This window comes from Myceligenerans pegani (assembly GCF_014892515.1).
Classification (GTDB): domain Bacteria; phylum Actinomycetota; class Actinomycetes; order Actinomycetales; family Cellulomonadaceae; genus Myceligenerans; species Myceligenerans pegani.
This window is the reverse complement of the sequence record NZ_JADBGR010000095.1, coordinates 1-57467: the sequence shown is the minus strand read 5'-3', so window position 1 is coordinate 57467 and position 57467 is coordinate 1. Positions and strand designations below refer to the sequence as shown.

Sequence of the window (57467 nt, the reverse complement as noted above, 5' to 3'; positions counted from 1 at the left end):
GAGAAGCCGAGCACCGAGATCACGCCCGCGAGCCCGCCGATGCCGAGCGCCGCCTGACGGCGCGAGATCGACAGCTTCTCCTGGAACGCGGCCGAGACCACCTGCAGGATCGACACGAGCGACGTGAACCCGGCCATCACCAGCGACCCGAAGAACAGCGCGCCGAACAGCGAACCGGCCGGCATCTGGGAGACCAGCGCGGGGAACGTCACGAACGACAGGATCGGCCCGGTGATCCCCTCGAGATCCCCGACCGCCACGGCCTGCTGCCCGGCGAGGAACCCGAGAGAGGCGAAGACCCCGATCCCGGCGAAGAGCTCGAACCCGGAGTTCGCGAACGCGACCACCAGACCGGGAGAGGTGAGGTTGCCGCGACGCCTGCGGTAGGAGGCGTACGTGATCATGATCCCGAACGCGATCGACAGCGAGAAGAAGATCTGGCCGTAGGCCGCGATCCAGACGTCGGCGTTCCGCAGCGCGCTCCACTCCGGAGTGAACAGGGCGTTCAGCCCGTCCGCGGCACCCGGGAGGAACAGCGAGCGGACCACCAGCACGCCGAAGGCGACGAGCAGCAGCGGCATGAACACGATGTTGACCCGCTGCACGCCGCGTGCCACCCCCGCGGCGAGGACGACGATCGTCACGACCCACACCAGGACGAGCGGGATCAGCACCGCCGGGACGAAGTCGAGCGTGAACCACGGGTCCTCGCCGCCGACGTCCGCCACCTGGAGGTAGTCGACCAGGAAGAACGTCGTGGTGTCGTCGCCCCAGCGCAGGCCGAAGGAGTACCAGAAGAAGCTCAGGGCCCACGCGATCACGGCGGTGTAGTACACGGCGATCGCGAAGCAGATCGCCACCTGGTACCAGCCGAGGGTCTCGAACCATCGGCTGATCCGGCGGAACGCGAGCGGGGCCGAGCCGCGGAACCGGTGTCCGATGGCGTAGTCGAGGTACAGGATCGGGATGCCGGCGGTGACGAGAGCGACCAGGTACGGCACGAGGAACGCGCCGCCACCGTTCTCGTAGGCCACTCCGGGGAACCGCCAGATGTTCCCCAGTCCGACCGCCGACCCGATCGCCGACAGGATGAAGCCGACCTGCCCGGTCCACTCCTCCCGCGGACGTGTCTCGGGTGAAGTTTGTGTACTCATGGTCCGATCATCCCCCGGCAGAAGGCTTCCCGCGCGAAGTGTTCACGTTCCGATGTCGGGTTCCTCTCCGACGGGCAGCCGGAGCTCCGCGACGCACCCCGGCCCGGAGTTCCGGATCGCGGCGGAGCCCCCATGGACCTCCGCGACCTCGCGCACGATCGCCAGCCCGAGGCCGGCGCCGCCGCTCTCGTGCGGAGCCGGCCCCGGGTTCGGTCCGACGGCGGGCCGGTCCTCCGCGGTCCGCTCCGGCGTCCTGGCGCGCGTTCCCCGCCATCCCGCGTCGAACACCCGCGGCAGGTCGGGCTCGGGTATCCCGCCGCACTCGTCCTGCACCGCGATGACGGCCACCCGCTGCCGTCCAGGAGCCGAACCGGCCGCCGAGGAACGCGCCGTGACCGTCACGGTCCCGCCCCGAGGGGTATGACGGACCGCGTTGACCAGCAGATTCGCCGCGGCGCGGGAAACCTCACGGGCGTCCACGGTGGCCACCGCGCCGCCGCCGTCGGCCTCCACCACCCGCACGTCCCGCGCGTCGGCGAGGGGGCGGATGGCGGCGACGGCGTCGGAGACGAGGTCGCGGAGGTCCACGAGCTGCGTGCGGAGGACGAGCGCGGGCGACTGCAGCCGCGAGAGCGCGAGCAGGTCGTCCACCATGCCCGACATCCGCCGGTTCTCGGCCTGGATCCGTCGCACGGTCTCGGCCTCGTCACCGACGCCGTCCTCGAGCGCTTCGGCGAGCACGCGGACGGCGGCGAGCGGCGTGCGCAGATCGTGGGACACCCAGGCCACCATCTCGCGGCGTCCGGCCTCGATCTCGCGGTCCCGCTCCCGCGCGGCCGCGACCGCCGCGGCCTCCGCGGCGATCCGCCAGATCCGCACGGCCAGCACCATCCCGACGCCGAGCGCCACGGGGATCGCGGCCGCCAGCAGGAGCAGCACCGTGGTGGAGTCCTTGTCGGACAGGAACATCGCACGCACGCTCGCGTACACGCCCGCGGCGACCGACACCACGACCACCAGCGGCGCGAGAACGGCTGCCACCGCGGCACGCCGTCGGGCCAGCGCGAAGACACCGAACGCCCCCACCGCGCCGACCGCGGCCGCCACGCCGGCCGACAGCGCGACGCCCTCCAGCATCACGTCGTCCACGAAGAGTCCTCGCGTGGTGCGTCCTCCGCTGTGCCTGCCCCCGGAGCGCCTGTTGCCGTGCTGCGGGCCGCGCCGTCCGGTACCGGGTCCGGCCGCGGTGCGTCGGTTCCGGATGTGTCCGTCGACCCCGGGTCCGTCCTCGTGTCGCCCCCGCCGTCCCAGCGGTAGCCGACGCCGAACACGGTGACGAGGCGTTCCGGACGCGACGGATCGTCCTCCACCTTCTCGCGCAGTCGCCGGACGTGCACGGTCACGGTCGACTGGTCGCCGAACTCCCAGCCCCAGACGTCGCGCATGAGGCCCGGACGGTCGTGCACCTGGCCGGGGTGGCGCAGGAACCAGCGCAGCAGATCGAACTCCCGCGCCGTGAGCGAGAGCTCCCGCCCGCGCCGGGTCACGCGATGCGCCCCGGCGTCGAGCACGAGATCCCCGTCCCGCAGTACCTCGCCGCCCGGTGCGGCCGCGTCGTACCCCGCCGGCGCACCGGCCGCGCGATCGACGTCCGCCGGGACGCCCCGAGACGCGAGAACGCCGTCGCGGCCGTCGGCGCGTGCCGGGACCGTGTCCCTGTCCGGAGCGTCCCTGTCCGGAGCGCTGGCCCCGCCCGAGCCGGACGCCCGGCGAAGGAGCGCCTGGACGCGCAGCGTGAGCTCGCGGGCGCTGAACGGCTTGGTCACGTAGTCGTCGGCGCCGGTCTCCAGGCCGAGGACGCGATCCTCTTCCTCGCCGCGGGCGGTGAGCATGAGCACCGGCAGGTCGGGCCGCAGCCGCCGCAGCCGACGGCAGACCTCGAGTCCGTCGATTCCCGGCAGCATGAGGTCCAGCACGACGGCGTCGGGCGGAGCGCCGGCGGCCGACGCCAGGGCCGCGTGCCCGTCTGCGGCGTGGTCGGCGTCGATCCCGGCCCGCTGCAGGTACGCGACCACCACCTCGGCGACGGTGCGATCGTCGTCGACGACCAGGACTCGGGACATCCCACCAGCATAGGGAGGCACGGTGGGGACGAGGGCGATCACCGGGTGCCGTCACGGAACTGTAAGGGCCGTGCGGTTCATGACAAAATTTGCAGAACTGTCTGGAACCTTTGCGGAACCCACCGCGTGTTCTGATCGTGACGGTCGTTGTTTCCGCCCCGGCGTATCTCGCCGTCGGCATCCCCAGGTATGACGCGTGCGACTGCACGCGTGCCGTCACCGTTCCCGCACATCGGACCGATGCGCGCGTCGTCGTGAACCTCGTCGAGGACATGGCGGCGCACGGCGTGCCCAGGGATGGCACGCCGGAGGGAGTTGCCGCCGCGCAGGGGGCGGCGGCATCCTCACGCGGTCCGATCGGAACCGCCCGCGTCGAGCTCGTCGGCGGGGAACCGGTCGATGCCGGACCGGTGGGAGCCGGCCCGGCCGACCAGGAACGTGAGTATGACCAAGACAATGTTGTCCAGGGGTCTGTCGACTATCGCGACATGTCGGGCGATGCCGTAGCCTCGGGCCGCGTGGGTGCCCAGATCCGCCACGCGGCATCGCGTGGCAGCGCGCGACGACCGGATTCCGAACGCGCCACCGCCGAAGGTACGGTCACGGACAAGAACACGGAGTTCACAGAGTTCATGCGTGCCGCGCGCGATCCGCTGCACCGCATGGCGTTCCTCCTCTGCGGTGACCGCCACCGCGCGGAGGAACTGACACAACAGACGTTCGAGCGGTGCTACCGCCACTGGCACAAGGCACGCCAGGGCGACCCGCTCGTCTACGCACGACGCATCCTCGCGAACCTGCGCATCGACACGTGGCGTCGCACTCGGCGCGAGGTGCTCGCCGGCCCCGAGGACCTGCTCGACGAGCCCGCCGCGAGAGGCGAGACCGCGCGCGGTGGCTCCGCGGTGGCGTCGCCCACCCGCACCGTCGAGGACCGCGACGCCGTGGTCCGCGCGCTGCTCCAGCTGCCGTTGAAACAGCGCCGGGTCGTGGTGATGCGGCACCTGCTCGACCTGTCGGAGACCGAGGTGGCGCGCGAGCTGGGCATGCCGCTCGGCACGGTGAAGTCGACGGCTTCCCGCGGACTCGCCCAGCTGCGCACGATCTTGGAATCACGGGGAGGTGCCCGATGAGCGACCACATGTCCGACCAGGAGTTCGTCTCCCGCCTCCGCGACACCGCCTTCGACGCAGCCGGAAGCTCGACCCTCGACGTCGACTCCGTGCTGCGATCCAGCCGGCGCAAGCACGCCGCCCGCCGCGCTGGCTACGCCGCGGCCGCCGGCCTGGCGCTGAGCACAGCGGGCTTCGGCGCGGCCGGCGCGATTCCGGGCGTGCCCGGCCTGTGGAGCGACGGGCCGGTGCAGGTGTCGCCGTCGTCATCGGCTTCCGTCGACGGTGAGACGGTCGACGCCGAGCCCGCCCCGACCCCCGAGCCGACGGCGCAGACCGCAGGCCCCGCCACACTCCCCGCCCCGTCGTCGGCGAAGGTCGCGAAGGTCGGCCCCGCCGTGTGGCAGGTCACGGAGCCGGGCACGGTCATGGTCGACGACGACACCGCTCTCGTCGATCTCGGGCTCAGTGCCTGGGGCGACGGCCTGAACTTCTTTGCCCAGATCGAGCTCGGGACGGAGGGCGACGAGACCATCTGGGAGGCGCTGCGCGTCTTCGCCGGGACGGACGCGGACTTCCGCGCCATGACCCGCGGCGACACCGCGGGCACGCTGCTCTGGGACGGCATCACGAACGACGCGATGGTGCGGCGGGCCGACGGCGGCGCCTCGCTGGTCTTCGGCCTCACCTCCGGCCTGACGTCCGGCGCCCAGCATCTCGTCCTGGACGAGCCCCTGGCGCCGGACGACCCGTCGACGACCTCGGTCGAGATCACCCCGTTCGACGTGCTCGGCGACGGCGAGGTATGGCTGCGGGTCGCCGAGGTGCGCTCGCCGGTCGAGCCGCGTGGGTTCGTCTACGCGGACGGGGCCAGGTGGGGCGCCTCGTGGTGCCGGACGACCTCGCCCGAGTGCACCGTCACCTACAACGCCGCCGAGGGCGTCGTCAAGAAGCCCTCCCGGGCCGAGCTCTCCCCGATGGTCACCGACCTCGGCCAGGTCATGACGGAGGGTGCGGCCAAGCCGGTCGTCGCGGCGATGGAGGTCTGTGTCTCGTCGCGCACCGGCGACACGTGGACCGCCCCGGCCGGACTCACCGAGGACACGCTCGGTACGGTTCCCGACGGCATCGACGCCGGAAAGTGGCGACAGTGCCTCATCGACCTGACCGAGGCCGCCGTCGCCGTGCAGCGAGGGCTGATCGAGATCCCGGTCGGCGGCGACGATCCCGGTTCGGGAGGGTCGGAGGACCCGTCCCCGACGACGCCGGGCCCCAGCCCCAGCGAGACGGAGCGGGGCGACTCGACGGGCCCGATCGAGACCGTGACCGACGGCGTGGGCAAGCTCCTCGAGGGCGCCCTGGGCGGCGTCGGCGACGCTCTCGGAGGCGACTCCGGAGGGTGACACGACCCGGCCCGTGAGGGCCGCACAAGACTTCCCGTCGGAGTCTGGGTTCCTCCGGCGGGAACAAACGAACGGCCCGGGGCAGAAATCTGGGGTTCTGCCTCGGGCCGTTCATCCTTTCCCGCTGGCCGCTTACTCGCCGTCCTCGCACGCGAGACCGTTGCCGTTCCGGTCGAGGTCCCAGCGGTAGCTCGGGTCGGAATCGGGGAGCGGTGCGCGGCCCGCCGCGCGGACGTCGTCGCAGGTGAAGAAGAACTGGAAACCGCCGTTTCCGTTCCCGTTGCCGTTGTTCTCCTCCCTGTCGTCCTGCTCCTCCCGCTGCTGCTGCTCGCGCTGCTGCTGTTCCTGCTGCTCCCTCAGGTCACGCTCGTTCTTGGTGAGCTCGGACTCGCGTTTGCTGAGCTCCTGCTCCCGTTGTGCGACCTCGTCCCGCTCCTTCTTGAGCTCGGCGCGATCCGCCTCGAGCTCCTCGCGCTCGACCGCGACCTCGGCCTTGATCCGCTCGGCGTTGGTGATCGCCTGGTTGGCGTCCGCCTGCAGGCCTGCGGTGACGACGACGCCGATGATCACGCCCAGCGCCGCACCGGCGATCCCCACCCCGATGAGGAGCGGGGAACCGGGCGACCTGCTGCCTCCGGGGGCGCCCGGCCGTCCGGCGGGCGGGCGCCCGCCGGGACCGTGCATGCCAGGACCCGCCGGCACGGGTGCGCCCGGGCCGGCAGGCAGCGGTGGCGCGGCCGTCGGGTCGTGCTGACGGGACCTGTTGCCGAAATTCTTGATCGAGCCGAGCAGGTTCTGTCCCATCGCGGCCACGGAACTCTTCGGCGCCTGCCCGCCGGGCGGCAGCATGCCCGGACCGCCCGGGCCACCGGGCCCCGGGACTCCCGGTCCCGCCGGCCCGCCGTAGCCCCCGAAGCCGGGACCACCGGGTCCTGCCGGCATGCCGGGGGGCAGGGGAGGAGCCTGGCCGGGCGAGCCCTGGCCCGGCGGGTGAGGGAGCGGTGCGCCGGCACCGGGCACGGCTTCGAGCGCCATCGTGCTCGTGTCCTCGCGCGGGGCAGGGCCGTCGGGGCCGGGCGCCGGGCGGATCATCGTCTCGTCCGTTCCCGGCCGGTTCGCCTCGGGGGTACCTGACGACAGGACGGCGGTCGGCTGGTCGAGCGCCCGCGTGATCTCCGCGTCGTCGGGCGCACGGCGCACGGTCAGCTCGTCGACGGGGGCGCCCTGCGGAGCGCCGCCGGCCGGTGTCGCGGTCGCGTCGTGTTCCCGCGCGGCCGGGTTCGGCGTCGGTGCCGAGTGCGTCGGTGTCGGGCGCGTCGGTGTCGGGCGCGACGTCGGTGCCGGGTGCGACGGCGCCGGCTGTGTCGACGGCTCCGGGGCGGGGGTCGGCGCCGGGGGCTGGGGCGCTGCGGGCGGCGCCGGGTTCGGCTCGGTGATCCAGTACTCCCAGCCGGGCGGGGCCGGGGGCCAGGACGGGTCGGGCACCCAGCTGGCGTCGGGTCGGAATCCCGGGGGCACTTGCCAACCCGGGGGCGGGTTGAAGCGCACGGCCATGGTTTCTCCTTCAACGTGGGGGCGGGGCCACTATGGAGCATCCGGTGTCGAAAAAGCCAGGGAGCGGTCACCCAACCGGACATTTTGCCCTACCCGGGGGCGAGGGCGTTACTTCGCCAGGGCCACGGGCCGACTGCGCCGCCGTCTCGTCTCGGATCAGTCCGACGTGAGGCGGAGGAAGGCGCCGAGGTCGAGCAGATGGCGGAGCCCGTTCGCCTCGAGATCGCCCGGGACGTAGTCGGTCAGGCGCGGCGAGCGGACGACGAGCGCGCACCACTGGGCCCGCGACACCGCCACGTTCAGCCGGTTGCGTGACAGCAGGAAGCCCATGCCGCGGGAGACGTCGTGTGGCGACGACGCGGCGAGCGTCAGGATCACCACGGGTGCCTCCCGCCCCTGGAAGAGGTCGACGGTCCCGACCGGCACGCGATCCAGGCCCGCCTCGGCGAGCGCACGCCGGACGACATGCACCTGCGCGTTGTAGGCGGCCACCACCACGACGTCCTCCTGACCCAGGGGCCGTACGGCACCGGTCAGTTCTCCAGGGTCGGACCACTCGCGGCCCACCATGGCCCGGACCTGCCGGACCACCTCCGCCGCCTCCTCGGGCGAGGAGAGTCGGTTGCCCTCGTGCGGCACCGGAACGTGGTGCACGCCGGGCTCCACGCCGGCGAGCGATCGCGCCGCGGCGACCGGATGGGCGTCCAGCTTTCCGGAGTAGGCGAGGTCCGACACCTTGCGGCACAACGCCGGGTGCATCCGCCAGGACGTCTCCAGGAAGTAGCCGAGTTCTTCGGGCAGGACCGGCTCGGTGCCCGAGAGCCAGCCGAGCACCGACGAGTCGACGGGTTCGGGATGCCGGCCCTGTGTCACCTGGGGGAGCTGCTGCGGATCGCCGAGCAGCAGGAGCCGCGACGCCGACCGCGCGACGGCGCCGGCGTCGGCCAGGGAGAACTGCCCGGCCTCGTCGATCACGAGCAGGTCGAGCCCGGCCGCGGGCCATCGCCGGTGCGCGAAGTCCCACGCGGTCCCACCCACCACGCACCCGCCGGGTCGCCGGGCGGCGAAATCCGCGAGCGCATCCGCGCTCAACTCCTGCCATGGCGGCTCGAGCGGAGCATCCGCCGTCTCGGCGCCTGCTGTGCCGGCGCCCGCAGTGTCGACGCACCCGGGACCGCCGTCCAGAGGGCCGCCCGCTCGGCGCGGCATCCCGCGTCCGCGCGGCACCCCGGCGTCGTGCTTCTTCTTGGCGACGACGGCGGGCGGCACCCCCGCCTTGGCCACGGCCGCCTGCAGCATGTTCTCGACGGCGGCGTGGGACTGCGCCACCACGCCGACCCGCCATCCGTCACGGACGAGCCGAGCCACGACATGCGATCCGACGTACGTCTTGCCGGTCCCGGGCGGCCCCTGCACGGCGATGTAGGAGCCGTCGAGGTCCCGCAGGGCGTGCTCCACGGTGGTCACCATGTCGTCGTGGTCGCCGGGGGAGGGCAGGCCGCCGCGGCTCACCAGCCGCGGCGGGCGCCGTTCCAGGATGTCCGTGGCGGGCCCGGGGGGCAGTCCGTCTCCCCGGCGCCACGACCGCAGGGCCGCGGTGGCCGCCTCCTCGATCGCCTGCTCCTGGGGCCCGTGCCCCGGCCCGGCCCCGGGGGAGAGGGCCACCGGAAGCTGGTCGTGCTCACTCGCGTCCCGCCGTAGCCGTTCCCGGAGGACGACGACGTCGGCCGTGCCTCCGGTCCCCGTGGCGTCGTCGCCCAGGTCGGTCTCCGGTCGCACGTCGACGATCTCACCCCCGGAGTGCGCACCCCGCACCGCCCGGTCCGGCAGGCTCCGCACGACGGGCGGCACCGGCCTGTCGTAGAGCACCTCCACATTCGTCCCCGCCACCAGATCGGAGTCGCCGACCCGGGACGCGTCGAGCATCCGGCCCGCGAGCTCGACGTCGCGCGAAGGAATCCTCCGCCCGGTCTCGACCGCCCAGTCCCGGACGACGCGCCCGCGTTCCACGCGAAACGTCGATCCCTGACCCGGCCACTCGTCGATCGGCAGCTCCAGCCGCCCGAAATGCTCCTGCCAGAACGGCTTGTCCTCCCGCACGTGGTACTCGAGAGCAGCGCCGAGCAACGCCAGCGCCTGCTCGGCACCACTTCGCCCCCTGGCGCTCTCTCCCACAACCTCCCGAATCTCCTGAGCCAGAGCCCTCCGCCGCTCCCGCTCCTCCAACCGCCTCCGACTCCGCGAGCCCTCCCCACCACCCCCACCCGCCGCAGCCGCATCCCCACCCGCAGCCTCACTCGCCGCAGCCTCACCCCGTGCAGCCGCACCCTCACCCCGTGCAGCCTCATCCCATGCGCCCTCACTGCCCCGGTCCCCACCACCTACGGCCTGCAGCTCCTCGCCGAACCGAGGCCCAGGGTCAGGGAGACCTCGCGCGGACGTAAAGGCCCGAAGTGGAGGGCCCCCTGGGGCCCGTGAACGCGTCCGCGCGAGGTCTCCCTGACCCTGGGCCGCCCTACGAGCGTTCTCCTGCTCGAACGCCGCCCCACCCACGGAAGAAACCCCACCAGAGACCTGCGCCTGTCCCCGTGCCCACCGCAACCACTCCAGCAACCGCAAGGTAGACCGACAGTCGTACTCGTTGTACTCCAGAATCCGCCGCCGCAAACCGCCCGCATCATCCATCCGCCCCTCCACCACGGCCTGTGCGTACTCCGCGTACTCGATCACGGACGTGGCGGCGTCCTTCACCCCTTCCCGCGCCGGATCGTCGGCCATGTAGAGCGGCTCGAGCTTCTTGATCGACAGCGACCGGTCACTGGTCCGCAGCGCCGACCGCACCACCGCGTAGAGGTCCACGAGCACGCCCTCCCGCAGCAGGTCGTCGACCTCCTCCTCGTAGGTGCCGTGCCGCGTGGCGATGGACAGCAGATGCGTCTTCTCGTACGGCGCGTAGTGGTACACGTGCATCCCGGGATGCACGGCCCGGCGCGCGTTCACGTGGTCCACGAACCGCACGAGCGCGTCGCGCTCTGCGGTCAGGTCGTCGGCCCACAGAACGGTGAAAGGCGGCTTCCCGTCCGGCGACGGCGGCCGCTCCACCCAGCCGAACAGGTAGTCGAGCCCTGTCGCGGCGCGCTCGCCCGAGGGGCGTGCCTCCTCCCACAAGGGGTCGCCCTCGAAGTCGAAGAAGATGTCACCCGGGGACGGCTCGGGCAGGTTGTCGATCGGCTGCGGGTCGACGATCTTCCACCGCAGCCGTGCCCCGGCGGGGGTGCCGTCAGGCCCGGCGTCGCCGTCCTCGGCCGAACCGGGCCCCGCGGCAGGTCCGTCGCCACCCGGCGCGTCCGAACCGCCGTCCAGCGCGACCGAGCCATGTCCCGCGTCCAGGCCGAGTTGCAGGCGGGCCTGTTCCCGCAGGCTCTCGAACCGTGCCGCCGCCATCCCGTCGGGTGGCGCCTCCGCGACGGCCAGGGCGTCGATGGTGGTCATCCCGCCCGCCGCCAGGCGGGCACGCTGCCGCTCGTAGACGCCCTTGACCAGCAGCACATCGCGGTGCGAGGCGGCCGCCTCGGCGCAGTCCTGGCACACGCCGAGGCGACCGCAGGCCAGCCATCGGTCGTCACCCCAGGCCGCCGGGGCGTCGTCGGAGACATGTTCCTCGAGGACCTGGAGGAGGCGCTCGCGACGCCGGCGGAACACGGGGAGCACGTCGCCGAGGTCGTGGTGGGTCTCGGTCCGGTCGCCGAGGATCAGGTGGACCCGATCGGTCGGGTCGATCCGCGCCGCGATCAGTTGGTCGGCGTACGCGGCGAGTTGCAGCAGGGCCCGCACCTTCGCGCGACGCGCCAGCTTGGTGTCGTAGACGGCGTAGCGCGGACCGGGCATCCCACCAGTGGTGAGGCCCGGCCCTGCGTGGCCCGGACCGGGCGCATCCGGTCCGGCAGGGGCGCGCCGAGCGTCGCGCGCCGGGTCGCGTACCAGGAAATCGGCCCGGCCGTGGAAGCGGCCGTCGAAAAAGGACGCCTGGAAGACGACGTCAGCCCCACGCTCCATCGCGGCGAGCGTGCGCTCGTGGGCAGCGGTGAGTTCGTCGTGCGACATGCGCCGCGCGAGCGGGACGCTGAACACCCCGCCCGCCGGAGCGCCGTCGTGCTCCTCCGGGAGCGTCGTCACGCCGAACCGTGCCTGGTAGGACGCGAGCACGCGGCTCTCGTGCGCGTCACCGAGGGCTGCGGTGCGCGCGAGCATCTCGTCCTCGGCACGCGGCCGCGGCGGAATCCGCCCGAGCAGCTCGTCGAGCCGCCGGAGCAGCCGGAACTCGCACTCGCCGGCCACGACCAGGTCGCTGGCGGAGTGCACGAGAGTCTCGGGACGCCCCGGCTCCAAGAGGAACATGGCACCGGTCTACCAGCAGACACCGACATCGACGAGGGGGCACAGCGGGCACGACATCGACGGAACCCGCCGCCGCCCGGACACGTTGAACCGGGTGACCGCTCGACGAAAGGCATGAGATGGGCTTCCTCGACCGACTCCTCGGCCGTGAGCCGAAGGACCCCTACCAGCAGTACGGGCCGTACGGCTCACAGGGCGGCCCGGCTCCGACCGCCCCACCGCAGTACGGTGCGCAGCCCGCTGCCTATCCGGGCCAGGGTGGACAACCCGCCCTGCGGACGGGTGAACGGACACCGGACGACATCGCCATCGATCGCTACAAGTACATGCTGCGCACGGCGCCGCCGGACGCCGTCGAACAGGCACACGCCGAGGCGTTCGAGAAGCTCACGCCCGAGCAGCGGCGGAAGGTCCTCACCGAGCTGAACTCTCAGGTGCCCCCGCACGAGCAGGCCACCTCGGACGACCCGCGGGACCTTGCCCGCACGGCGACCCGGGCCGAGATGCGCGAGCCCGGCACGCTGCAGCGCAGCTTCGCCGGCCCGTCGTTCGGCTCGATGCTCGGCGCGAGCCTGCTCGGCACGATCGGTGGCATGGTCATCGGGTCCGCCGTCGCGAACGCGCTCTTCGGGCCGACCTTCGGCGACCCGACCCAGGAGCACGCCGCCGACGCGGAGGCCGAGGGGGCCGGGACCGAGGAAGCGGGTGTCGAGGAGGCAGGCACCGGCGAGGAGGGAGCGTCCGGCGAGGACGCGGGCGCGGACGCCGGGGACGCGGGCGTCGTCGAGGCGTCCGGTGCCGACGCCGGCGCGGCCGAGGCGGCCGGCGGCGACGGCGGTTTCTTCGGCGGCGGGGACTTCTTCGGTGGCGACGGCGGCGGCTTCGACGGCGGCTTCGACTTCGGCGGCGGCGAGTTCTGACCCGCCACCCGCCATCACGCCGCCAGGCATACGAAAGGGCCGGCTCCCTCGGGAGCCGGCCCTTCGTGGTTCAGATCACGCGGGGCGGATGTTCTCCGCCTGCAGGCCCTTGGGGCCCTGCTTCACGTCGAACTCCACGCGCTGGTTCTCCTCCAGCGTGCGGTAGCCGTTGGTCTGGATGGCGCTGTAGTGGGCGAAGACGTCGCTTCCGCCCTCCTCGGGGGCGATGAAGCCGAAGCCCTTCTCAGCGTTGAACCACTTGACGGTTCCGAATGCCATGCTTGCTCCTTGCAAGAGGTGACGACCCCGGCCTTCGGGATCGCGGTCAATCACGGTGTCGTCGTCATCTCTTGGAAGAACGATCGCACTGCAACACCACCAAGCCTACACACGGATCCTTCGCTCGGCCTGTGATGTGTGCGGGGGGCTCAGTGAACGTTCCGGGTGCAATGCAGTCACGTTGAGGTCACAGCACCGTAACGATTCGACCGGGAGAGGCGCTCGTCACACTCACGTGACACAGCATGACTACGTTCAACGGCACGACGGGGCAAGGTGCCGCGTCATGCAGAACTACTCCCCTGTGAAGGGACTGAGCATGAATCGACGTTCCACGGCCGCACGCGGGCTGGCGCTCGCCGCGGTCCTCAGCCTCGGCCTCGCGGCCTGCTCGACAACCTCGGGCGGTGGCTCCGACGAGCCCCTGAAGGTGGGCACCATCCTGCCCATCACCGGTACTCTCGCGTTCCTCGGACCGCCCGAGGTGGCCGGCGTGGGTCTGGCGATCCAGGACATCAACGAGGCCGGCGGCGTGCTCGGCAACGAGGTCGAGCTGATCCCGGGTGACTCGGGCGACACCACCGACTACTCGGTGTCCAACTCGACGGCTGCCGACCTCATCAGCCAAGATGTCTCGGTCGTGATCGGCGCGGCGTCGTCGGCCGTGTCGGCGAACGTCGTCGACAAGTTCGCGGAGCAGGAGATCATGCAGATCTCCCCGGCGAACACCGCCACGACGCTGTCCGGTTACAGCGACTTCTACGCGCGCACCGCCCCGCCGGACACCGTGCAGGGCTCGGCCCTCGGCAGCCTGATCCTGGACGACGGCCACCAGAAGGTGGGCTTCCTGGTCCAGAACGAGGACTACGGCACCGGCCTGCGCGACAACGTGCAGCAGACGCTCGAGGAGGGCGGTGCCGAGATCGTCTACGGCGGCACCGGTGAGGGGCAGGAGTTCCAGCCGGGCGAAACCAACTTCGCCGCGCAGGTGACCGACCTGCTCGCGCAGGAGCCCGACGCGATCAGCGTCATCGCCTTCGAGGAGACCAAGGCGATCGTCGCCGAGCTGCTGGCCCAGGGCTGGGAGTTCGACGGGACCACCTACTTCTGCGACGGCAACACCGCCTCCTACGAGGGTGACTTCGACGAGGGCACGCTCACCGGCGTCGTCGGCACCATTCCCGGTGCGCAGGCCGAGGAGGACTTCCAGCAGCGCCTGTCGGACTACTACGAGGAGACCGAGGGCTCGCCGCTCGAGGACTACTCGTACGGCCCCGAGTCCTACGACGCCACCATCCTGGCCGCTCTCGCGGCGGTCCGGGGCGAGGGCACGGACGGCGCGACCATCGCCGAGAACATCAAGGCGGTCTCGGGCTCCGAGGAGGGCAGCGTCGAGGTCACGTCCTTCGAGGAAGGCGTCGAGGCGCTGGAGAACGGCGACGAGATCCGCTACGTCGGCGTCTCGGGCATCGGCCCGCTGAACGACGACAACGACCCGTCGTCCGCGTTCATCGGCGTGTACGAGTACCAGGCCGACAACACCATCGAGTGGACCAACGCGGTCGAGGGCTCGATCGGGTGACGCCGGGGAGCCGGTAGCACACCGGCTCGTCGTCGGCGAGCTCGCCAGAGCCTGACGGGCTTCCGGCGAGCTCGAGCACCGGAATGTCGTACGGCGGCGGCCCGGGCCACCTCTCGCACGAGAGGCGACCCGGGCCGCCGTCGTCGCTCTCGGACCACGGACAATGGGCCCGTGCAGCACTTCGCCTCCGACAACTACGCCCCTGTCCACCCCGAGGTCATGGCCGCCCTCGCGGCCGCGAATGGCGGCCCGGACGTCCCTTACGGGGACGACGCGACGACCGAGCGCCTCCAGGCACGGGCCCGCGAGGTCTTCGGCCCGCGAGCCACCGCGTTCCCCGTGCTGATCGGCACGGGCGCCAACGTGATCAGCCTCATGGCCGCGGCACCGCGCTGGGGCGGGGTGGTGCTGAGCGACGTCGCGCACGCGAACACCGACGAGAACGGCGCACCGGAGCGGGTCGGCGGGCTCAAGTTGCTCGCGTGCCCGTCCCGCCACGGCCGCATCACCGCCGACGCCGTGCACGCGTGGGCCGGCGATCTCGGCAACCCGCACCGCGCGCAGCCCGCCGTGCTGTCGCTGACGCAGTCCACGGAGCTCGGCACGGTCTACCCGCTCGGCGAGCTGAGGTCACTGGTGGAGGCCGCCCACGACCACGGCATGCTCGTGCACGTCGACGGGTCGCGGCTGGGCAACGCGGCCGCGTCGCTCGGCACGGGCCTGCGGGAGCTCACCACGGACGCCGGGGTGGACATCCTCTCCCTGGGCGCGGCGAAGAACGGCGGCATGATCGGTGAGGCCGTGGTCGTGCTGGACGGAGGCGCCGATGCCGGTCTCGCCGACGCGATCCCGTTCCTGCGCAAGCAGACGATGCAGCTCGCCTCGAAGGCGCGGTTCGTCTCGGCGCAGCTCCTCGCGCTGCTGGGCGAGCCCGGCGGCGCCGACCCCCTCTGGCTCCGCAACGCGCGGCACGCCAACGCGATGGCGGCCCGTCTGCGGGAGGGGATCGAGCGCGCGCTGCCCGGCGACGTCGTGCGGGTCACCCACCCCACCGAGGCGAACGTCGTCTTCGCGAGCCTGCCCCGCCGTGCCGCGGACGCCGCGCGCGAGCGGTTCCGCTTCTACGACTGGGCCGACGGCGAGACGCCGGACCGCGTCGAGGCCCGCTGGATGTGCTCGTGGGCCACGACCGAGGCGGACGTGGACGCGTTCGTCGAGGTGATCGCCGCGGCGATCGAGTGAACCGATTTCGATCGGATTCGGTGCGGCGGAACCTGTGGATTCTTGGTCGGGCACACCACGGCGACACTAGGCTGATGCGGTGGATCAGACCGTCATGCCACCCGCCGCGGACCGCCGACCGACAACCCGCACCCATCACGGTGACACGTTCACCGACGAGTACGAGTGGTTGCGCGCGAAGGAGGACCCGGAGGTCGTCTCGTATCTCGAGGCGGAGAATTCCTGGACGATGTCGCGCCTCGAGCACCTCGCGCCGCTGCGCCAGTCGATCTTCGACGAGATCAAGGCCCGTACGCAGGAGACCGACCTGTCCCTCCCGTCGCGCGACGGCGGCTGGTGGTACTACTCCCGCACCGAGGAGGGCAAGCAGTACCCGATCCACGCGCGGTACGAGGTCGGCGACCCGGACGACTGGACGCCGCGGGTCCTCGAACCGGGCGAGCCCGTGCCGGGAGAGCAGGTGCTGCTCGACCAGAACGTCGAGGCCGACGGTCACGACTTCTTCTCGCTCGGCACGTTCGACGTGTCCGACGACGGCGGTCTCCTGCTCTATGCCGTCGACACGTCCGGCGACGAGCGCTACACCCTGCGCATCCGCGATCTGAGCACGGGCACGGACCTGGACGACGAGGTCCCGGGCACGGCGCCCGGCGCCTTCTTCGCGCCCGACGGGATCCACGTCTTCTACCAGACAGTCGACGAGGCGTGGCGTCCGCACCGCCTGTGGCGGCACCGGATCGGGACGTCGCGGGACGACGACGTGATGGTGTTCGACGAGCCCGACGAACGGTACTGGATGGGCGCGGGCGTGAGCCGCTCCAAGAAGTACCTCGTGATCGAGCTCGCCTCCAAGGTCACGAGCGAGTGCTGGATCCTCGAGGCAGACGATCCCACCGGCGAGTTCCGCTGCGTGCGGCCCCGGAGCGAGGGCGTCGAGTACTCGGTGGAGCACGCGGTTCTGCCCGAGACGTTCTTGCCCGCCGATGGCTCGGCCGGCGGCCGCGACGTGCTCCTGATCCTGCACAACGAGAACGCGGAGAACTTCGAGCTCACGGTCGCCGACGTGCCCGGGCCCGAGGGAACGGCCGGGTGGGGCGACGTCGCCGTACCGCACGATCCGGACGTCCGCCTCGAGGGCATCTCCGCGTCCCAGCGCTACCTCGTCCTCTACTACCGCCGGGGCGCGATAGGCCGTAGCGGGATCCTGCGCCTCGACACGCCGGACGGGGTGGTCCGCCGGCCCGGGGCGTCGCCGGATCGGCGTGCGGCCCCGACACTCCCGGCGTCGGAGATCAAACCGCAGCTCATGGAGTCCGCCAGGCCGCCGGAGGTCGGACCGGTCGGGACCTCCTGGCGCTTCGAGGAGATGACCTTCGGGCAGGAGCTGGAGTCCGTGGGTGCCGGCGTCGGCGTCTGGGAGCAGCCCAACCTGCTGGTCGGGTACACGTCGTTCGTGACGCCGTCCGCCGTCTACGACTACGACGTGGCGACCGGCGAGCGCACGCTCCTCAAGCAGACCCCGGTGCTCGGCGGCTTCGACCCGAACGAGTACGCGCAACGTCGCGAGTGGGCCGTCGCCGAGGACGGCACCCGCGTCCCGATCTCGCTGGTCTGGCGCAAGGACCGCGTGACGCTCGGGGACGACGGCGTGCCGGTGACTCCCGCGCCCGTCCTGCTCTATGGGTACGGCGCCTACGAGATGTCGCTCGACCCGTACTTCTCGATCCCGCGCCTGTCTTTGCTCGAACGTGGCGTGGTGTTCGCGATCGCCCACGTGCGCGGGGGCGGCGAGATGGGCCGGCACTGGTACGACGGCGGCAAGCTCGGCCACAAGCGCAACACGTTCACCGACTTCGTGGCCTGCGCGCGGCATCTCGCCGCCGTGGGCTGGACCACGCCGGAGCGGACGGTGGCCGACGGCGGTTCCGCCGGCGGGCTGCTCGTCGGCGCGGCGCTGAACCTCGCGCCCGACGCGTTCGGCGGCGTGCTCGCCGGGGTGCCCTTCGTGGACGCGCTGACGTCCATGCTCGACCCGTCGCTGCCGCTCACCGTCACCGAGTGGGACGAGTGGGGCGACCCGCTGCACGACGCCGAGGTGTACGCCTACATGAAGTCGTACAGCCCGTACGAGAACATCCCGGACGACGCCTCGCACTACCCGCAGGTGCTGGCGACGACGTCGTTCAACGACACGCGCGTGATGTACGTCGAGCCGGCGAAGTGGATCGCGCGCCTCCGTGCGGCCGGCGCTCCCGCCTTGCTCAAGATCGAGATGCAGGCCGGCCACGGTGGTGTCTCGGGACGCTACGCGACGTGGGAGCAGATCGCCTTCGAGCACGCCTGGATCCTCCAGGTGCTGGGACTCGCGGACGTCTCCACCCCGCCGGTGTAGCGGTCGCCTCCGTCGACACGGCCGGCGACCGGGCCACGGCGCCCGGATCGGTCAGCCGGTCAGTGCGCTCTTGGCGGTGAGGACCCGGGCCGCGGCCTCGTCGATCCTGGCCGCGAAGTCCGGGTTCCGCTCGGCGCGCTCCACCAGCGCGCGGGCCATCGGGGCCGCCGTCGTCGGGTCGGCCGAGGCCAGCACCAGGTCGACGCCGGCCTCGACCGCCAGCACCGCGCGGTCGCCGGGGGACCATGCCTGGACCTGGGCCGCTGCGGCGAGGTCGTCGGTCATGATGACGCCGTCGAACCCGACGTCGTCGCGCAGCAGGTCGATCGCGGCGGGGCTGAACACGGCGGGCCGTTCGGCGTCGATCTTCGTGTAGACGGCCGACGACATCATCACGAACTCGCTCCCCGACGCGACGTTCGCGGCGAACGCCTCGACCGACTTCGCGTCGGGACCCGTCACGGTGTCGGTCACGCCCGCGGACGTGTCGGTGTTCCCGACCACGAGGCCGAGTCCGGGGAAGTGCTTGGGCGCGGTGGCGACCCCGGCGTCACGCTGCCCCTGCCCGAAGGCCACCGACCCGGACACCACGGACTCCAGCGTGTACCCGTAGTTGCGCCGGTTCGCCCCGATCGGCGCGTTCGACGCGGCCGCCGACGCGAGGACGATGTCCACCACGGGTGCCAGGTTGAGGTTCACGCCGGCGTCGGCCAGTTCCGTGCCCCACGTCTCCGCGTCGCGTCGCAGTTCATCGGGGGACATGTCCGCCTGGTCCACGGCGCTCGGCATGTCGCTGAAGCCGTTGCCGCGCAGCACCTGCACGGCTCCGCCCTCCTGGTCCGTGGCGACGAGCATGAGCGGGTCCCGCGGGTTGGCGGCGGTGCCGATCGCCCGGAAGTCGGTCACCAGACGGCGCACGGGGCCCTGCCCCGCCTGGGTGCGTCCGTGCAGGAAGATGTTCGCCACGTGGTGCTGCCGGATGGCGGCCGCCGCCGTCTCGCGACCGCCGCTGACGGGCACCCCGACCATGATGATCTGCCCGACCTTCTCCGCGAGGGTCATGCCCTCGAGGAGTTCGGCGCCCGACGGTGCCGGGGCGGCGGGACGAGACGTCGTCGGGTCGGGCGAGGCGTCCGGGGTGGACGACGGCGTCCCGGTCGCCGGGCCGGTCGTCGGGGCGCCCGAAGGCGTCGCGGTCCCGGTCCCGGGGGACGACGACGGGCGGGGTGCGCCGGCCTGTCCGCTGCACCCCGCGGTGGCGAGGAGGAGCAGGACGGTCACGAGCGGCGCGAGCCTGGAAGTCATCTGGCCAGTATCGCGGCTCGGGCAAGAGGATGTACGGGCCGGTCCGGATCGACTCCGTTCCGTGGACCGGTACCGTCCGCTCGCACCCCGGTATCGGCCGCCCTGGGTCCAGGGGCCCGCCCGTCACTGGGCCCTGATGCCCGGGATATGGCGGTTGCGGCCGAGCTTGGTGGAGGGCTGACCAAGGGGATGCCGAATCGTAACCGCTACCGTGCCATCGGATCGTGGATGTGAAACACGTCGCGGCTACACTTCCCGCACTGTCGGGAATCCGCGGCAGTTTCAGGGCCTGTTCAGTTTTTCTGAACTCCCCTGGTTACCGCGGTCTTCCCGAACTGTTCGAGAAACCCTCGGACATCTGGCACCGAAGACCACGGAGGACCCGGCACATGACAGCCGACCGACCGATGATCGCGACAGCCCCACGGCGCGTACTCGCCGTGATCATGGCTGCGTTCGCGGCGCTGATCGCGGGAGCGGCGATGTTCGCCGTACCCGCGGGAGCGGCGACCGACGACATCGCGACAGACTGCACGCCCGACGCGAGCACCACCTGTGTCTCGCCGATCGTGCTCGACGAGGAGCGGGAACCCGTAGCCGGCGTGGAGGTCACCATCGCCGGCGAGGGTTTCGAGGCCGTCGTCACCACGACCGGCGAGGGACCGGTGTCCGTGGCGGTGCCGACTCGCGGCACCTACACGCTGACCGTGAACACGGACACGCTCCCCGCCGACACCCACGCCGACCCCACGGAGCGCGAGGTCCGCGCCCAGACCGGCGCGACCGCGCGCGGCGCGTTCACCATCGGCACGGGTCCGGCGCCGGATCCGGAGGCGACCGAGCCGGAGACCAGTGCGCCGGCCGAGGACGACGCTCCGGGCGCGGCGGGAGCCGAGGGTCTCGTCGAGGAGGACGTGACCGTCTCCGGTCTGCCGTCGTTCGGGCAGGTCTGGCAGCAGGTAGGCTCCGGCCTCCGGTTCGGCCTCCTGCTCGCCCTCGCATCGGTGGGCCTCAGCCTCATCTTCGGCACCACGGGCATCTCGTCCTTCTCGCACGGCGAGCAGGTGGTCATCGGCGCGATGGGCGGCTTCCTCCTGATCAACCAGGCCGGACTGCCGGTCTGGGTCGCGGCCCTGCTGATCGTCGTCATCGGCGGCCTGACGGGCCTGGCGCAGGACGCGGCGATCTGGCGCCCGCTGCGTCGGCGCGGCACCCCCGCCGCACAGCTCATGCTCGTGACGATCGGCCTCTCGCTCGCCCTGCAGTACGTGCTGCAGTGGATCGAGGCCGGATCGATGCGGATCATCACCACGAACCCGGTGCCGACGACGATCGCGGGAATCACCCTGAGCAGGGCCTCCTGGGTGTCGATGGCGGTCGCCCTCGTCGTCATCATCGCCATCGCGCTGCTCCTCACGAAGACCCGGATCGGCCGGGCCATCCGTGCCGTCGCCGACAACCGGGCGCTCGCCTCGGCGACCGGCATCGACCCGGACGCCGTCGTCCGCATCGTCTGGGTCTCGGCCACCGCGCTCGCGGCCCTCGCGGGCCTGCTCATCGGGATCTCGTTCGGGTCCTTCACCTGGAACCTGGGCGTCCAGCTCCTGCTGCTGATGTTCGCCGCGGTGACCCTCGGAGGTCTCGGCACGGCGTACGGGGCACTCGTGGGATCCATCCTGATCGGCCTCGTCGTCGAACTCGCCGGCCTGGTCATTCCCAGCGACGTGCGCTACGCGACCGCCCTGCTGATCCTCATCCTCGTCCTCCTGATCCGGCCGCAGGGCATCCTCGGCAGCCGCGAGCGGATCGGCTGAAGGGAGCCTCGCCATGGAAGAACTGCTTCGAGTCCTCACTCTGGCCCTCGGGGAGCTGCTGGCGCCGGCTACCGCCGCGTACGCGCTCGCCGCGATCGGCCTGAACGTCCACTTCGGCTACACGGGCCTGCTGAACGTCGGCCAGGCCGGCTTCATGCTGCTCGGTGCCTACGGTTTCGGCATCGCCACCATCTCGGGCGCACCGTTCTGGGTCGCCCTGCTCATCGCGATGGCCGCCGGAACCCTCTTCGCCGTGATCCTCGGCCTGCCCACCCTGAAACTGCGGGGGGACTACCTGGCGATCGTGACGATCTCCGCCGCGGAGATCATCCGCATGCTCGGACGATCCACCCTGTTCGACGACTACACCGGTGGTTCCGCGGGCATTCGCGGCGGCGACTACAAGGGGTCGTTCCAGGAGCTGTCGTTCCTGCCGGACGGCCGCACCATGATCGGCCCGCTCGAGTACCTCAACAACGGCTCCGACTCCTGGTGGACGCGCCTGTTCGCGTGGAGCCTCGTGATCCTGGCGCTCGTCGTCGTCTGGCTGCTCACCCGTAGCCCGTGGGGCCGCGTCCTCAAGGGCGTGCGGGAGGACGAGGACGCCGTCCGCGCCCTCGGCAAGAACGTGTACTCGTACAAGATGCAGGCCCTGATCCTCGGTGGTGTCCTCGGGTCGCTCGCCGGGATCATCTTCGTGCTGCCCGGTGCCATCGCGCCCGACGCCATGGGCCGCACCATGACCTTCTGGGTGTGGACGGTGATGCTCCTGGGCGGCGCGGCCACGCTGTTCGGCCCGGTCCTCGGGTCCATGCTGTTCTTCTTCGTGTACATGATCGTGCGCGCGGGGATGCGGACCGACGTCATGGAGTTCCTGCCCATTCCGACCCAGAACGTCGACCACGTGGCGGGCGTTCTCGTGGGTGTGACGCTCATGCTGATCGTGATCTTCCGACCACAGGGGATCCTGGGGAACAAGAAGGAGCTGGCCCTCGATGCCCGATGAGAAGACCGTGAACGAGAACGAGACCGGCGCCGCCGTCCCGGGCGGGGACAGCCAGGGCGCGCCCGCCCCGAGCGAGACCGCGAAGCGGGCCGGGCGGGACCTGTCGCACGTCGCGCCGGAGGTCGGCGTGGCCAAGCCCGACGCGATCCTGACGGCGCGGGGCGTGCAGCGCCGCTTCGGCGGCATGACCGCCGTCGACGTCGACTACCTCGAGGTCGAGCGGGGCGCGATCACCGCGCTCATCGGCCCGAACGGCGCCGGGAAGACGACTTTCTTCAACCTGCTCACCGGGTTCGACAGACCGAACCAGGGCGAGTGGTCCTTCGAGGGTGCGCCGATCTCCCACAAGAGCGCGGCGCGCGTCGCACGTGCCGGCATGGTGCGCACCTTCCAGCTCACCAAGGCGCTGTCGCGTCTGACCGTGCTGGAGAACGTGCTGCTCGCGGCGACCAAGAACCCCGGCGAGCGGATGTTCGCCTCGATGTTCCAGCCGCTGTGGGCCGCCACGGAGGCGCGCAACAAGGAGAAGGCCCTCGAGATCCTCGAGCGCTTCAGGCTCGACAAGATGCGCGACGAGTACGCGGGGTCGCTGTCGGGCGGCCAGCGCAAGCTCCTCGAGATGGCGCGGGCGCTCATGACCGACCCCACCATGATCATGCTCGACGAGCCGATGGCCGGCGTGAACCCGGCGCTGGTCCAGTCCCTGCTGGGGCACATCCAGGACCTGCGTGACGAGGGCATGTCCGTCCTCTTCGTGGAGCACGACATGCACGCCGTGCGGCACATCTCCGACTGGGTGGTCGTCATGGCGGAGGGGCGGATCGTGGCGGAGGGGCCGCCCGGCTCCGTCATGAAGGACCAGGCGGTCGTGGACGCCTACCTGGGCGCGCACCACGACACCGACCTCGGTGACGACGCGCTGCTCGATCCCGAGGTACTGGCCCGGCTCGAGGCCGAGGAGGAGAAGCGATGACCGCGACGGAGACCGCCCGTCCGGGCGGCAAGGCGACCAACCTGCCCCCGGGCAAGGAACTGCTGCTCGAGGCCGACAACCTCGTCGCCGGCTACGTGCCCGGGGTGAACATCCTCAATGGATGCTCGATCGAGGTCGGCAAGGGCGAGCTGGTCGGGATCATCGGGCCGAACGGTGCCGGGAAGTCCACGCTGCTCAAGGCGCTGTTCGGGCTGGTGAACATCACCTCGGGCACCGTGACGATGAACGGCGACGAGATCACCGGCATGAAGGCGAACTCCCTGGTGGCGCGCGGCGTCGGGTTCGTGCCGCAGACGAACAACGTGTTCCCCTCGCTCACGGTCGAGGAGAACATGCGGATGGGCGTCTACCTGCGCCCGAGGACGTTCGACGAGCGGTTCGAGTTCATCGTCGACCTGTTCCCCACGCTGGGGGAGCGGCGCAGCCAGCGGGCGGGTGCGATGTCGGGTGGTGAGCGGCAGATGGTCGCCATGGCCCGCGCGCTCATGATGAACCCGTCCGTGCTGCTGCTCGACGAGCCGTCGGCCGGCCTGTCGCCCGTGCGGCAGGACGAGGCGTTCCTGCGCACCCGCATGATCAACAAGGCGGGCGTGTCCGTGATCATGGTCGAGCAGAACGCGCGGCGCTGCCTGCAGATCTGCGACCGGGGCTACGTCCTGGACCAGGGCAGGGACGCGTACACGGGGACCGGGCAGGAGCTGCAGAGCGACCCGAAGGTGATCTCGTTGTATCTGGGGACGTTGGCAGAGGACGTGAAGAGGGAGAACTAGTCTCTCCGGCCCACGGGAGATCCGGAGTGATGTCCGTTTCGGGCATCCCTCCGGATCCTTCCTCACCTTGGTGGAGTCCTGTCGTCGCGGCGGAGCTGGGTTGCTGCGCCGCGACGGGATGGGAACTGTGGGTGGGTTGACGTCACCTGGTGCGGATGTCCACCCAGACCAGGCGGTGGTCGCTGCTCGGGAACGGGTACGTGCCCGTGAGGCGGGAGAGCGGGTCGTCCGACGTCGGCCAGAAGACGCCCGCGTCCCGGACCCGTAGGTTGCGGCTCGGCAGGGTGTAGTCGACGCGGAGGTTTCCGGGCGCGTTGTCCGCGAAGTCGGCCGTGTCGAGGGCTGGGTCGCCGAGGTGCGACTCGTTGGCACCGCCCTGCAGTGCGGCCGCCTCGGCCGCGCCCTCCGACGTCGGCGCCGGGTCCTGGATCCGCCGGTTGTCGAGCAGCTGGTGGATGGCGCCGTCGTACGAGTCGCCGTCGGCCGGGTCGGCGTTGTAGTCGCCCAGGATCACGAAGGACGCGCCGCGGTGGAGGCCGCCCCGGCGTCCGTCGTCGTCGTAGATGTACGACGCCGTGCGGCCGCCGGTCACGTAGTCGGCCCAGAACCGGATCTCGTCGTGGTTGCGGCGACCGTTGCGGTCCTCCGCGCCGTCGAACGTCGGCGGCGTCGGGTGCGCGGCCAGCACGTGCACCGTCCGGTGCCCCACCCGCACCGGAACGTCCCAGTGCGACTTGCTCGACAGCGGCAGCACGTCGAGTTCCTCGTCCGTGTACCAGGGCTCGCCCGTCGCCGGGTCCGTGGGCAGCGCCGGGCCGGGCATGTCCCGCCACCGGAAGTGCTGGAACGTGCGCGCCCGGTCGGCGTCGATCGGATACCGCGACAGCACGACCATGCCGTACTGGCCGGGGAACAGCCCGAATCCGAGGGCGTCGTCGCCCCCGCCGACCGTGCCGTCGTTGTTCAGGTCGAAGCCGCTGGGCACGCCCGTGTTCGACGGCGCCACGAACGCGTACCGGTACTCGATGGGGTCCGCGTCGCCCTGAGGGACCTCGAGGTAGTTCTCGCGGAACAGGCGGGCGGCCTCCCCGGCGTCGTCGTGATCGAACTCGTTGAGCAGCACGACGTCGGGCCGCGCGTGCTGGATGACCTCCGCGACGGTCCTGGCCTGTTCGTTCTCGCCGTCGGACAGGTCGGCGACGAGCTGACCCTCCGCGGCGCGGTTCAGCGACAGGTTGTAGGTGGCGACCCGCAGGTTCTTCCTGGCGGGCCACTTCTTGGCCGACGACGCCGGCCGGTCGGCCTTGTCGTGGGCGCTGCGGTCGGGAACGGGGCCGGGGGCCGCGACGGCCGCGCCGCCACCGCCCACGAGGGCGGCGGCGAGAACGAGGCCCGTTGCGCGCAGAACAGGGCGGCGCATGAGTGCTCCTCAGGGGTGAAGGGGACGTGCGGGCCCACGGTAGTGCGGGTCGCGTGAACGCGGGGTGACATGCGGCCGAACGCTGCCGCCGCCGTCCCCGCGCCTCGACCTGCACTGTGACAGGCCGGCCGCCCGGCGCCCTCCCGCGGCGGGACCGCGTCAGCGGTCTGGGGCGGGTGGACGCGATGCCCTTCGGACGTACCGCATGTCCCAGAGGGTGAGGGCCAGCGCCGCGAGGACGGCGATCGCGCCGGCGAGCGGGATGAACTGCGGGCCCCAGGTAGCGACGACGTAGGCGCCGAGCGCCGCGCCCGAGGCGATGCCGATGTTGAACACGGCGCTGGACACGGCCGTCGCCATCTCGGTCCTGCCAGGCGCCACCTGCATCGCCAGGTGCGCGGCCACCGGCGGGATGAAGCTGAAGGTCGTGCCGAACAGCAGCATGCCCACGACGGCGGCCCCGGGCATCGCCCCGAACAACTGGAGCACCAGGAGGAACACCGCCACGCCTGCCGAGCCGCCGGCGAGCGACCACCACGGCCACCGGTCCAGCACCAGGCCCACGAGCAGCGTCCCGACCAGGCCCGCTGCGCCGCTGCCCAGCAGCAGCACCGACAGCCACCGGTCGGCGAAACCGGCCACCTCCAGCAGGAACTGGGTGATGAACGTGATCCACGCGAACGCGCCGGTGACGAGCAGGAGCGTCACCGCGAGCAGCACCACGAAGCGGCGCCGGTCAGGATGCGTGCCCCGCGAGGTGTCGTCCCTCGCCTGCGAGGCGTCCGGCATGGTCAGCAGGATCGCCGCGCACGCCAGCGCGCTGATCCCCGCCATGACCAGGAACGGCGTACGCCAGGTCGTCAGCTGGCCCAGCCACGTGCCGAACGGGACGCCGAGCATCGGGCCGAGCGAGTTCCCGATCGCCAGCCGCGCGATCATCCTGCCGCGCACCTCGCGGGGAAACATGCTCGCGGCGGCCGGCATGACGATCGCCCAGAACAGGGCCTGGCCGAGCGCCGTCACGACGCGTGAGGCCATCAGATCCGCGTAGCCGACGGCAAAAGCGGACCAGGTCAGGCCCGCCGCGCAGACCGCCGTCGTCCCCGCGAGGACGACGCGGCGGCTGAACCGCCGCGTCAGGTGCGCCAGCGGCACGGTCGCGACGACGACGACGGCTGCGTACGCGGTCACGAGGAGCCCCACCTGGGACGTGGTGCGCCCCAGGTCACCGGCCATGATCGTGAGCAGACCACCGGGAAGATTTTCCGCCGTCACGAACATGAACGCCGACGTGGACAACGCGACCAGCGCCACGACGGCCCGCCGCTGGAGGGACCTCTGCTCGGGAGGCAGCGCCGGGACGGCCTGGGGGGCAAGGTTCGATCGCATCGATTCGACAGTCTGGCACACCGGCGCAACCGTTTTCTTCCGAGTCCGGCCGAGAGGTGGAAACGATGCCATCGGACGAAATGCCATTCGTGGCGGGATTCCGCCATCCACCATGGCGGATTCCCGCCGGTTATATCCTGACGTAACTTCAAGTAACGTGCCGCACGCAACATTTCTGAAATGGAACGGTGATTGAGTCGCCGCTCGGACGTCGAGGTCCGACAAGCGACTCGGCGCCGATACCTCCGGCTCGGTCGGACACCCCGGTACATGCGGGGCCCGGATCCGCCCGCGGCAACCAGCCGCGGCAGGACCGTGGCCCCTGGCTACCGCTGTGCCCCGGCCTCCTCAGGGCCGGAGGCACTCACACCCCGGAGGAATCCATGAATCCACGAATCAGCGCAGCGGGCGCTGGTGCGGCTCTGCTGCTCACAGGTGCTCTCGTGCCGGTCAGCGCCGCCGCCGCGCCGAGCGAGGCGGAGCCGGACCCGGCGACCTCCGCTCAGCAGCGAGCGGACGACCGCCCCGATGCACTCGCCGACAAGCAGCGCGAGCGGAAGCAGCAGGCGGTCGAGATGGTCGCCACCGGCGAGGCGAAGGTCACCACTCGCGGGAAGGGCAGCAAGAAGTCCAAGGTCGTCAGGATCGCCCCGGGCGAGTACGTCGAGTACGGCACCCAGGAGACCGCGCAGCTCTTCTCGATCCTCGTCGAGTTCGGCGACGGCGAGGGCTCGCCGCACTTCCCCGAATCCCCCGCGGGACCGCTGCACAACGAGATCCCGGAACCCTCCGCGGACGACAACACCACGTACTGGGAGAGCGACTTCTCGCGCGACCACTACATGGACATGTTCTTCAACGGCACCGACAACGGTGAGTCGTTCCACGACGTCTACGACGAGATGTCCTCGGGCCGCTTCGACCTGCAGGGCGACGTCTCCGAGTGGGTCACGGTGCCGCACCGCGCGTCCTACTACGGCGGCGGCAGCGAGACGGGCGACGAGACCGGCGAGAGCATGACCGCCTTCATCCAGGACGCGGCGAACGCCTGGTACGAGCAGCAGCTCGCCTCCGGCAGGACGCACGACGAGGTCGTCGAGTACCTCCAGTCCTTCGACGTGTGGGACCGGTACGACGCCGACGGTGACGGCATCATCAACGAGCCCGACGGCTACGTCGACCACTTCCAGGCGATCCACGCGGGCGAGGGCGAGGAGGCCGGCGCGCCGCCGTGGGCCATCTGGTCGCACCGCTGGGCGGTCAACCAGGGCGGCCTCTGGGAGGACGGCCCTGCCGACCACCCGAAGCTCGGCGGCATCAAGATCGGTGGCACCGACATCTGGATCCGCGACTACACGACCGAGCCGGAGAACGGCGGCCTCGGCGTGTTCGCGCACGAGTTCGGTCACGACCTCGGCCTCCCGGACTACTACGACACCTCCGGTGGCGGCGAGAACGGCACGGGCTTCTGGAACCTCATGAGCTCCGGATCGTGGCTCGGTCACGGGCACGACGACGGGCACATCGGCGGTACGCCCAACCACATGGGCGCCACCGAGAAGATGTTCCTCGGCTGGCTGGACTACGAGACGGTCGAGGCCGACGCCTCCGGCACGGTGGACCTCGGTCCGGCGTTCCACGCGACGACGCGGCCGCAGGCGGCCCTGGTGAACCTGCCCGACGGAACCGAGAGCATCGAGGTGGGCGTCGACCCGATCGACGGCAGGTACGCCTACTCCGACACGGGCAACAACATGAACGCCACCTTCGCCTCCCCCGAGTTCGTGGTGCCGGCCGGCGGCCAGCTGTCCGCCCAGGTCAACTACGAGATCGAGGAGGGCTACGACTACGCCTTCGTCGACATCACCACCGACGGCGGCGCGACCTGGACCTCCCTGTCCACGAGCGAGTCGTCCGACGAGGACCCGAACGGCACCAACCCGGGCGGCGGCATCGACGGCTCGTCCGGTGGCTGGGTCGAGCTGACCGCCGACCTGTCGGAGTACGCCGGCGAGACGGCGCAGATCCGGTTCCGCTACACCTCGGACGGCGGCGTCAACGAGCGCGGCCTCGTGGTCGACACGGTCGCCGTCGGCGACGCGCTCGCCGAGGACTTCGAGGACACGGCCGACTGGACCGGCGACTTCAAGATCGCGACCGACGGCGCCTACGACGCGACGTTCTCGCACTACTACCTCGCCGAGCACCGCGTGTACGGCGGCTACGACGTGACGCTGAAGGAGGGCCCGTACAACTTCGGCTGGACGGAGTCGAACCCCGACCGCGTGGAGCACTTCCCGTACCAGGACGGGCTCCTCATCTGGTACGTGAACGGCCTGTACGGCGACAACAACACGTCCACCCACCCGGGTTACGGCCAGGCACTCCCGGTGGACGCCAGCGCGAGACCGCTGAAGTTCTCGGACGGCACGATCGCCCGCAACCGGATCCAGACGTACGACGCGACGTTCGGCTACCACCGGAAGGACCGCCTCTCCCTGCACAGCGAGCTCGGGGACGCCCCCGCCACGCTGCGTACCCCGTGGTGGTCGTGGCAGGTCCGGACGTTCGACGACAGCGACCCGTACGCGTACTACGACGAGTCCAACCCGCAGCACTCGGTCATCGTCGGTGGCACCGGCACCAGCATCAAGGTGCTGCGGCAGAACAGCCGCAACGGCCACATGACGATCCAGGTCGACCGCTCCTGACCGGCGCGCTCTGACCGCGGCACGACGACGCCGGCCCGCACCCTCCACCCGGGGGTGCGGGCCGGCGTCGTGCGTCGCTCCCGCGGGCACGCTCCCGCGGCCGGGTAGGTGGCAACAACGGTCCCGGCTGCTCGTGCGCCCTCGGGAAGACGCCGCCACGGCCGTCGTCGTCCGCCACTAGGCTCCGTCGTATGACACACCTGCGCTGGGGCATTCTCGCCACGGGCGGTATCGCCCACGCCTTCACCAGTGACCTCAAGGCCAACGGCTTCACCGTGCAGGCGGTGGGCTCACGTTTCGCGGACAAGGCGAAGGCCTTCGCCGACGAGTTCGGCATCCCGCACGCCCATGGTTCGTACGAGGAACTCGTGGCGGACCCGGAGGTCGACATCGTCTACGTCGCCACCCCGCACCCCATGCACGCCGTCGACGCGGCCCTCGTGCTCAACGCCGGCAAGCACGTGCTGGTCGAGAAGCCGTTCACGCTGAACCGCCGGGAGGCCGAGGCCATCGCGGAGCTGGCCGAGTCCAAGGGCCTGCTCGCCATGGAGGCCATGTGGACCCGCTACCTGCCGCACATGGTCCGCATCCGCGAGATCCTCGCGGAGGGCACCCTCGGCGAGGCCCGCACCGTCATGGCCGACCACTGCCAGGACCTCCCCGACGACCTCGAACACCGCATCAACGCCCTCGAACTCGGCGGCGGATCTCTGCTCGACCTCGGGATCTACCCGATCTCGTTCGCCTGGGACGTGTTCGGCGAGCCGCTCACGATCCAGTCGCACGCCACGTTCAAGGAGACCGGCGCGGACGCCACCATCGCGACGATCTTCGGGTACGACGCCGGCCGCCTCGCCACCACCATCTCGGCGTCGGACACACGAGGGCCCGTCACGGCGTCGATCCTCGGGACCGACGGGCGGATCGAGATCGACCCGTGGTGGTTCACGCCCACGTCCTTCCGGGTGTACGACGTGGACGGGAACGTCACCGAGGAGTTCAGCAGCGACGGCAAGGTGACCGGCCGCGGCATGCACTTCCAGGCGCTGGAGGCCGAGCGGCTGATCGCCGAGGGCCGGACGGACGGCGAGATCCTGCCCATCGCGGAGACGGTCGCGATCATGGGCACCCTCGACGAGATCCGGAGCCAGATCGGCCTCACCTACCCGGGCGAGACCGCGGACTGAGGGGTTGGGCCGGTGCGGACGACCTGGTCGACCCGGGACGGCGTGGTCGTCGCCGCGGGCGGCCGCGCCCGTGAGCCGTCAGAGCACCCGATGCGTCCATTCCCCGTCGAGGAGCGTGCCCGCGACCGGCATCGTGCGGAGCGCCTCCGAGACGTCGGACGGGTCGGCGGGCTGCACCAGGTAGTCCTGGTGCGCGCCGAGGCCCGGCATGTCGCCGTCGAGCACGACGAGATCGGCCGGGCCGCCCGCGCGCGGTGCGACGCCGCGCCCGTCCGTCGACGCCTCGAGCGCCTGCTCCACGGTGAGCACCTGCTCGGGGTGCCAGGGCTCACGGCCGCCGCGGGACCGGGTTACCGCCGACGCGATCGCGAACCACGGGTCGAGGCGGGCGACGGGCGCGTCGGACCCCAGCGCGAGCGGTACGCCGGCGGCGGCGAGCGTCGCCAGCGGGAACGCGCGGTCCGTACGGTCCGGCCACAGTCCCTCGGCGACGTCACGGTCGTCCATCGCGTGCTCCGGCTGCACGCTGGCGGTCACGCGGCCGGCCGCGAACCGTTCGACGTCCGACCAGCGCACCAGCTGCGCGTGCTCGATCGAGCCGCGCGCCCCGGTCGTCTCGAAGGCGTCCAGCGCGAGGGCGTTGGCCCGGTCTCCGATCGCATGGATGGCGCAGGTCAGGCCGCCGTCGGTGGCACGCTTCATGAGCAGCTGGAGCTCCTCGGGCGGCACGTTGAGCATGCCGTGCGCGTCGGGTCCGTCCGACCCCGCGTACGGGTCGAAGCAGCAGGCGGTCCGCGAGTTCAGGGAGCCGTCGCTGATGACCTTGAGCGATCCCATCTCGACGAGCGGCCTGCGCGCCGGCCGGCCCGGAAGGCCTCCGGTCCGGCCGCGCGGTGCGTCCACCGCGCCGCCCAGCGGGTCGCCCGTGCGCAGGCCCTCCGCCAGCGCCGCGTCGAGGTCCCAGTACCAGACACCAGCCCGCACCCGTAGTCCGTCCCAGGACCGTACGCGACGCCGCCATGCGCCGATGTTGTCGTCCATGCCGAAGTCCACGACGCCGACCACGCCCCGCGCCGCGGCGGCCTGGCCGGCGCTGTGCACCAGCCGGTCCAGAGTGGCGCCGGACGGATGGTCGAGCTGTTCGGCGGGCAGCATCTCGTCCTCGAGAAGCAGCCCGGTCGGATGCTCGACGCCCAGGCGCCGCAGGCCCGCCGTGTTCACCCAGGCGGAGTGGAGGTCGAACGACAGCAGCACCACCGGCACGTCGCCCACGGCGTCGAGCATCACCGCGGTCGGGGGCTCCGGCCAGGTCGCCCAGTGCAGCCCGAAGCCGACCAGCGGCTCGTCCGCATCGGTGCCCTCGGCGGCGCGGGAGTCCAGGGCGTCCCGCACGAGGCGGACGGCGTGCTCGGCGGAGGACGCCGGCGCGACGTCGAGCCGCCGCCGGACCAGCGCCCACTGCTCCATGTGCGTGTGCGCGTCCCACAGTCCCGGCAGCACCCACCGCCCGTCCAGGTCCACGACCTCCGGCGCCCCGGCGCCGATCCGCGGGGAGTGCCCGTCGGCCGCGGCCGCGCCGGACGATGCCGGCGTGATCCCCGCGATCGTGCCGGACGAGACCTGGATGTCGACGAGCTGGTCCGCGCCCAGCACCCGGGCGCGGGAGAGGATCAGTGTGGTCACGAGGCAAAGGTAAGCCCCCGCCGTGCGGCACGTGTGATCGTCCGGCGTGACACCTCTCACCGCCGCGCGGGGCGAGGAACGACACCAACCATCGCTACTGTTGATGGGTGACATCCGTGGACCTGATAGGAGGTCGCGGAGGTCGCGCGGTAACATCCCGCGCACCGACGATCCGAAAGGCCCCCACATGACCCGCACCCGCGCACTCGCCACAGTCGCAGCCGCCTCGGCCGCCCTCCTGGCACTCGGCGCGTGCTCGTCCGGCGACACCGGCGACGACGACGGCCTCGGGCTGGTCCGCGGTGGCACGCTGACCGTCGCGACCGAGGGCACCTATCGGCCCTTCAGCTACCACGACGACTCGGGCGAGCTCGTGGGGTACGACGTGGAGGTGGCGGAGGCCGTCGCCGAGAAGCTCGGCCTCGAGACCGAGTTCGCCGAGACGCAGTGGGACGCCATCTTCGCCGGACTCGACGCGGGCCGGTTCGACACGATCGCCAACCAGGTCACGATCACTCCGGAGCGCGAGGAGCAGTACGCGTTCAGCGCGCCCTACACCGTGTCGCGCGGGGCGATCGTCGTCACGGAGGACAACGACGACATCAGCTCGTTCGACGACCTGGAGGGCAAGACGACGGCGCAGTCGCTGACGAGCAACTGGCGCGACCTCGCCGAGGAGTCGGGCGCGGAGATCGAGAACGTCGAGGGCTGGGCACAGTCCATCTCCCTCCTGCGGAACGGGCGGGTGGACGCCACGATCAACGACACGCTCACCTACCTCGACTACGTGAACGAGAACGCGGACTCCGGCCTCAAGATCGCGGCGGAGACGGACGAGACGTCCGAGTCGGCGTTCGTGGTGACGCCGGAGCGTGAGGCGCTCGCCGAGGAGATCACCGGCGCCCTGGAGGAACTGCGTGCGGAGGGCACGCTCGCCGAGCTCAGCGAGAAGTACTTCGGCGACGACGTCTCCGAGTAAGTGGACTGGGAACTCGCCCGGAACGCGTTCTGGCCCATCCTGTCCGGCGGGCTGACCGGAACGATCCCGCTGACGCTCGTCTCGTTCGCGATCGGCCTGGTGATCGCGCTGTTCGTGGCGCTGCTGCGGCTGTCGCCGAACGTGATCCTGGCCTGGATCGGCACGGCCTACGTGTCGGTCATCCGCGGCACGCCGCTGCTGGTGCAGCTCTTCATCGTGTTCTACGGCCTGCCGAACCTGGGCGTCGTCATCGACCCGTGGCCGAGCGCCATCGTCGCGTTCTCGCTGAACGTCGGTGGCTACGCCGCCGAGATCGTGCGGGCCGCGATCCTCTCCGTGCCGCGCGGCCAGTGGGAGGCCGGGTACACGGTCGGCATGGGGACCGCACGGACCCTGCGGCGGATCGTGCTGCCCCAGGCGGCGCGGGTATCGGTGCCGCCGCTGTCGAACACGTTCATCTCGCTGGTCAAGGACACGTCACTGGCCTCGACCATCCTGGTGACCGAGGAGTTCCGCAAGGCGCAGGAGATCGCCGCCGGCAACCCCGACCAGATCCTCTTGCTCTACCTCGAGGCGGCACTGATCTACTGGATCTTCTGCACCGCCCTCGCGGCCGGGCAGAGCGCGCTCGAGAAGAGGCTGGACCGCTATGTCGCCCACTGACGCAACCGGTGCCGGGCCGGAGGGGCCCGGCGACGTGCTGGAGCCCGAGGACCGTGCCCGGCGTGGCACGCCCCTCCTCACCGTGCGCGGACTGCACAAGACCTTCGGGGACAACCACGTGCTGCGGGGCATCGACCTCGAGGTGCGCCGGGGCAGCGTCACCGCGCTGATCGGGCCCTCCGGATCCGGCAAGACGACGGTGCTGCGCTCGCTCAACGGCCTGGCGATGCCTGACGCCGGAACCATCACCGCCGCGCCGTCGCGGCGACAGGTTCGGAGAGGCGTCCCGGACGCCGAGTCGCCCGCGGGCGAACCACTGACGCTCGACTTCTCCCGGAAGATCACCAAGCAGCAGCGATTCGCGCTCCGCGACCGCTCGGCGATGGTGTTCCAGCAGCACAACCTGTTCCCGCACCGCACGGTGCTGCAGAACGTCATCGAGGGACCCGTCCAGGTGCAGCGCGTGCCGCGTGCCGAGGCCACCTGGCGTGCCACGGAGCTCCTGGAGCGGGTCGGGCTGGCCGAGAAGCGTGACGCCTACCCGCACGAGCTGTCCGGAGGACAGCAGCAGCGGGTCGGCATCGTCCGCGCCCTCGCGCTGCGGCCGGAGCTGCTGCTGTTCGACGAGCCGACGTCGGCCCTCGATCCCGAGCTCGTCGGTGAGGTGCTGGCGGTGATGAAGGAGCTGGCGGACGAGGGCTGGACCATGGTGGTCGTCACCCACGAGCTGCAGTTCGCCCGGGCCGTGGCCGACGAGGTGCTGTTCCTCGACGGCGGCGTCGTCGTCGAGCGAGGGAACCCCGAGCGGATGTTCCGCGAGCCGCGCAGGGAGCGCACGCGGCAGTTCCTGCACCGGCTGCTGCACCCGATGGAGTGACGGACGGAGCGTCGGCGGCGCGGACGATCCGGCGGTGCGGCGCTCCAGGTCGGGCACCATTGAGAACTTCACCCGCTCGGAGTGGGTGAAGTTCCACGATTTTCGTGTCGCATCGCCGGATAACCTGGTGAGGTTGGGGATGCTAGAACCACCGACCGACGATGCGAGATTGCGCCCAGGAACCTGAATGACTGAAGCAGCAGCGCCCGAGACGCCGCCCACCCTGCTGTGGACGGACGCGTTCCCCTGGCTCGTCGGCGTCGCCGGCCTCGACGCCAACCAGCCCGATCCCCGCTGGTCCGAGCCGATCGCCGCCACTCCCGAGTCGGAGGTGCCCGCGGTCGCCCTGGAGGTGGCCAAGCTGGCGATCCAGCACCGGCCGACCAGCCACATCGGATCGGTGTTCCCCCGCCTCCCCGGCGAACTGAACCTCAACAACCTGGACCTCCCGTCGCGTCAGCGGAACGTGCTCCGGCGCCACGGCCTCGAGACCGCGAGCGACCTGGGCACCGTCACGGTTACGGAGCTGCTCACCTCCTGGTCGGTGGGGCCGCGGGTCCTCGAGGGGATCTTCACGGCGCTCGTGGAGGAGTCCCTGGCAGCGACGATGAGCGGCGCGACCACGGACTGACTGTCCGGGAACTCCGTGCGGGGTTCCCGGACATCGCCTTTCTCGGGCGTCCGGGCTTCAGGCCGCGGGTGCTGCCTGAGCTCTGGTTCCCACGTCGTCCAGGTCGCTCACACCCGCACCGGGGTGCGGGTCAGGGCGTTCCTGGCGGTGGTGCGGACGCGATGTCCGCCCGCCGCTCCCGGCGCCACCTGTCCGGACTCGTGCCGTAGCGGCGCCGGAAGCGCCTGCCGAGGTATGCGCCGTCCGCCAGCCCCGTCCGGGCGGCGACGGCGCCGAGCGGCAGGTCCGTCTCCAGGAGCAGACGCCGCGCCTCGGTGAGGCGGCGCTCGGCGAGCCACTCGCCCACGGTCCGTCCCGAACGCTCGCGGACCACGGTCGTCAGATGTCCCGGCGTGTAGCCGAGCTCACGTGCCACGTCCCCCGCCGACACGGGGTCGCGGAACATGTTCTCCACCTGCTCGAACACCCGCACGACGAGGGGGTCGGGCACGATCGACGGCCCGGGCGCCAGTCGCGCGGCGGCCACGAGGAGGCGGGTCAGCCCGGCCACCATCGCGTCCGGCGCACCGGTGCGTTCGGGGTGCCCGGTCTCCTCGACGAGATCCTCGAACCAGCCGAGCCAGCGTTCTCGCTCGGGGCCGGGCACCGAGGCGATCCCGCCCGCAGGATCGCGCGCGCCTTCCGCGCCTTTCGCGCCCGCCGCGCCGTCCTGGTCCTGCCGCGACGGGTCGGGCGAGGGAGGCGAGGCAACCGCGCCGGCCGGCGAGAAGATCCGCAACAGCGGATGGTGGTCCCAGGCGAGCGGCGAGACGGAGGCCAGAGCGGGGATCACGTCCGGCAGGAAGTGCACCGCCCAGGCGAGATCGTCACCCGACTCGAGCGGCTCGCCCGGCTCGACGGTCCGGCCCGGGGCGACGCCGAACACGTCGCCGTCGTGGAGGGCATGCGTCGCGCCGTCGATCCGGACGCTGCCGTTGCCTCGGTGAACGTACAGCAGGACGTGGAAGTCGTGGACGTGGGGGCGGTGGGGAAATGCGGCGCCCCCGAGCCCGTCGGTTCGGCGCTCGCCGGTCTCGTGGCTGTCGGCTCGGTGCCCGCCGGTCTGGTGGCTGTCGGCATGCAGGCGCACGATGCCGATCGGCGGGAGCCCGGGGCGGGCGTCGTGGCCGTACACCGGGGTGCCGTCGGAGCGCACCCGGCGCAGGCGGGCGCGGCGTGCGGGGCGCGCGCCGTCGTCGTCCGCACGGGCCTCCGGTCCGACGCCCGAGGAATCTCCCATACCGCCGAAGTTCCGTCCTGCCGTGCCGCCCGGCGGCGGCCGATCCTGTCCACCAGGAAGCATTCCAGGACTGTCACGCCGCCGCTACGGAGGAAGCACCATGAGTACCCCACCCGACGTTCGCATCATCGACGACACCGATCCGGGGACGGAGGGCCGGGAGTTCCTGCCCGGGATGGGAAAGAGCTGGCTGACACCGTTCTTCGACGTCACCGTCCGCATGCTCGGGATGCGCCGCCGGTACGCGCGGACGGTCGAGCTGGCCGGCATCCGCGACGGCGAGTCGGTGCTCGACGTCGGCTGCGGCACCGGCAGCCTTCTCCTCGCGGTGCTCGACGTCGCCCCCGGTGCGGTGGTCACCGGGCTGGACCCGGACGTTCAGGCGCTGGAGCTCGCCGCCCGGAAGCTGCGCCGGGCCCGGCGCAAGGGCACGCTGGTGCGTGGCTTCGCCGACCGGCTCCCGGCCGACGACGGCACCGTGGACCACGTCATTTCCTCCATGGCCCTGCACCATGTGCCCGACGACGAGCGTCCGGTGTTCGCCCGCGAGGTGGCGCGGGTCCTTCGTCCGGGCGGGAAGGTCACGATCCTCGACCTGGGCGGTGACCACGCTGATGCCGGCCACGGCGATGCCCACCACGGTGGTGCCGGCCACGGCGGCGGCCTCGCTCACCTGTGGAACCACCTGACCGCCCCGCTCCGCCGACGGAGCGCGACGAGCCGGGTGGTCGTCGCCAACCTCGACGACGGCATCCCGCGCCTCCTCACCGACGCCGGCCTGGAGAACGCCCGCGAGATCGCCCACGAGGACTGGTCCATGGGCCGCCTCACCTACGTCCAGGCAACGGCGAAATAGAGGCCACGCAGCGTCACTCTTCGTTCGGGTCGTGTCACTCCTCGTTGAGGCAGAGGCAGAACGGGTGGCCGGCCGGGTCGGCGAAGACCCGGAACGTCTCGCCCTGGCCCGGCAGCCGGGTCGCACCGAGCGCCAGAGTGGCCTCCTCGGCGGCGTCGAGGTCGTCCACGAACACGTCCAGGTGGCCCTGCTGCGGCCGCGCGGGATCCGGCCAGGCGGGCGCGGTGTAGTTCTCCACCTGCTGGAACAGCAGCGGCCGATCGCCACCGGTCATGGCCATCCCGTCCTGGTCGTAGAGGACCGGCTCGCCGATGAGCGCCGACCAGAACTGCGCGGCGGCGTGCGAGTCCGGGACGTCGAAGGTCAGGCCCATGACGGTCGTGCCGGGGTTGTCCTCGGCGACGCAGAGGTCGAACGGATGACCGGCCGGGTCGGTGAGCGTGGTCCACTCCTCGTTCTCCCGCAGCACCGTGGCCCCGCGCTCGACGGCCTCGCGGCTCGCCGCGGCGACGTCGGGCGTGCGGAGATCGAGGTGGAGCTGCTGCGGACGGTCCTGCCCCGGCCAGTCGGGCGGGATCAGGTCGGGCGCGTGCTGGAAGTGCAGACCCCAGCCGTCCGACGTGCGGGTCGACACCCACTCGTCGTCCTGCGACAGGATCTCCCCGCCGGTCATGGCGGTCCAGAACCGCGCGGACGCGGCCAGGTCCGGTACGTCGAGGACGACCGAACCCATCCGGGCGATCCCTGCCTGCTGTGTCTCGGACATGATGACTCCCTTCGTCCCGACCAGCATGCCTCGGGTGTCTGACATTCTCGCCAGGAGGCTCGGGACGACGCGGTGCCACCATCTTGCGACGCATCGAAGTTTGTGGATATGTTGTCACCGCGTCCATCGACCAATTTCGATCAAAGGAGCGGACATGACCGAGACGCCCCGCGAGGAGCTTCCCGTCGTCGTCATCGGGGCCGGGCCGACCGGGCTCGCCGCCGCGGCCCACCTGCTGGAGCGCGGACTCGAACCACTCGTCCTGGAGGCGGGTAGCGGCCCGGGCGCCGCCGTGGCCGACTGGGGTCACGTCCGCCTCTTCTCGCCCTGGCGCTTCGACATCGATGCGGCCGCCCGCCGCCTGCTCGTCTCCACCGACACGACGCCGGGCGGCTGGGTCGAGCCGGATCCCGACGCCCTGCCCACCGGCGCCGACCTCGTCGAGCGCTACCTCGTGCCGCTCGCGGAAGCACTGGGCGACCGTGTGCGCTTCGGTGCCCGGGTGACCGCCGTCGCACGCCAGGGCGCCGACCGGACGCGCTCGCTCGGCCGCGAGCGCAGGCCCTGGCTCGTACGGACCGACGCCGGTGACGTCCTCGCCCGGGCCGTGATCGACGCGTCCGGCACCTATGCGACGCCCAACCCGCTGGGTACGTCCGGCCTGCCGGCGGCCGGCGAGGCCGACGCCGCCGCGTTCCTGGCCGGCCCGCTCCCGGACGTGCTCGGCCGGGACCGGCACCGCTTCGCCGGGCGCCACGCCCTCGTGGTCGGGATGGGCCACTCCGCCGCGAACACCCTGCTCAGCCTCGTCGAGCTGGCCGAGCAGGAGCCGGGCACCCGGATCACCTGGGCCATCCGCGGCGGTTCCCCACGGCGACTCTACGGCGGGGGTTCCGACGACCAGCTCCCGGCGCGCGGCCTGCTCGGCACCCGCCTGCGCGACGCGGTCGAGGCCGGCCACGTCGCTCTCGTCACGCGCGTGGCCATCGAGGCGCTGTCCCCCCTCGACGGCGAGGCCGTCCGGGTCGTCGGATCCGGGCGACGTGACGGCGTCGACGGTCCGCTCGACCTGGCCGTCGACACCATCGCGGCCGCCACCGGGTTCCGGCCCGAGCTCGGCATGTTGCGAGAGGTGCGCCTCGACCTGGACCCCGTCGTCGAGGCGCCGAGCAGGATCGCGCCGCTCATCGACCCGAACCACCACTCCTGCGGCACCGTCCCGCCGCACGGTGAGGCCGAGCTCGCCCACCCCGACGACGGTTTCTACCTCGTGGGCATGAAGTCCTACGGCCGCGCCCCGACGTTCCTGCTGGCCACCGGCTATGAGCAGGTCCGATCGATCGCGGCGGCGCTTGCCGGGGACCGCGCCGCCGCCGACGAGGTGCAGCTCCAGCTCCCGGAGACGGGCGTCTGCTCCTCGAACCTCGCCCTGCAGGCCGACGACGACGGTACGGTCCCGGCGGACGCGCTCGCGGCGGCGCTCACGGGGGCCGACGCCTGCTGCGGCGTCCCGTCGGCGCCGCAGCCCGTCACGATCGGCGCCCCGCCGGAGCGTCGTGAGCTCGGATTCGCCACCGGCTTCGCCCACGGCCGCTCGTCCGACTGACGGGGGCGGTCCTGGGCCGACCAGCTCACGCCGGGAAGCGGCACCGGCAGTGGGCCGGGCCGTGGGCGCGCAACCTCAGGCGGGGAGCTGTTCCTGGCGAGCGCGGGGAAACAGCACCGCCGCCAACCCCACCGCGAGCGCGCCGCCGACGAGTTGCGCGGCGACGAACGGGAGCACCGAACCCGGCGCGATCCCCGCGAAGGTGTCGCTGAACATGCGGCCCACCGTCACCGCGGGGTTCGCGAACGACGTCGACGACGTGAACCAGTACGCCGCGCCGATGTACGACCCGACGGCGGCGGGCACCCAGGCCTCCCGCCCGGACCGCAGCAGGCCCAGGACGACCAGGACGAGCCCGGCGGTGGCGACGACCTCGGCGAGCAGGTGCGGCGCCGTGGCCCGGTCGGTCGTGGCGAGCGCGGTGGGTGCGACGAACATGGCGTTCGCCAGGACGGCGCCGGCGATCCCGCCCGCGATCTGGGCCGCGACGTAGGTCCCGACGACGGCGAGCCGGCCGGGCGGGCGAGCGTCCTCCGTCCCGCCTCCCTTCCGGGGGGTGGTGCGGGGATCGTTCCCGGAGTCGGTCCGCGACGCCGCACCGCGTCCCGTGAACCAGTCCACCAGCGTCACCACCGGATTGAGGTGCGCTCCGCTCACGGGCCCGAGCACGGCGATCAGCACCGCCAGCCCGAGCGTCGTGGCCAGGCTGTTCTCCAGCAGTTGCAGCCCGACGTCGTCCGACAGCTGCTGCGCCATGATCCCGGAGCCCACCACCACCGTGACCAGGAGGCAGGTGCCGAGGCCCTCGGCGACGGCGCGGCGCCACAGCGCGAGTTCCTCGACCTGCCCGGCCGTCGTCCCGGCAACGCGTTCACGGTGCTTCACGCCCGGTACGGCGTCCTCGCCGGGAGCGAGGGCCGCCGGGGCATCGGACCGCACCCCCCTTCCCGAGTGGTCCCCCGGCCCCGCGCCCTCCGGCACGTCTCCTTCGGTCCCGGCCTCGACCGCCGTCGTGCCCGACATCAGGCCACGGCCTCCACGCCCAGTTCGGCGATGAGGGACCGTACGCGCTTCTCGATCTCGTCGCGGATCGGCCGCACCGCCTCGATTCCCTGGCCCGCCGGGTCCTCGAGCGCCCAGTCCTCGTAGCGCTTGCCGGGGAAGATCGGGCAGGCGTCGCCGCAGCCCATGGTGATGACGACGTCGGACGCCTGCACGGCGTCGGTGGTCAGGACCTTGGGTCGCTCGGCGCGGATGTCGATGCCCTTCTCCAGCATGGCGTCGACGGCCACGGGATTGATCTGCTCGGCGGGTTCGGAACCGGCCGAGCGAACCTCCACGGCGCCGCCGGACAGCTCGCGCAGGAATCCCGCGGCCATCTGGGAACGGCCCGCGTTGTGGACGCAGACGAACAGGGCGGACGGGGTGGTGCTCATGGGTGCTCCAGGTGATCTCGTGGGTCGTGTGTCGGGAGGAGGCCGCGCACGTCCGTGGCCCGGACGTTCCGAGAGGGCCGGGACGGGCGAGGGGGATTCAGGGACGGATCGGTTCTCCGGGCAGGATCTCCGCCAGGAGGGTCTGCACGCGGCGGTCGAGCTCGTCGCGGATGGCCGCCACGCCTGCCGGGGACGCCAGGGCGGGATCGCCCACCACCCAGTCCTCGTACCGCTTCCCCGGCAGGACGGGGCAGGCGTCTCCGCAGCCCATGGTGACGACGACGTCGGCCGCGCGGACCGCGTCGTCGGTCAGCGGCTTGGGGAAGACGACGCGATCCGCGCCGGCTTCTGCCCCGGGCGGGTCGATCTCGGCCAGGAGCTCTCGGACGGTGTCGTGCACGTCGGGCGCGGGCGCGGATCCCGCGGATCGCACCACCACGCGGTCGCCCGCGTAGTGCGCCATGAGAGCGGCGGCGAGCTGGGAGCGTCCGGCGTTGGCCACGCAGACGAACAGGACCTGGGGTTTGCGAGCGGTGCCGGCGGCGCCGGCCCCGGGATCGAGGGCGGTCGTGGCGGGGCCGGACGCATCGGTTCGGGCGCCGTCCGCGGCCTCCGACGGCCGGTGGGGAACGGGTGCCGGTTCCGCCTCCGTCGGCCTGGCCGCGGCGCCGGTCTCGTCGCCCGACTCCCGCGCCTTGACGAGGTCGTCGAGCCGCTGGTGGGCGAAGTGTTCGGTGAGCGCCACGAGGTGGGTCGGGATGCCGCCGCGGCGGGCGAGCGCCGCGTACGACTCGCGCACCACGCGAAGCGACTCCTCGGGGGTGGTCCCGGGTACGCGGGTCGCGAGGGACGCGGCGAGGCTGGTCAGCTCGTGGTCGACGTCGGCCAGGCCGGTGATGTGAGGGCCCTTGCCCACGCTCACGGCGGAGGGGGCGAACTTGTCCAGCAGCGTGTTGATGGCCCCGCGGTAGCCGGGCTCGATCCGGTAGAGGACGAACGTGCCCCGGCGCTCGGAGGTGAGCAGCCCGACGTCTCGCAGCACCTTGAGATGGTGGGACACGGTCGGCTGAGCGACGTCGGTCAGCGTGGCCAGGTCCCCGGCGGAGGTCTCGCCGTTCGGATCGGTGGCGATCGCCGACAGCATGCGCAGCCGCAGCGGGTCCGCGAGGGCCTTGAGAGTGTGCGCGACGGCGTTCGCCGCGTCGGTGCCGATGGCGTGCCGCTCGGCCGCGGCGCCACCCGGGTTCGCCCTGTCCTGGATCGACATGCATCTATATTGACACATGCCGATTCAATGGTCGAGTCCTGTCGTGCCCGATCCGGCCGCGCCCGTACCGCGGCGGTTCCGATTCGTGGCAATATGCCTCGCATGGGTCTTCGAGATGAGCACCTTGCCGAGGGTGAGTCCGTCGTCATGCGGCTGCGGACGCACCGCAAGGTGCTCCTGAAGCCGGTCGCGTGGATCGTGGTGCTCGCGGCGATCGCCGTCGCGGCCTGGATCGTCGCGCCGATGTTCGGGCTGCCGTCATGGGCGCCGCTGTTCGCCACCGCCGCCGCCGTCCTGCTCGTGATCGCCGCGACGATCCCGCCGTACCTGAAGTGGGTCACCACCACCTACGTCATCACCAACCAGCGGGTGTCGCTGCGCACCGGCATTCTCACGCACACCGGCCGGGACATCCCGCTGTACCGGATCAACGACGTGACGTTCGAGAAGCAGCTGAGCGACCGCCTGTTCGGCTGCGGCACGCTCGTCATCTCGGACGGATCCGACCGCGAGGGCATGGTGCTCGACGACGTGCCCGACGTCGAGCAGGTGCAGCGCACCCTCCAGGACCTCGTGCGAAGGTCGGATCCCCGGGACAACTGACAGGGACCGGCTGGCATGATTGCCGCCATGGGATCCGTCGTCGCCGTCTGCCGCGTCCACCAGCTGCTGCCGGACTCCGGCTCCGTGGGCACCACCGCCATCGACAAGCGGGCCGTGGGGGCCCGGGTGAAAGCGCGCCGGCTCGGCCTGTACGCGGACGTCCAGGCCGACCGCGCCAACCACGGCGGGCCCGACCAGGCCGTCTACGCCTACGCCGAGGAGGACGCCGAGCACTGGGCGACCGAACTCGACCGGAAGATCACGCCCGGGCTGTTCGGCGAGAACCTGCGCACGTCGGGCCTCGCCGTGAGCACGGCCGTGGTGGGCGAGCGGTGGCGCGTGGGTTCCGCCGTTCTGGAGGTCACCCAGCCGCGCACGCCCTGCGCGACGTTCCAGCGCCGCATGGGCGAGGAGCGCTGGGTGCGCCGCTTCACGGCGGCGAATCGCACCGGTGCGTACTTGCGAGTCACCGAGGCAGGGGAGATCGGGGCGGGAGACACGATCGACGTGGTCCACGTGCCGGAGCACGGCGTCCGCATCGCTGACTGGTTCGCCGCGTACTATTCGGCGGCGCGCGGCGTCACGCCCCGCGAGGGAGAGCAGGGGGACCCCGACCCCGTGGTGCTCGCCGATCTGGCCCGGCGTCTGCTCGCCGGGGACGCCGCCGGGGACTGCCGGCTCAGTGACGAGATGCGCGGTCGCTGCGCGAAGGCGGTCGCGCCCACGGCCTGAGCGGCCGGCAGGAACGACCGGCGTCGTGGATCGCAATCGGCTCCCGCCGCCGGCGACATCGTTTTCGATAGCGCTTTCCCCCTTTCGTTCCAACAAGTTAATCGCTTAAGGTGCTGGGTCTTTCCGGGTGGGATGGCGACAGTGGTCCCGCGGGGTGCGCGGGTTCGTCGTCGGGCAGCAAGGGCCTGCGCCGTGTGCCCGGGAACGAGGGAGTTCATGCGACCCAGACGAAAGGCGTTGCTCGCCGCCGCGGGCGGTGCCGCGCTGCTCGCCGCACCGACGGCCATGGCGCTGCCCAGCGCCGCCGAGTCCGCCGACGCACAGGACGTGGGCATCCACATCGTGGGCGACCGGATCGTCGAGGCCGACGGCACGGAACTGCTGCTGCGTGGCATCAGCCATATGCACACCTGGTACCAGAACGAGACCGGGGCGTTCGCCGACATCGACGACGCCGGGGCGAACGCCGTGCGGGTGGTGCTGAGCGACGGCACGCGATGGAACCAGAACGGTCCCGCCGACGTGGCGAACGTCGTGGACCTCTGCCGGCAGAACGAGCTCATCTGCGTGCTCGAGGACCACGACACCACGGGCTACGGCGAGGAGGCCGCGGCCTCGACGCTCGACGAGGCGGTCGACTACTGGATCTCGTTGCAGTCGGTACTGGAAGGGACCGAGGACTACGTGCTCGTCAACATCGGCAACGAGCCCTACGGCAACGACGCGGCGACGAACCAGGGCTGGGCGGCCGACACCTCGGCCGCGATCCAGCGGCTGCGCGACGCCGGGTTCGACCACACGATCGTTGTCGACGCCCCCAACTGGGGCCAGGACTGGCAGGGCATCATGCGTGCGCAGGCTCCGCAGGTGGCGGCAGCCGACCCGGACGGCAACACCGTGTTCTCCGTCCACATGTACGGGGTGTACTCCGCCGCGCAGACCGTCACGGACTACATCGACGCGTTCGACGCGATGGGCCTGCCGCTGATCGTGGGCGAGTTCGGGCACGACCACTCGGACGGCAACCCGGACGAGGACACGATCATGTCGTACACCCGGTCCCAGGGCATCGGCTGGTTCGCCTGGTCCTGGAGCGGCAACAGCGGCGGCGTCGACTATCTCGACATGGTGCGGCAGTTCGACCCCGCCCAGCGCACGGCCTGGGGCGATCGGGTCATCACCGGTCCTGACGGGCTCTCGGAGACGTCCGTGAAGGCGAGCGTGTTCGGCGGCCCGGATCCGACGGACGACCCGACCGACGACCCGACCGACGACCCGACGGATGATCCCACGGACGACCCGACCGGCGATCCCGGCGCGTGCGAGGCAGCGTTCGACGTCGTGAACGACTGGGGCAGCGGCTACCAGGCCCAGATCACCGTCACAGCAGGCGCGTCCGGCGTCGACGGCTGGACCACGCGGTTCACGCTGCCCGCCGGCACCACGCTCGGGAGCCTGTGGAACGCGGACCACTCCGTCAGCGGATCGACCGTCACCGCGAGCGACGTCGGCTGGAACGGGACCCTGAGCCCCGGCGGGTCCACCGGCTACGGGTTCACGGCCAACGGCACCGCCCCCGCCGAGGTCGCCGTGACCTGCACGGACTGAGAGTGCGCTCGAGTGGCGGCGTCGTCGTGGGCGGCGCTGCCACTCGCGCGTCCTCTCCACCTCGGGCGGCAGAGCGGCCGATGCGTCGGCGGCACGCCCCCGGCCGTTTTCACCCCCTGCCTATGCCGCCATGCGGTTAACATCCAGGAAACATTCGGCTAGGCTGTGGTCGCCCGCTCCACTCGACGACCCCATGGGGGCTGCGAAGATGTCCGACGAATCGATTCGACGCTACACCGACGGCCGAGTGCCCGAGCCCGGCATCAAGCACCTCTTCAGCGCCGAGAACCGATTCCAGCGCCGCCTCGACGTCGAGGCGGCACTTGCTCAGGCCGAGGCCGAGGTCGGACTGATCCCCGAGGGCGCCGCGGCGGCGATCGAGGCCGCCGCGCGGATCGAGAACCTGGACATGGACCGGATCGCCGAGGCCACGGCGACGGCCAGCCACCCGCTCATGCCGCTGGTCGACGAGCTCACGCGCGTCGTCGGGCCCGAGCACGGCGAGTGGATCCACTGGGGTGCCACGACCCAGAACATCACGCAGACCGCGGACATCCTCGTGCTGCGCGACGCGCACCGGGCGCTCAAGCGACATCTCGCCACGACGCTGCGCGCCCTGTCCAAGCTCGCCGACTCGTCCGCCGCCGTGCCGATGCCCGGGCGCACGCATTCCCAGCACGCCGTGCCGGTCACCTTCGGCTTCAAGGCGGCGGTGTGGATCGACGAGCTCACCGCCACCGTCGATCGCCTGGAGCGCCTCGAGGACCGGCTGTTCCGCGTTCTCATGGGCGGGGCGGTCGGCACGTTCGCGTCCTTCGGGCCGCAGGGGCGCGCGGTGGAGCGGGGCGTCGCCCAGCGGCTCGGCCTGGGGACGATGCCGGTCCCGTCGCGGGCCGTGAACGACGGCATGGTCGAGTTCGTCGTGGTGCTCGGCCTGCTCGCCGGAACCGCCGGGAAGATCGGCAAGGACGTCTACACGCTGATGCAGCCCGAGTTCGGCGAGGCGTTCGAGCCGATCCCGGCCGGCACCGTCGGCAGTTCGACGATGCCGCACAAGCGCAACCCGCAGCTCGCCCTCGACATGCAGTCCATGAGCGCCCAGGTGCGTGCGCTCACCGGCCCGGCGCTCGAGTCGATGCTGCACGATCACGAGGCGAACGGCGGCATGACCGCGCTGCTGGAGGACGTCATCGCGCAGGCGGCCGTGCTGTCCGGCGACCTGCTCGTGCGGCTGTCGGTCATCATGTCCGGGCTCGAGGTCGACGAGCAGCGGATGCGGGAGAACCTGGCGCTGTCGCAGGGTCTGATGAGTTCCGAGTCGCTCATGCTGGAACTCGGCGAGCGCATCGGGCGGCAGAGTGCGCACGAGATCGTGTACGACGTCGCGCAGGCGGCCGCCGTCGGCGACGCGTCCTTCCTCGACCTGCTGCTCCAGAACGCCGCGGTCCGCGAACACCTCGACCCGGCGCACATCCGCCGGCTCATCGATCCGTCGAGCTACCTGGGTGAGAGCGTCACGATCGCGCGAGACATGGCGCAGCACGCCCGGACGGTCGCCGACCGGCTGGAGTTCCGTGCCGAGGCGGACGCGCTCACCGGGATGGGCGCCGTGGCCGTCGACGTGCAGGAGGACGGCCTGAGCCTCACGTCCGTCTGAGCCTCACATCCGTCTGACAGGGGTCGCCGTCCCGCGGGCGATCGCCCAGCAGCGCCTGCGCGCCGCCACGCCGTCGTGATCGGTTGCTTCCCGTCGTCGGCCGGGAGGGCTTCCCAGCCGACCTGTCGGGCCTGTCAGAACAGGGTCGCGGACTCCCATGCGGCCCGGGAGCTCTCCTGGTGGTCGGCCGTGTCGCCACGGCCGTCGTGCGAGGTGCCGGGGCGTGACGCGCGCGGGGTTTCCACCCCGCCGTCGCCCACCGCGTCCTTGGCCGGCTCGTCGGCCAGGTCCGCGCTTCGTGCGGACGGTGGCATGTTCCCGATCAGGAAGCCGTCGAGATCGCCCCGTCCCGCCGACCAGTCGGCGGCGGAGAGTTCCGCGAGGTGTCGGGCGCGCTCGTGGAACGGACTGTCGATGTGCCCGCGGACGTGGCGGAAGCGGACGGGGCCGGTGCGCGCGGCGACGGCCTGGTCCAGGGCGCGGACGATGTCGGCGTCGGGGACGGCTTCGTCGGCCGCGGTGCGCCAGCCGTTGGCCTTCCAGACCGGCAGCCACTCCGAGGCGACCCGGATGGCCTGCTGCGACCCGGACTCCACGAGGAGCGGCTCGTCGCCGGGGTGGGCCTCGATCGCGCGGAGGACGGCGGTCAGCCCGGCGGACTGGTCGGTGCCGCTGGCGGCGCCGCCGGAGTCGAAGTTCCCGTCCGTGTGGTCGATCCATGCCCAGCCGATCGCACCCGGGTCACCGAGGGCGTCCCCGTGGGCGCTGAGGATGATCACGGCGTCCATTGTGCCCTGCCGAACGCGATGCTGGGTAGGGCGACATGCTTGACACGGCGAGTTCCGGGTGCCGGAAACCAGCGCGGATGCCTTCCCGGAATCCGTGGCCCGCTTCCCCGCAACCCACGGCCGGGTGCACGTTGCGATCATGGCAGCATGTCCGGACCCACCTCCGCAGAGCGTGCCGCAGGCCAGCACCCGTCGCGTCGTCGTACACGGGCCGACATCCGCCGGTGGCGGCGCTACCTCGCGGCCGAGCGCGCCGAGGCCGCGTCGTACCGTGATCTCGCACGCCGCCGCACGGGTGAGGAGCGCGCGATCCTGCTCGCGCTGGCCGAGGCCGAGAAGCGGCACGAGGCGCACTGGCTCGACCTGCTCGGGGACGACGTCGGCGAGCCGCTGCGGACGGAATGGCGCTCCCGCGTCCTGGGACTCCTGGCCCGCCGGTTCGGCGGGGTGTTCGTGCTGGCGCTCGCACAGCGCGCCGAGGCCCGCTCGGCGTACTCGCGGGACGTGGACGCCACCGCGACGATGGCCGCCGACGAGCAGATCCACGAGGAGGTGGTGCGCAGTCTCGCGACCCGCGGACGGAACCGGCTGTCCGGCACCTTCCGCGCCGCGGTGTTCGGAGCGAACGACGGGCTGGTCTCGAACCTCGCCCTGGTGCTCGGCGTCGGTGCCTCGGGGGTCCCGCAGCAGACGATCCTCCTCAGCGGGCTGGCGGGGCTGCTCGCCGGGTCCCTGTCGATGGCCGCGGGGGAGTTCGTGTCGGTGCGGTCGCAGCGCGAACTGCTGGAGGCGTCGTCGCCGTCGCCGGACACCGCCGCGGCCCTGCCGCACCTGGACCTCGACGCCAACGAACTGGCCCTCGTCTACCGTGCCCGGGGCCTGACCCCCGACGAGGCGCAGGCTCGGGCGGACGAGATCCTGGCCCCGTTCGCCGCCCCCGCCGTCGTCGGTCCGCGCGGCGGTGCGCCGGAGGCGGAGGCCGACGGCGGGGAGGCCGTCGCCGAGGCGCAAGTGAGCATCGCGGTGGAGGGATCCGGCGGCGTGGACGAGCACGAGACGCACGGGACCGCCTGGGGTGCCGCGTTCTCGTCGTTCTGTTTCTTCGCGTCCGGCGCGCTGATTCCCGTCCTGCCCTACCTTCTCGGGCTCGCGGGGGGTGCGGCGGTGGCCGTCGCCTCCGTCCTCGTCGGCATCGCGCTCCTCGCCACCGGGGCGATCGTGGGTCTGCTGTCCGGCGCCTCACCGCTCACCCGGGCGGTGCGGCAGTTGCTCATCGGGTTCGGCGCCGCGACGGTGACGTACCTCCTGGGACTGGCGTTCGGTACGGTCGTGGCTTAGAGGTCGCGCGAGCTTCGCGGTCCCGTTGCACGACGTGCGAATTGGGTTCACAGTTGTGCACGGATCTCCATATCGTCGGCACGGATGACTTCTGTGCGTGTTCTGTCGAGTTGTCGGAAGATCCTGGTCGCCGGCGCGTTCCCCGTGGGTACGTCGCCGGCGGACGGCTGACATCTGGTTCGCGGTTCTTCGCGGGGTATCGCTGGGGGGTGTGCCCGCGATCGGGGATCGCGATCCGCCGGATGTCAGGGGTCGACGCCGGAGGTGCCGCTGGGGGGCGCCTCCAGCCGACGCCCGTACCGTGCGGGCGGGATCCGGGACGTCGTCGAACGGCGGCGGTACGGGGACCGATCCGCTGCAGGAGGCACTGGGGCCGGTTCGTCCTTCGGGCCGGCCCCAGGGTCCTCCCTAGGCAATGTCGACGTGAAATCTTCAGAAAAGCCGATCGAAACCGGTCATATTGCTGGATTATTTCGTCCGAGTTGTGAAGGATGTTGCCCGGAAGTGTCTGAGGACGCACGCGTCCGAGCACTCACGCGTCCGACGGAACAACCGGAGGAAATCGAGCATGCAGAACAAGTTCAGCCGACTCGTCACCACGGTCGTGGTGGCCGGCGGGCTCGTCGCCGCCGGAGGCCATGCTGCCCTGGCGGACGAGCAGGGGGATGCCACCGAGCCGACCGCGACGAGCGGCAGCACCGAGGCCGGCGACCTGGACCTCGACGGCGCGACGCAGGAGGCGGTCCGCGCCGCCGCCGAGGCGGACGCGACCGGCACGGCCGCCGAGGCGGACGAGCCCGCCGAGACCGATGCGGAGACCACCGCGGCCGACGCCGACACCACCGCCGAGGACGACGGCGAGCCGGGTCTCGTCGGCGGGATCGTCGAGGGCGCGACGGGTGCGGTCGAGCGCGTCGTCGACGCCGTCGTCCCGTCGGACGACCCGGGAGACCCGGGTGACGGCGGCGACGGTGACGACCCCGGTGAGGGCGGCGGCGGCGAGGGCGGCGGCGGCGAGACGCCGACCGACCCGACCGACCCGCCGACCGATCCGACCGATCCGCCCACGGACCCGACGGACCCGCCCACGGACCCGACCGATCCGCCGACCGATCCGACGGACCCGCCGACCGACGGCGGCACCGGGGGCGGGGGCGAGAACCCGACTCCTGCCCCGCCGGCCGAGGAGGTCGACGACCCCGTCGAGACGGATCCGGGGACCGCGCCGGTCGACACGGGTGAGGACGCCATCTCCGAGGTGGAGCCCGCCTCCGACACCGTCGCCGAGAACCCGGGCACCCTGGCCTACACCGGCGGCGAGTCGGGTGCTCTCGCGGGCATCGCGGCCGGTCTGGTCGCGGCCGGCGCGGGGCTCATCGGCCTGCGCCGCAAGCTCCAGGCTGACGAGGCCTGAGCGGCACCCCGCCGCGGTAGCCCGCCCGGGACGGGCGACGCCGGGTCAGCGACGAGCTGACCCGGCGTCGCCGTGTCCGCGGCGGTGCGCCGTCGCCGGACCCGCTACCTGGCGGCCGACCCGTCCGTGGCAGGGGAACTGTCCGTCGCCGGCCTGGTGATGCCCTTCCCCGCGACGCCGCTGATGAGCTCGTTGATGTCCACGCCCGTCAGCTGCTTGATCACGCCCTGGCCCTCGCCGAGGACGCTCGCCACGTTCTTCGTGAGCGCGGAGGCGCCGTCGGTGGAGACGACGGTCATGCCCGCGATGTTGCCGATCGGCTCGGCGGCGGCGCGCACGATCTCGGGCAGCCGCTCGATGAGTTCCTGCGCCAGTGCCGCCTCACCGTACTTGCGCAGGGCCTCGGCCTTGGCGTCGGTGGCGGCGGCCTCGGCGCGGCCCTCGGCCTCGACGGCGGCGGCACGGGCCTCGCCCTCGGCCCGGATACCGGCGGCCAGGGCGACCTGCTTGTCCCGCTCCGCCTCACCGGCACGGCGCACGGCCTCGGCGGCCGCTTCCGCGTCCTGGATGGCGGCCGTCTTGTTCGCCTCCGCGATCGTGGTGCGCTTGAACGCGTCGGCCTGGGTCGAGGCGTTCTCGGCGTCGCGGCGCGCGTTCGCCTCCTGGACCTGCGCGTAGGCGCGGGCCTCGGCGGGCTTGCGGATCTCGATGTCGAGGCGCTCCTGCTCCACGCGGGCCTTCTCCGCCATCGCCTCCCGCTCCTCGATGGCGACGTTCCGGTCCTGCTCCGCGCGGGCGAGCTGGCCCGCGGCCTCCGCCTCGGCCTGGGCCTTGTCGGTCTCGGCCTTGATCGCGGCCTTCTTCAGGTCCAGTTCCTTCTGCCGCTGCGCGATCTGCTCGGCGGCCTCGATGACCGCGAACTCGGAGATGCGCTTCGCCTCGGCCTCGGAGACCTCGGCGAGCTGCCGGGCCCGCGCGGACTCGGCGCGGCCCAGGTTCTCCAGGTAGTCCGAACCAGGCGTGGAGATGTCAGAGATGTTCAGGATGTCGATCTGCAGGCCCTGCTCGGCGAGGTCCATCTTGGTGGACTGCACCACGCGGTCCGACAGGCCCTTGCGGTCCGAGATGATCTCCTCGAGCGTCATGTCGCCCACGATCGAGCGCAGCGAACCCTCCAGTGCCTCCTTGATGATCTCGGTCAGCATGTCCTGCTGGGACAGGAAGCGCTGGGCGGCGCGGCGCACTCCCTCCTCGTCACCGCGCACCTTGAAGTTCACCGACGCCTTGATCGCGACCTTGATGCGGTTCGCGTCGACGCCCTCGACGACGATCCCGATCTGGCGCTGCTCCAGCGAGATGGAGAAGCCCTGCTGCAGCACCGGCCAGACGAACGTACGCCCGCCGACCACGACCTTCTGGTTGGCCAGGTCGGCCTCGCGCTTGCCGGCGCCTCGCCCGACGACGATGAGCGCCTGGTTCGGCGGGACCCGCCGGATCCTGCTGGAGACGAACGCCATCAGGATGACGACGGCGACGATGACGGCGACGACGGCGATGACGCCGACGAGACCCGGGCTGTCAGGGGACATGTGCACTCCTTGCTGGACGTCCTGGTGGGGTGGCGCGGGCCGCGCCGTCGAGAAGCGTCACGTGGTCGTGACGGCGCGGACTCACGACGACGGGCCCGGGGCTGGTTCGGCGCCGGTCATTCGGCCGGCGTGACCTTCACGCGGCTGCCGTGCTGCTCGACGACGGTGACCCGGGCGCCCTGCGGGATCGGCCCGTCCGCGAAGGCCATCCGGGTCTCCAGCTCGTTGTCGAGCGACACCTCGCCGTGCGCCGTCGACACCTCGGAGGTCACCGCGCCCTGCTGCCCGACGACCGATCTCGGGGTCGCGTCGTCGGACTGCCGCAGCCGCTTCAGCAGGAGGTTCACGAGCAGGATCACGGCGAGCCCGATGACGGCCGCGATCGGGTAGGTGGCGACGACCGGTAGACCGGACGACGTCACCACGGCGCCCGTGGCGCCGAACAGCAAGAGGCCGGCGCCGAGCGAGGTGCCGGACAGGGCGCCGTCGCCGAGCTCGAAGAGATCACCGAGAGTGACCGAGAGCAGGCCGAGGATGAGTCCGAGGATGCCGAGAACGATGAAGACGAGCATGGGTCTCCTTGGGGCCGCCCCGAGGACGACCCGACGTGAAGATCGAGTGAAAGCCTCAGCAACGTATCAAGGCTGGATCCGCGGGCGCACGCAAAGTAGCTGAGAAAGATGTGATCGGTGCCGCGGCGGCACCGATCACGCCGGCCGATGCTCCCGCGGGTTGTCCGGCCGGCCCTCCGCGGCTCCGGCTCGCCGGGTCATCGCCCGGCGAGCGCCCCGCTCACGACCTCACGTGCGGCCGCCTGGACCTCCGTCAGGTGGTCCGCCGAGAGGAACGATTCGGCGTAGATCTTGTACACGTCCTCCGTGCCGGACGGCCGCGCCGCGAACCACGCGTCCTTCGTCGTCACCTTGAGCCCACCGATCTTCGCGCCGTTCCCGGGGGCCTCGGTCAAGGCCGCCGTGATCGGCTGCCCGGCCACCGCGGCCGCCGTGACGTCCGACGGCGACAGCGCGGCCAGAGCCGCCTTCTCCTCGCGGGTCGCCGGAGCATCGACGCGCGCGTACCAGGAGTCGCCGTGCCGCCGCACGAGGTCCGCGTGGTGCTGTGACGGAGTCTTCCCGGTGGTGGCGAGCATCTCGGAGGCGAGCAGCGCCAGCAGCAGCCCGTCCTTGTCCGTGCTCCACACCCGTCCGTCGCGGCGCAGGAACGACGCCCCGGCAGACTCCTCGCCGCCGAACGCGACGTCACCCGACAGCAGGCCGGGCACGAACCACTTGAACCCGACCGGGACCTCGACGACCCGCCGTCCGAGATCGCCCGCGACCCGGTCGATGAGCGACGACGACACGAGGGTCTTCCCGATCGAGGCCGACGCCGGCCACTCCGGGCGCGCCCCCGAGAAGAGATACCGGATCGCCGCGGCGAGGTAGTGGTTGGGGTTCATCAGCCCCGCGTCGGGGGTGACGATGCCGTGCCGGTCGGAGTCGGCGTCGTTCCCCGTGGCGATGTCGTACGGCGCGCTCGTGCCGTCGGCCGGGTTCATGCGCGCCACCAGGGACGCCATCGCCGAGGGCGACGAGCAGTCCATCCGGATCCTGCCGTCGTGGTCGAGCGTCATGAACGCCCATCGCGGGTCCACCTGCGGATTCACGACGGTCAGGTCGAGGCCGTAACGCTCGCCGATCGCTCCCCAGTACTCGACGGACGCCCCGCCCAGCGGGTCCGCACCGATCCGCACGCCGGCCGACCGGATCGCCTCCAGGTCGAGCACCGTCGCCAGGTCGTCGACGTAGGTGGAGAGGAAGTCGTGCCGGTGCGTCGTCTCCGCGCCCAGCGCGGCCTCGAGCGAGACCCGCGCGATCGTACCCGCGCCGGAGGCCAGGATCTCGTTCGCGCGGCCGGCGATCCATCCGGTCGCCTCCGAGCCGGCGGGGCCACCGTGCGGCGGGTTGTACTTGAACCCGCCGTCGCGGGGCGGGTTGTGGCTGGGCGTGACGACGATGCCGTCCGCCAGGCCCGGGCCGGAGGTGCGCACGCCGGCCTCGGAGAGGGCCTCGTTGTGCAGAAGGATCGACTGCGAGACCGCGGGGGTGGGCGTGTAGGAGTCTCGCGCGTCGACCATGACGGTGACTCCGGCCGCCGCGAGCACCTCGAGCGCGGTCTGCCACGCGGGCAGCGACAACGCGTGCGTGTCGCGTCCGATGAACAGCGGCCCGTCGGTGCCCTGCGCGCGGCGGTACTCGACGATCGCCGCCGTCGTCGCGATGATGTGGGCCTCGTTGAACGCGGTGTCGAGGCTGGAACCCCGGTGCCCGGACGTGCCGAACACGACCCGCTGGGCGGGATCCGCGGGGTCGGGCGTGAGGTCGTAGTAGGCGCCGACCACCTGGTCGACGTCGATCAGGTCGTCAGCGGTCGCAACAGTTCCGGCGCGCGGGTGCATAGGTCGATAGTGCCAGGTCCGCGCACCTCACGGAGTCTCGCGCCCGTCTAACCGACGAGGTCCGCGTACTCGGGGTGCTTCTCGATGTACTCCGCCACGTACCAGCAGATCGGCTCCACCTTCTTGCCCGCCGCCCGGGCGTCCTCCAGGGCCGTCCGTGCCAGGCGGGCGGCGACGCCGTACCCGCGGTGCTGCGGGTTCACGACGGTGGAGGGCATGACGATCCTGTCGCCCTCGGTGCGGTACTCCAGGAAGCCCGCCACGGCTCCGCCGGTCAGGCGGGCCTCGTAGCGTGAGGCGTCGATGTTGTCGACGACGTCGTACTCGAGCTCGGTCATCGCCTCAGCGTAGTGAGCGCGGACGGCGGCGGCCATGGCCGACGTCACCACAGGTCACGGGAATTTTCCGGAGGGCAGAGGAAACGGGCCCGAACGCCGTTGTCCGGGCCCGTCGGCCTGAGGTCGCCGCCCAGGGCGGCATGTGGTGGCCGCGTCCGCGAGGGCTCGCGCGGGCAGGGCTCAACCGGGACGGTTCACCAGGAGGAACCGAAGAAGAGCGCGGGATCGAGCGCGGCGATCGCAATGCAGATCGCGGTGGCGGCCGACCCGATGCCGGCCATGGTGAGGAACTCGCGCCGGCCGAATCCGCCGACCCTCAGCTCCAGCAGCCTTGCGGGGTTCGAGCCCCGGGAACGGGCGAGCGCCCAATTCGTGCTCTGCGTCGCGGTCGAGCGATTCGAATGCGTCACGTTGCTGACCTCCGGTGGCTGTGTGCTCGGGGGCTGCCTGCGTGGTGCTGGTGCAGTGCTGCTTGGTGAAGTGCTGCTTGGTGAAGTTGGCCGGCGCCCCGTGCGGGGCGCCGTGGGAAAACTGTTACACAGATTCGCGACAATGTGAAGTTGTACGACACGTCGATCTGGTGGCGGGTTCTTCCATGACCGGGTTGTGGGCCTGTGGCGGCTTCCCGCGCAGGTCACGTGTCTAAACGGTTCGTCGGGTGCCGGTGCACGGGCGTGCCTCCGTACGGTCTGGCTGGAACAGCACCGATCGAAGGAGATCCCCATGCGTACCTCGAGTTCCCGACGACGAGCGAGGTGGGCCGCACTGGCCGCCGTCGTCTCGCTGGGCACCGGAGGCGCCCTCACCGCGGCGACCGTCGCCGCCACCAGCGCCGCGGCAGCCGAGGGCTGCGACGTCGAGTACCGCATCACGAACTCGTGGGGCGGCGGCTTCCAGGCCGACGTCACCGTGACCAACCTGGGCGACGCCGTCTCCGGCTGGGAGCTGACCTGGCAGTTCACCGGCGGGGAAGGCATCACGCAGGCATGGAACGCCGACGTGACGCAGTCCGGCAGCGGAGTGAGCGCATCCGACGTCGGCTGGAACGGCGGTCTCGGCACGGGCGGCTCCGCGTCGTTCGGGTTCATCGGGAGCGGAACGGCCGGCACGCCGTCGTCCTTCGCGATGAACGGCACGACGTGCACGGGCGACGTCGGTGGCGAGCCGACCGACGACCCCAGCGACGACCCGACGGACGACCCGACCGTTGACCCGACCGACGACCCGACCGACGACCCGACACAGCCGGCCGGCGAGTTCTACGTCGACACGGGCAACCAGGCGTACGACGCGTGGCAGGCGGCGTCGGGCACGGACAAGGCGCTGCTGGAGAAGATCGCGCTGACGCCGCAGTCCTACTGGGTGGGCAACTGGGTCGACCCCGAACACGCCCGCCAGGAGGTCGTCGACTACACCTCCCGCGCCGTCGCGGCGGGCAAGATCCCCGTACTCACCGTGTACGCGATCCCGGGCCGCGACTGCGGCAGCCACTCCGGCGGCGGCGTCGAGGAGAGCGAGTACGCGCAGTGGGTCGACACGGTCGCCTCGGGGATCCAGGGAGAGCCGTGGGTGATCCTGGAGCCCGACGCTCTCGCCCAGCTCGGCGACTGCGACGGACAGGGCGACCGGATCGGCTTCCTCCGGTATGCCGCGAACTCGCTCACCGACGCGGGCGCCCGCGTGTACATCGACGCGGGGCACTCCGCCTGGCTGAGTGCCGGCGAGGCCGCGAGCCGTCTGCAGCAGGTCGGCTTCGCCGATGCCGTCGGGTTCGCCCTGAACACGTCGAACTACCGGACGACGGCCGAGGCGAAGGCGTACGGCGAGCAGGTCTCGGCGCAGATCGGCGGGCGTCCGTACGTCATCGACACATCGCGCAACGGCAACGGCCCCGGCGATACCTGGTGCAACCCGAGGGGACGCGCCCTCGGTGAGCGGCCGACGGTGGTCGACGACGGGACGAACCTCGACGCACTGCTCTGGGTGAAGCTCCCGGGCGAGTCCGACGGGACGTGCAACGGGGGGCCCTCGGCGGGGGCGTGGTGGCAGGAGATGGCGTTGGAGCTGGCGCGCAACGCCTCGTGGTGAGGGTGGTGGCGCTCTTGGCGTAGCACTGTTGGCCGGGTTGCTGCGGTGGGGTGGGG

Annotated in this window: 46 protein-coding genes (1 of these 46 running past the window's edge); 25 read left to right on the top strand and 21 right to left on the bottom strand. The window is 71.7% G+C overall.

The window, feature by feature from the left end:
- The 3 genes in view from IIE03_RS15265 to IIE03_RS15255 are tightly spaced (at most 42 nt apart) and all read right to left on the bottom strand, a layout consistent with a single transcriptional unit that may run on beyond the window.
- A protein-coding gene (locus IIE03_RS15265; protein WP_192863615.1) for a sodium-dependent transporter crosses the window boundary here: on the bottom strand, positions 1 to 1154 show its 5' portion. The gene continues 439 nt to the left of window position 1, outside the view; the window shows 1154 of its 1593 coding nt (coding positions 1-1154); it begins with the start codon at positions 1152 to 1154; the stop codon falls past the left edge of the window.
- Between the two features lie 42 nt (positions 1155 to 1196).
- On the bottom strand, positions 1197 to 2303 hold the full coding sequence (locus IIE03_RS15260; protein WP_192863614.1) for a sensor histidine kinase: 1107 nt from the start codon (positions 2301 to 2303) through the stop codon (positions 1197 to 1199).
- On the bottom strand, positions 2291 to 3277 hold the full coding sequence (locus IIE03_RS15255) for a response regulator transcription factor (RefSeq protein WP_192863613.1): 987 nt from the start codon (positions 3275 to 3277) through the stop codon (positions 2291 to 2293). The genes IIE03_RS15260 and IIE03_RS15255 overlap by 13 nt, the downstream gene beginning before the upstream one ends.
- Before the next feature lie 518 nt (positions 3278 to 3795).
- Here IIE03_RS15255 and IIE03_RS15250 point away from each other — a divergent pair.
- Together IIE03_RS15250 and IIE03_RS15245 are read left to right on the top strand one after the other, a co-directional pair.
- Positions 3796 to 4410: a SigE family RNA polymerase sigma factor gene (locus IIE03_RS15250; RefSeq protein ID WP_318843007.1), complete on the top strand. Its 615-nt coding sequence runs from the start codon at positions 3796 to 3798 to the stop codon at positions 4408 to 4410.
- A complete protein-coding gene (locus IIE03_RS15245; protein ID WP_192863612.1) occupies positions 4407 to 5792 on the top strand; it encodes a hypothetical protein in 1386 nt (461 codons plus the stop codon). The genes IIE03_RS15250 and IIE03_RS15245 overlap by 4 nt, the downstream gene beginning before the upstream one ends.
- 132 nt (positions 5793 to 5924) lie before the next feature.
- Here the strand turns inward: IIE03_RS15245 and IIE03_RS15240 are convergent, their stop codons facing one another.
- Complete coding sequence (locus IIE03_RS15240) at positions 5925 to 7346, bottom strand: excalibur calcium-binding domain-containing protein (protein WP_192863611.1); 1422 nt, start codon at positions 7344 to 7346, stop codon at positions 5925 to 5927.
- A 156-nt stretch (positions 7347 to 7502) separates the two neighbouring features.
- Complete coding sequence (locus IIE03_RS15235) at positions 7503 to 11744, bottom strand: AAA domain-containing protein (RefSeq protein ID WP_192863610.1); 4242 nt, start codon at positions 11742 to 11744, stop codon at positions 7503 to 7505.
- A 119-nt stretch (positions 11745 to 11863) separates the two neighbouring features.
- Here IIE03_RS15235 and IIE03_RS15230 point away from each other — a divergent pair, with 119 nt between their 5' ends.
- Entirely contained in the window at positions 11864 to 12664 is an 801-nt protein-coding gene (locus IIE03_RS15230; RefSeq protein WP_192863609.1) for a hypothetical protein, read from the top strand.
- A 75-nt stretch (positions 12665 to 12739) separates the two neighbouring features.
- Here the strand turns inward: IIE03_RS15230 and IIE03_RS15225 are convergent, their stop codons facing one another.
- A complete protein-coding gene (locus IIE03_RS15225) occupies positions 12740 to 12943 on the bottom strand; it encodes a cold-shock protein (RefSeq protein ID WP_123812835.1) in 204 nt (67 codons plus the stop codon).
- Between the two features lie 319 nt (positions 12944 to 13262).
- On the opposite strand from IIE03_RS15225, the gene IIE03_RS15220 reads away from it, so the two are divergent.
- The 3 genes from IIE03_RS15220 (at position 13263) to IIE03_RS15210 (ending at position 18159) form a co-directional block, all read left to right on the top strand.
- Positions 13263 to 14525 (top strand): ABC transporter substrate-binding protein, encoded by a 1263-nt coding sequence (locus tag IIE03_RS15220; RefSeq protein ID WP_192863608.1) that lies wholly within the window; start codon positions 13263 to 13265, stop codon positions 14523 to 14525.
- Between the two features lie 171 nt (positions 14526 to 14696).
- A complete protein-coding gene (locus IIE03_RS15215) occupies positions 14697 to 15767 on the top strand; it encodes a threonine aldolase family protein (protein ID WP_192863607.1) in 1071 nt (356 codons plus the stop codon).
- 94 nt (positions 15768 to 15861) lie between these two features.
- Entirely contained in the window at positions 15862 to 18159 is a 2298-nt protein-coding gene (locus tag IIE03_RS15210) for a S9 family peptidase (protein WP_192863634.1), read from the top strand.
- Positions 18160 to 18210: 51 nt separating this feature from the next.
- Here the strand turns inward: IIE03_RS15210 and IIE03_RS15205 are convergent, their stop codons facing one another.
- On the bottom strand, positions 18211 to 19464 hold the full coding sequence (locus IIE03_RS15205; RefSeq protein ID WP_192863606.1) for a glycoside hydrolase family 3 N-terminal domain-containing protein: 1254 nt from the start codon (positions 19462 to 19464) through the stop codon (positions 18211 to 18213).
- A 389-nt stretch (positions 19465 to 19853) separates the two neighbouring features.
- Here IIE03_RS15205 and IIE03_RS15200 point away from each other — a divergent pair, with 389 nt between their 5' ends.
- From IIE03_RS15200 to IIE03_RS15185, 4 genes are read left to right on the top strand one after another with little or no spacing between them, the layout of a single operon-like run.
- Entirely contained in the window at positions 19854 to 21278 is a 1425-nt protein-coding gene (locus IIE03_RS15200; protein ID WP_192863605.1) for a branched-chain amino acid ABC transporter permease, read from the top strand.
- Positions 21279 to 21291: 13 nt separating this feature from the next.
- The gene (locus IIE03_RS15195; RefSeq protein ID WP_192863604.1) at positions 21292 to 22284 is read left to right on the top strand and encodes a branched-chain amino acid ABC transporter permease; all 993 of its coding nucleotides are present in this window, start codon (positions 21292 to 21294) and stop codon (positions 22282 to 22284) included.
- Positions 22274 to 23257 (top strand): ABC transporter ATP-binding protein, encoded by a 984-nt coding sequence (locus IIE03_RS15190; RefSeq protein ID WP_192863603.1) that lies wholly within the window; start codon positions 22274 to 22276, stop codon positions 23255 to 23257. Before IIE03_RS15195 ends, IIE03_RS15190 begins: the two co-directional genes overlap by 11 nt.
- Positions 23254 to 24048 carry an ABC transporter ATP-binding protein gene (locus IIE03_RS15185; protein WP_192863602.1) on the top strand — a complete coding sequence of 265 codons (795 nt, stop codon included), beginning with the start codon at positions 23254 to 23256 and terminating at the stop codon, positions 24046 to 24048. Before IIE03_RS15190 ends, IIE03_RS15185 begins: the two co-directional genes overlap by 4 nt.
- Positions 24049 to 24190: 142 nt before the next feature.
- Here IIE03_RS15185 and IIE03_RS15180 read toward each other — a convergent pair whose 3' ends face one another.
- Together IIE03_RS15180 and IIE03_RS15175 are read right to left on the bottom strand one after the other, a co-directional pair.
- A complete protein-coding gene (locus tag IIE03_RS15180) occupies positions 24191 to 25468 on the bottom strand; it encodes an endonuclease/exonuclease/phosphatase family protein (RefSeq protein ID WP_192863601.1) in 1278 nt (425 codons plus the stop codon).
- Between the two features lie 159 nt (positions 25469 to 25627).
- Positions 25628 to 26857, bottom strand: coding sequence for an MFS transporter (locus tag IIE03_RS15175; RefSeq protein WP_192863600.1), 1230 nt, complete (start codon positions 26855 to 26857; stop codon positions 25628 to 25630).
- Positions 26858 to 27240: 383 nt separating this feature from the next.
- Here IIE03_RS15175 and IIE03_RS15170 point away from each other — a divergent pair, with 383 nt between their 5' ends.
- Both IIE03_RS15170 and IIE03_RS15165 read left to right on the top strand, forming a co-directional pair.
- Complete coding sequence (locus IIE03_RS15170) at positions 27241 to 29568, top strand: immune inhibitor A domain-containing protein (protein ID WP_192863599.1); 2328 nt, start codon at positions 27241 to 27243, stop codon at positions 29566 to 29568.
- Between the two features lie 191 nt (positions 29569 to 29759).
- Entirely contained in the window at positions 29760 to 30755 is a 996-nt protein-coding gene (locus IIE03_RS15165; RefSeq protein ID WP_192863598.1) for a Gfo/Idh/MocA family protein, read from the top strand.
- Positions 30756 to 30833: 78 nt separating this feature from the next.
- Here IIE03_RS15165 and IIE03_RS15160 read toward each other — a convergent pair whose 3' ends face one another.
- Positions 30834 to 32438, bottom strand: coding sequence for an amidohydrolase (locus tag IIE03_RS15160; RefSeq protein WP_318843006.1), 1605 nt, complete (start codon positions 32436 to 32438; stop codon positions 30834 to 30836).
- Between the two features lie 187 nt (positions 32439 to 32625).
- Here IIE03_RS15160 and IIE03_RS15155 point away from each other — a divergent pair, with 187 nt between their 5' ends.
- The 4 genes from IIE03_RS15155 to IIE03_RS15140 all read left to right on the top strand — a co-directional run bounded on the left by IIE03_RS15155 (position 32626) and on the right by IIE03_RS15140 (position 35588).
- A complete protein-coding gene (locus IIE03_RS15155) occupies positions 32626 to 33417 on the top strand; it encodes an amino acid ABC transporter substrate-binding protein (protein ID WP_192863596.1) in 792 nt (263 codons plus the stop codon).
- Positions 33418 to 34080, top strand: coding sequence for an amino acid ABC transporter permease (locus tag IIE03_RS15150; RefSeq protein WP_192863595.1), 663 nt, complete (start codon positions 33418 to 33420; stop codon positions 34078 to 34080).
- Positions 34067 to 34957, top strand: a complete 891-nt coding sequence (locus IIE03_RS15145; protein ID WP_192863594.1) for an amino acid ABC transporter ATP-binding protein — start codon at positions 34067 to 34069, stop codon at positions 34955 to 34957. The genes IIE03_RS15150 and IIE03_RS15145 overlap by 14 nt, the downstream gene beginning before the upstream one ends.
- Positions 34958 to 35144: 187 nt before the next feature.
- A complete protein-coding gene (locus IIE03_RS15140; protein ID WP_192863593.1) occupies positions 35145 to 35588 on the top strand; it encodes a DNA-directed RNA polymerase subunit alpha C-terminal domain-containing protein in 444 nt (147 codons plus the stop codon).
- Between the two features lie 130 nt (positions 35589 to 35718).
- Here IIE03_RS15140 and IIE03_RS15135 read toward each other — a convergent pair whose 3' ends face one another.
- A complete protein-coding gene (locus IIE03_RS15135; protein ID WP_192863592.1) occupies positions 35719 to 36867 on the bottom strand; it encodes an AraC family transcriptional regulator in 1149 nt (382 codons plus the stop codon).
- Positions 36868 to 36967: 100 nt separating this feature from the next.
- Between IIE03_RS15135 and IIE03_RS15130 the strand changes: the two genes are divergently transcribed.
- Positions 36968 to 37723, top strand: a complete 756-nt coding sequence (locus tag IIE03_RS15130; protein WP_192863591.1) for a class I SAM-dependent methyltransferase — start codon at positions 36968 to 36970, stop codon at positions 37721 to 37723.
- A 34-nt stretch (positions 37724 to 37757) separates the two neighbouring features.
- Here IIE03_RS15130 and IIE03_RS15125 read toward each other — a convergent pair whose 3' ends face one another.
- Positions 37758 to 38489 (bottom strand): VOC family protein, encoded by a 732-nt coding sequence (locus tag IIE03_RS15125; protein ID WP_192863590.1) that lies wholly within the window; start codon positions 38487 to 38489, stop codon positions 37758 to 37760.
- Positions 38490 to 38643: 154 nt separating this feature from the next.
- On the opposite strand from IIE03_RS15125, the gene IIE03_RS15120 reads away from it, so the two are divergent.
- Positions 38644 to 40095, top strand: coding sequence for an FAD-dependent oxidoreductase (locus IIE03_RS15120; protein ID WP_192863589.1), 1452 nt, complete (start codon positions 38644 to 38646; stop codon positions 40093 to 40095).
- Positions 40096 to 40170: 75 nt separating this feature from the next.
- On the opposite strand, the gene IIE03_RS15115 is transcribed toward IIE03_RS15120, so the two are convergent.
- From IIE03_RS15115 to IIE03_RS25935, 3 genes are all read right to left on the bottom strand, one after another.
- Complete coding sequence (locus tag IIE03_RS15115) at positions 40171 to 41118, bottom strand: aquaporin (protein WP_192863588.1); 948 nt, start codon at positions 41116 to 41118, stop codon at positions 40171 to 40173.
- A complete protein-coding gene (locus IIE03_RS15110; RefSeq protein ID WP_192863587.1) occupies positions 41118 to 41531 on the bottom strand; it encodes an arsenate reductase ArsC in 414 nt (137 codons plus the stop codon). Before IIE03_RS15110 ends, IIE03_RS15115 begins: the two co-directional genes overlap by 1 nt.
- A gap of 97 nt (positions 41532 to 41628) precedes the next feature.
- Entirely contained in the window at positions 41629 to 42798 is a 1170-nt protein-coding gene (locus tag IIE03_RS25935; protein WP_225997821.1) for a metalloregulator ArsR/SmtB family transcription factor, read from the bottom strand.
- A gap of 102 nt (positions 42799 to 42900) precedes the next feature.
- Here IIE03_RS25935 and IIE03_RS15095 point away from each other — a divergent pair, with 102 nt between their 5' ends.
- The 4 genes from IIE03_RS15095 (at position 42901) to IIE03_RS15080 (ending at position 47398) form a co-directional block, all read left to right on the top strand.
- Positions 42901 to 43401, top strand: a complete 501-nt coding sequence (locus tag IIE03_RS15095; protein WP_192863586.1) for a PH domain-containing protein — start codon at positions 42901 to 42903, stop codon at positions 43399 to 43401.
- Between the two features lie 27 nt (positions 43402 to 43428).
- Positions 43429 to 44133, top strand: a complete 705-nt coding sequence (locus IIE03_RS15090; protein ID WP_192863585.1) for an MOSC domain-containing protein — start codon at positions 43429 to 43431, stop codon at positions 44131 to 44133.
- A 216-nt stretch (positions 44134 to 44349) separates the two neighbouring features.
- Positions 44350 to 45741, top strand: coding sequence for a cellulase family glycosylhydrolase (locus IIE03_RS15085; RefSeq protein WP_192863584.1), 1392 nt, complete (start codon positions 44350 to 44352; stop codon positions 45739 to 45741).
- 208 nt (positions 45742 to 45949) lie between these two features.
- Positions 45950 to 47398: a class-II fumarase/aspartase family protein gene (locus tag IIE03_RS15080; RefSeq protein WP_192863583.1), complete on the top strand. Its 1449-nt coding sequence runs from the start codon at positions 45950 to 45952 to the stop codon at positions 47396 to 47398.
- Positions 47399 to 47532: 134 nt separating this feature from the next.
- Here IIE03_RS15080 and IIE03_RS15075 read toward each other — a convergent pair whose 3' ends face one another.
- Entirely contained in the window at positions 47533 to 48186 is a 654-nt protein-coding gene (locus tag IIE03_RS15075; RefSeq protein WP_225997820.1) for an RNase H family protein, read from the bottom strand.
- 147 nt (positions 48187 to 48333) lie between these two features.
- On the opposite strand from IIE03_RS15075, the gene IIE03_RS15070 reads away from it, so the two are divergent.
- Together IIE03_RS15070 and IIE03_RS15065 are read left to right on the top strand one after the other, a co-directional pair.
- Positions 48334 to 49524 carry a VIT1/CCC1 transporter family protein gene (locus tag IIE03_RS15070; RefSeq protein ID WP_192863581.1) on the top strand — a complete coding sequence of 397 codons (1191 nt, stop codon included), beginning with the start codon at positions 48334 to 48336 and terminating at the stop codon, positions 49522 to 49524.
- Between the two features lie 568 nt (positions 49525 to 50092).
- Entirely contained in the window at positions 50093 to 50938 is an 846-nt protein-coding gene (locus IIE03_RS15065; RefSeq protein ID WP_192863580.1) for a hypothetical protein, read from the top strand.
- Between the two features lie 104 nt (positions 50939 to 51042).
- Here IIE03_RS15065 and IIE03_RS15060 read toward each other — a convergent pair whose 3' ends face one another.
- The 5 genes from IIE03_RS15060 to IIE03_RS15040 form a co-directional block, all read right to left on the bottom strand.
- On the bottom strand, positions 51043 to 52527 hold the full coding sequence (locus IIE03_RS15060) for a flotillin family protein (RefSeq protein ID WP_192863579.1): 1485 nt from the start codon (positions 52525 to 52527) through the stop codon (positions 51043 to 51045).
- Positions 52528 to 52643: 116 nt separating this feature from the next.
- Positions 52644 to 53099, bottom strand: a complete 456-nt coding sequence (locus IIE03_RS15055) for an NfeD family protein (RefSeq protein WP_192863578.1) — start codon at positions 53097 to 53099, stop codon at positions 52644 to 52646.
- Between the two features lie 197 nt (positions 53100 to 53296).
- Entirely contained in the window at positions 53297 to 54985 is a 1689-nt protein-coding gene (pgm, locus tag IIE03_RS15050) for a phosphoglucomutase (alpha-D-glucose-1,6-bisphosphate-dependent) (protein WP_192863577.1), read from the bottom strand.
- A gap of 47 nt (positions 54986 to 55032) precedes the next feature.
- Positions 55033 to 55323 carry a GNAT family N-acetyltransferase gene (locus IIE03_RS15045; protein WP_192863576.1) on the bottom strand — a complete coding sequence of 97 codons (291 nt, stop codon included), beginning with the start codon at positions 55321 to 55323 and terminating at the stop codon, positions 55033 to 55035.
- Positions 55324 to 55517: 194 nt separating this feature from the next.
- Positions 55518 to 55733: a hypothetical protein gene (locus IIE03_RS15040; protein WP_192863575.1), complete on the bottom strand. Its 216-nt coding sequence runs from the start codon at positions 55731 to 55733 to the stop codon at positions 55518 to 55520.
- A gap of 313 nt (positions 55734 to 56046) precedes the next feature.
- On the opposite strand from IIE03_RS15040, the gene IIE03_RS15035 reads away from it, so the two are divergent.
- On the top strand, positions 56047 to 57411 hold the full coding sequence (locus IIE03_RS15035) for a glycoside hydrolase family 6 protein (RefSeq protein WP_192863574.1): 1365 nt from the start codon (positions 56047 to 56049) through the stop codon (positions 57409 to 57411).
- The last annotated feature ends 56 nt before the right edge of the window (positions 57412 to 57467 follow it).

What these genes read in the sequence shown, in the direction of transcription:
- IIE03_RS15255 (WP_192863613.1), bottom strand. Translation starts at nt 3,277, where the DNA reads ATGTCCCGAGTCCTGGTCGTCGACGACGATCGCACCGTCGCCGAGGTG.
- IIE03_RS15245 (WP_192863612.1), top strand. Translation starts at nt 4,407, where the DNA reads ATGAGCGACCACATGTCCGACCAGGAGTTCGTCTCCCGCCTCCGCGAC.
- IIE03_RS15240 (WP_192863611.1), bottom strand. Translation starts at nt 7,346, where the DNA reads ATGGCCGTGCGCTTCAACCCGCCCCCGGGTTGGCAAGTGCCCCCGGGA.
- IIE03_RS15235 (WP_192863610.1), bottom strand. Translation starts at nt 11,744, where the DNA reads ATGTTCCTCTTGGAGCCGGGGCGTCCCGAGACTCTCGTGCACTCCGCC.
- IIE03_RS15230 (WP_192863609.1), top strand. Translation starts at nt 11,864, where the DNA reads ATGGGCTTCCTCGACCGACTCCTCGGCCGTGAGCCGAAGGACCCCTAC.
- IIE03_RS15225 (WP_123812835.1), bottom strand. Translation starts at nt 12,943, where the DNA reads ATGGCATTCGGAACCGTCAAGTGGTTCAACGCTGAGAAGGGCTTCGGC.
- IIE03_RS15220 (WP_192863608.1), top strand. Translation starts at nt 13,263, where the DNA reads ATGAATCGACGTTCCACGGCCGCACGCGGGCTGGCGCTCGCCGCGGTC.
- IIE03_RS15210 (WP_192863634.1), top strand. Translation starts at nt 15,862, where the DNA reads ATGCCACCCGCCGCGGACCGCCGACCGACAACCCGCACCCATCACGGT.
- IIE03_RS15205 (WP_192863606.1), bottom strand. Translation starts at nt 19,464, where the DNA reads ATGACTTCCAGGCTCGCGCCGCTCGTGACCGTCCTGCTCCTCCTCGCC.
- IIE03_RS15200 (WP_192863605.1), top strand. Translation starts at nt 19,854, where the DNA reads ATGACAGCCGACCGACCGATGATCGCGACAGCCCCACGGCGCGTACTC.
- IIE03_RS15195 (WP_192863604.1), top strand. Translation starts at nt 21,292, where the DNA reads ATGGAAGAACTGCTTCGAGTCCTCACTCTGGCCCTCGGGGAGCTGCTG.
- IIE03_RS15190 (WP_192863603.1), top strand. Translation starts at nt 22,274, where the DNA reads ATGCCCGATGAGAAGACCGTGAACGAGAACGAGACCGGCGCCGCCGTC.
- IIE03_RS15185 (WP_192863602.1), top strand. Translation starts at nt 23,254, where the DNA reads ATGACCGCGACGGAGACCGCCCGTCCGGGCGGCAAGGCGACCAACCTG.
- IIE03_RS15180 (WP_192863601.1), bottom strand. Translation starts at nt 25,468, where the DNA reads ATGCGCCGCCCTGTTCTGCGCGCAACGGGCCTCGTTCTCGCCGCCGCC.
- IIE03_RS15175 (WP_192863600.1), bottom strand. Translation starts at nt 26,857, where the DNA reads ATGCGATCGAACCTTGCCCCCCAGGCCGTCCCGGCGCTGCCTCCCGAG.
- IIE03_RS15170 (WP_192863599.1), top strand. Translation starts at nt 27,241, where the DNA reads ATGAATCCACGAATCAGCGCAGCGGGCGCTGGTGCGGCTCTGCTGCTC.
- IIE03_RS15165 (WP_192863598.1), top strand. Translation starts at nt 29,760, where the DNA reads ATGACACACCTGCGCTGGGGCATTCTCGCCACGGGCGGTATCGCCCAC.
- IIE03_RS15155 (WP_192863596.1), top strand. Translation starts at nt 32,626, where the DNA reads ATGACCCGCACCCGCGCACTCGCCACAGTCGCAGCCGCCTCGGCCGCC.
- IIE03_RS15145 (WP_192863594.1), top strand. Translation starts at nt 34,067, where the DNA reads ATGTCGCCCACTGACGCAACCGGTGCCGGGCCGGAGGGGCCCGGCGAC.
- IIE03_RS15140 (WP_192863593.1), top strand. Translation starts at nt 35,145, where the DNA reads ATGACTGAAGCAGCAGCGCCCGAGACGCCGCCCACCCTGCTGTGGACG.
- IIE03_RS15135 (WP_192863592.1), bottom strand. Translation starts at nt 36,867, where the DNA reads ATGGGAGATTCCTCGGGCGTCGGACCGGAGGCCCGTGCGGACGACGAC.
- IIE03_RS15130 (WP_192863591.1), top strand. Translation starts at nt 36,968, where the DNA reads ATGAGTACCCCACCCGACGTTCGCATCATCGACGACACCGATCCGGGG.
- IIE03_RS15125 (WP_192863590.1), bottom strand. Translation starts at nt 38,489, where the DNA reads ATGTCCGAGACACAGCAGGCAGGGATCGCCCGGATGGGTTCGGTCGTC.
- IIE03_RS15120 (WP_192863589.1), top strand. Translation starts at nt 38,644, where the DNA reads ATGACCGAGACGCCCCGCGAGGAGCTTCCCGTCGTCGTCATCGGGGCC.
- IIE03_RS15115 (WP_192863588.1), bottom strand. Translation starts at nt 41,118, where the DNA reads ATGTCGGGCACGACGGCGGTCGAGGCCGGGACCGAAGGAGACGTGCCG.
- IIE03_RS15110 (WP_192863587.1), bottom strand. Translation starts at nt 41,531, where the DNA reads ATGAGCACCACCCCGTCCGCCCTGTTCGTCTGCGTCCACAACGCGGGC.
- IIE03_RS25935 (WP_225997821.1), bottom strand. Translation starts at nt 42,798, where the DNA reads ATGTCGATCCAGGACAGGGCGAACCCGGGTGGCGCCGCGGCCGAGCGG.
- IIE03_RS15095 (WP_192863586.1), top strand. Translation starts at nt 42,901, where the DNA reads ATGGGTCTTCGAGATGAGCACCTTGCCGAGGGTGAGTCCGTCGTCATG.
- IIE03_RS15090 (WP_192863585.1), top strand. Translation starts at nt 43,429, where the DNA reads ATGGGATCCGTCGTCGCCGTCTGCCGCGTCCACCAGCTGCTGCCGGAC.
- IIE03_RS15085 (WP_192863584.1), top strand. Translation starts at nt 44,350, where the DNA reads ATGCGACCCAGACGAAAGGCGTTGCTCGCCGCCGCGGGCGGTGCCGCG.
- IIE03_RS15080 (WP_192863583.1), top strand. Translation starts at nt 45,950, where the DNA reads ATGTCCGACGAATCGATTCGACGCTACACCGACGGCCGAGTGCCCGAG.
- IIE03_RS15075 (WP_225997820.1), bottom strand. Translation starts at nt 48,186, where the DNA reads ATGGACGCCGTGATCATCCTCAGCGCCCACGGGGACGCCCTCGGTGAC.
- IIE03_RS15070 (WP_192863581.1), top strand. Translation starts at nt 48,334, where the DNA reads ATGTCCGGACCCACCTCCGCAGAGCGTGCCGCAGGCCAGCACCCGTCG.
- IIE03_RS15065 (WP_192863580.1), top strand. Translation starts at nt 50,093, where the DNA reads ATGCAGAACAAGTTCAGCCGACTCGTCACCACGGTCGTGGTGGCCGGC.
- IIE03_RS15060 (WP_192863579.1), bottom strand. Translation starts at nt 52,527, where the DNA reads ATGTCCCCTGACAGCCCGGGTCTCGTCGGCGTCATCGCCGTCGTCGCC.
- IIE03_RS15055 (WP_192863578.1), bottom strand. Translation starts at nt 53,099, where the DNA reads ATGCTCGTCTTCATCGTTCTCGGCATCCTCGGACTCATCCTCGGCCTG.
- pgm (WP_192863577.1), bottom strand. Translation starts at nt 54,985, where the DNA reads ATGCACCCGCGCGCCGGAACTGTTGCGACCGCTGACGACCTGATCGAC.
- IIE03_RS15045 (WP_192863576.1), bottom strand. Translation starts at nt 55,323, where the DNA reads ATGACCGAGCTCGAGTACGACGTCGTCGACAACATCGACGCCTCACGC.
- IIE03_RS15035 (WP_192863574.1), top strand. Translation starts at nt 56,047, where the DNA reads ATGCGTACCTCGAGTTCCCGACGACGAGCGAGGTGGGCCGCACTGGCC.